We start from the raw sequence: 47019 nt of genomic DNA, 5'->3' as shown, positions 1-47019 counted from the left end.
GATCTCTCGTCAGCGGGAGGCGAATTCTACAGCGTTACACGCTGCTGTCAACACCTCTTTTTCAACTTCTTTCTGGCTTCGATGAACTGAAGCAACTTGCTGCCGAAAACTTCATAACTCATTGAATCTCAAGGAGTTTTCCGTTTCGACTGCGCCGGAAGTGGGGCGAATTATAGGCTTCCAGAATCTGCCGTCAACCGTTAATTTCGCTTTTCTTTCAGAATCTGCTTTCTAGCCAATAAACGCGGGACTCGACGAGCAACAGGAGGAACGCGCAGCAACAGAAGCAGAGCACCTATAAAAGCATAGACAGCCCACTCCTTGAGATCAGCCCGTACGATCCACAGCATATGCAGCAATCCAAGCCCAAGTATCACGTATACCAGTCGATGTAACTTCTTCCATCGAACACCCAAAAGGCGTTGACTGTAGCGATTGGAAGTCACCGCCAAAGCCAACAATCCGAGGAACCCCAGTGTCCCGACAATAATGTACGGACGTTTACGCAGTTCTACCCCTAGCTGGGACCAATCGAAACCCAGAATAAATGCCATGTAACTGCATAGATGTAGAACCACATAGGCAAAACACCAAAGCCCCAACTGCCGACGAACTGCGATCCACCCCGCCCACCCGGTCAGCTTCTGCAAAGGCGTCATGCTCAAGGTGATCAGCAACAACACCAACGTACCAAGCCCTAACCGATCAACCAGCACCTTGCCGGGATCGGGACCAAGCAAATCCGCAAAAGCCTGATAGAACCAAAGCAAGGGCAAAACCGCCGCCGCCATGAAAACGCCTATACGCCAAAACGGGAATCGCATCAGTAGTTCTTCCGCAAATCGAGCCCTGTATATAAAGAAGCGACTTCATCCGCGTAGCCGTTGAACATCTGCGTATCGCGCACGTTCGGCTTGAACAGGCTATTGGGCAAGCGCCGCTCCCGAGCTTGCGTCCAACGCGGGTGATCAACCGTCGGGTTCACGTTCGCATAAAATCCGTACTCATCGGCGGCAATACTTTGCCAGGTCGTCTTCGGCTGCTCACTGACCAGACTAATACGCACGATGGATTTAACACTCTTGAACCCATACTTCCATGGCACTACCAAGCGCAGTGGAGCACCGTTTTGATTGGGCAACTCACGGCCATACATACCAACCGCCAGAATAGCCAAAGGATTCATCGCCTCATCCAGACGCAAGCCTTCTACATAAGGCCAGTCGATCAGGGCAAAACCAGAGCGCTGTCCGGGCATGCTCTTGGGATCCTGTAGAGTCTCAAAGCGGATGTACTTGGCATTGGAGGTCGGCTCGACCTGTTTGAGCAACGCCGAAACAGGGAAACCGATCCATGGAATGACCATCGACCAGGCCTCAACACAGCGCAGACGATAAATGCGCTCCTCCAACTGATACGGCTTCATGAAGTCTTCGAGCGCGTAACGTCCGGGCTTACCTACCTCCCCGTCAACGACCACACTCCACGGCTCGGTTTTCAGCGAGCCGGCATTTGCAGCCGGATCCCCCTTGTCGGTACCAAACTCATAGAAGTTGTTGTAATGGGTCGCGTCTTTATAAGGCGTAATCGCCTCACCCTTGACGTTGACCGCTCCCCATTTAGTAGAAGGAAGCTTTTCGGCAAACCAGGCAGGCGCTTTACCCGCCTCGACATCCGCATAGCGAGCGGCATCGTCGGCACTCGCCCAGCGCGGCAGGCTACTGACGGCGATAACGGCAGCAGTGGCACCAAGCAATTGGCGGCGAGAGAGGTAAATGGATTCAGGCGTGACATCCGACTCATGGCAGTCAGACGTTTGAGGGACTTTGATCAGCATGGCAACTCCGCAGCTTTGGAGGACAGATGCACCCATAGACTGCGGAGTATGCGGAAAATTACATCACTCGGCCTTTTTGTGCCGACGGAGATGCAACAGGTATTGCACAGGGCCGGACGCCGCATAAGCGAGGAAAACCAGCAGCAGAATGCGCGGTGGATCGCTGAAGACCACGGCAAACACCAGCACCACCGCGAGAATCGCCACGAAAGGCACGCGCCCTTTCAAGTCCAGCTCCTTGAAGCTGTTGTACTTGATATTGCTGACCATCAGCATGCCAGCAGCCGCCACCATCAACGCGACCAGAAACGACATTTTCGAGCCCTGAATGCCGTAATCACTGAACGCCCAGACAATGCCCGCCACCACGCCAGCGGCTGCCGGGCTGGCCAGACCGATGAAATAGCGTTTATCCGCAGTACCGACCTGGGTGTTGAAGCGCGCCAAACGCAAGGCCGCACCCGCCACATAGATGAAGGCGACCATCCAGCCGACTTTGCCCATGTCGCCCAGCGCCCAACCGAACGCCAGCAAGGCCGGCGCAACCCCGAACGCGACCATGTCCGACAGCGAGTCGTACTCGGCACCGAACGCACTTTGCGTATTGGTCATGCGCGCGACGCGACCGTCCAGGCCGTCGAGCACCATGGCGACGAAAATGGCGATCGCTGCAAAGGCGAAATACTTGCTCGCGTTCACTGAGTCGCCGGCGCTCAACGCAGCCTGGGCGCTCATCGAATTGATGATGGAATAAAAACCTGCGAACAGGTTTGCAGTGGTGAACAGGTTCGGCAGCAGATAGATACCACGATGCCGGACTTTACGACCTTCTGCGTCGTGCCCTTCTTCGATGTGCTCATCGATGGGCAGCATGCTTTCGGCGTCAGAAGCCTTGTTCGGCTCTTCGGGACGTTCGCTCATGGACATTACCTTGCAACGGTTTGGAAAAAATCGACTGTGTCTGTGACGACGGTTCGGCCACAAACGATGCAGCTTTATACCAGAACCACCGCCTCAAACGAAAAAACGCGGCCGAGGCCGCGTTTTTCGTACAAGAGACGAGGACTTAGTTTTTGGCTTTGTCGACGATCTTGTTGGCACCGATCCACGGCATCATGGAGCGCAGTTGCTCGCCGATGATTTCGATACCGTGAGCGGCGTTGTTACGACGCTTGGCGGTCATCGAAGGGTAGCCGGTTGCACCTTCGCTGATGAACATTTTGGCGTATTCGCCGTCCTGAATACGTTTCAGGGCGTTGCGCATGGCCTGACGGGATTCGGCGTTGATCACTTCAGGACCCGTCACGTACTCGCCGTACTCAGCGTTGTTGGAGATCGAGTAGTTCATGTTGGCGATACCGCCTTCGTACATGAGGTCAACGATCAGTTTCAGTTCGTGCAGGCACTCGAAGTAAGCCATTTCCGGCGCATAGCCAGCTTCAACCAGCGTTTCGAAACCGGCTTTCACCAGCTCAACGGTACCGCCGCACAGAACGGCTTGTTCGCCGAACAGGTCGGTTTCAGTCTCGTCCTTGAAGGTGGTTTCGATGATGCCGGTACGACCGCCACCCACACCAGCCGCGTAGGACAGCGCTACGTTTTTGGCGTTGCCCGAAGCGTCCTGGTAGATCGCGATCAGGTCAGGGATACCACCGCCTTTCACGAATTCGGAACGTACGGTGTGGCCTGGAGCTTTCGGCGCGATCATGATCACGTCGAGGTCGGCACGCGGAACAACCTGGTTGTAGTGGATCGCGAAACCGTGAGAGAAGGCCAGAGTGGCGCCGTTCTTGATGTTCGGTTCGATTTCGTTTTTGTACAGGGAGGACTGGAACTCGTCCGGGGTCAGGATCATGACCAGATCGGCAGAAGCCACAGCGGAAGCAACGTCGGTCACTTTCAGGCCGTGGGCTTCGGCTTTGGCAACGGTAGCCGAACCTTTACGCAGACCAACGGTAACGTCGACACCGGAGTCTTTCAGGTTGCACGCTTGGGCGTGGCCCTGGGAACCGTAACCGATGATGGCAACTTTCTTGCCCTGGATGATCGACAGGTCACAGTCTTTATCGTAGAAAACTTTCATGAATTTCCCCTATATATCCAGGCCGTTCAGGCCATTCGCTAATTTGGTTTAAATGCTGAGTACTTTGTCGCCGCGAGCGATGCCGGTCACGCCGCTACGGACGGTTTCCAGAATCGATGCGGTGCCGATGGACTGAATGAAGCTGTCGAGCTTGTCGCTGGTACCGGTCAATTGAACGGTATACACGCTCGCGCTGACATCGACGATCTGTCCACGGTAGATATCGGTAGTGCGTTTGATCTCGGCGCGCTGAGCGCCAGTGGCCTTGACCTTGACCAGCATCAGTTCGCGCTCGATGTGAGCACTTTCCGACAGGTCCACCAGCTTGACCACTTCGATCAGCTTGTTCAGGTTTTTGGTGATCTGCTCGATGATTTCATCGTGGCCAACCGTGGTCAGCGTCAGACGCGACAGTGTCGGGTCTTCGGTTGGGGCCACGGTCAGGCTTTCGATGTTGTAGTTGCGCTGCGAGAACAGGCCGACTACGCGAGACAAAGCACCGGGTTCGTTTTCCAGAAGCAAGGAAATAATGTGCCGCATGATTAGGTACGCTCCGTCTTGCTCAGCCACATATCGCGCATGGAGCCGTCTTTGATCTGCATCGGGTAGACGTGCTCACTGGTGTCGACCGAAATATCGATGATCACCAGGCGATCTTTCATGGCGAACGCTTCTTCCATCTTCGACTTCAAATCTTTCGAATCGGTAATGCGCACGCCAACGTGACCATAAGCTTCAGCCAATTTGACGAAGTCAGGCAGCGATTCCATGTAGGAGTGCGAGTGACGGCTGCCGTAGCTCATGTCCTGCCACTGACGAACCATCCCCAGAACACCGTTGTTCAGAATGACGATCTTCACCGGCAAGCCATATTGCAGACAGGTCGACAGTTCCTGGATGTTCATCTGGATGCTGCCTTCGCCCGTCACGCAGGCAACGTCCTCATCCGGGAAGCTCAACTTGATACCCATGGCCGCCGGAAAACCGAAGCCCATGGTGCCCAGGCCACCGGAGTTGATCCAGCGGTTCGGCTTGTTGAACGTGTAGTACTGCGCAGCGAACATCTGGTGCTGACCCACGTCGGAGGTGATAAAGGCATCGCCCTTGGTCACTTCGCACAGGGTTTGGATCACGGTCTGTGGCTTGATCTTGCTGCCGTCGCCCTTGTCGTAAGGGAACAGGCCGCGATCACCGCGCCATTCATCAACCTGCTTCCACCAACTGGCCACGGACTCCTTGTTCGGGGTCTCGCCGATGTCCTTGAGAATCGCGACCATTTCGGTCAGGACGCTCTCTACCGGCCCCACAATCGGCACGTCGGCCTTGATGGTCTTGGAAATCGAAGCCGGGTCGATATCGATGTGAATGATCTTGGCATTCGGGCAGAACTTCGCCGCGCCGTTGATCACGCGATCGTCGAACCGCGCGCCGACAGCCAGGATCACGTCAGCATGGTGCATCGCCAGGTTAGCGGTGTAGCTGCCGTGCATGCCGAGCATGCCGATGAACTGACGATCGGTGCCAGGGAACCCGCCCAGGCCCATCAGTGTGTTGGTCACTGGCAGGTTGAGCATTTTTGCCAGTTCGGTCAGCGGTGCGGAACCGTTGCCCAGAATCACGCCGCCGCCGGAGTACAGCACTGGACGCTTGGCCGCCAGGAGCATTTCTGCTGCCTTGCGGATTTGCCCGGAGTGACCGCGAACGGCCGGACTGTAGGAGCGCAGCTTGGCTTTCTTGGGGAAGACGTATTCGAACTTCTCGGCCGGGTTGGTCATGTCTTTCGGGATATCGACCACGACCGGGCCCGGACGACCGGATTGTGCCAGGTAGAAGGCTTTCTTCATGACTTCCGGGATTTCCGAGGCGTGCTTGATCATGAAGCTGTGCTTCACGATCGGCCGGGAGATACCGATCATGTCGGTTTCCTGGAACGCGTCGGTGCCGACCATGGTGCTTGGCACCTGACCGGAAATGATCACCATTGGAATCGAATCCATATAGGCCGTGGCGATACCGGTGATGGCGTTTGTGGCGCCTGGACCGGAAGTCACCAATACCACGCCGGCTTTACCGGTGGCACGGGCATAGCCGTCAGCCATATGGGTAGCCGCTTGTTCGTGACGAACCAGGATGTGGGTCACTTCCGGTTCTTTGAACAGGGCATCGTAAACATGCAGGAGAGCACCACCCGGGTACCCGTAAATATATTTGACGCCTTCGTCACGCAAGAAGCGGACGAGCATCTCACCGCCAGATAAAAGCTCCACGTTGTTCACCTCTAAAACGCCAGAATACCGTCCACAAAATAGGGGCGGGTCTTAATAGGTTTACTTCTCGGCAGAGCATGAGCGACGGTGGTCGCCGACTACGTCAGCACTGACTGAGCAAGTATTGGGATCGTCCCAAGTGTTGCGGGCCTTTCCCACCCAGCGCGAGGTAACGCGTTGCGGGTGTAACAGGTCGGCGCGGATGTGCGCCTCATGATCTACCGAGAGGGTCTGCTTCTGGCAGTCCCTCTACAGCGGACTTTGGATTCTTCTGTTTCGCCCTCTCCAAGTCAAGTCGTCTGTGTGCTTAATTGTGGGTAAGCACATGAGAACGCAAGAAAAAACCTGAAAACCGCTACTCTGTTAGCGTCAATTGCGCAATTTTGCCAAGGAATCAGCATGCGAACGCTCCTCCTCACACTGCTGATCGGCCTCAGCCCCTGGTGCTCGGCCGCTCAGATCTACAAATGGGTCGACGCCCAAGGTGTCACGCATTTCGATGCACAACCTCCCCAAGGCCAGCCGTCCACCTCTGTGCAGACACCCTCCTCGCCCGCGCCGAAACCTGCGGCAATGCCCGGTAGCGGCGTACTCGGCGATCAGAAAGCCATCGACGCCAAGGTCCAGAAACAGGTCGCCGACCAGCAAGCGCAGCTCAAAGCATTTTGTGAACAGGCACGCACCAACCTTGCGCAATTGCAGAACAATCCGCGCTTGCGGGAGGAAGTAGAGGGACAATTGCGGCGGCTTGATGATGCGCAGCGTCAAGAGCGCATCGGCGAAACGCAGAAGCAGATAGCGGAAAACTGCCAGTAATGACTGGCAGCTTCCGGTTCAGCGCGAAGCAGTAATGAGCAGGTCAAACTCTTTGAGCAATACCTGAAGCTGCCGATCCTTGCCCTGCAGATTGCGCTGGGCGAAGACCATTTCAGCCATTTCCTGAATACCCGAGGCATTAGGTAACGGCAGATCCTGTTCGAGGATCATCTTCATGCGTGGCAGGAATATCCATTGCAACCACTGCTCGAAATCGAGCGTGTCGACCGAAAACGGCTCGACACTGCTCAAGGCTTCGGCGGACGGCGAGACTTCATCCCACATGCCCTGCGTACGCAGTTCACGCTCGATCAACAAAAGCTGATCGGCGATTTTCGGAAAACGACTGTCCATCACAGCGAAACCTTGGCCTTTTGACGGGCCAGAGCGGCACCAGCGGAGTCACCCTGCTTCTCACGGGCCTGCGCGATCAGTTCCCACAGACTGGCCTGTAAATCCGGACGACCGTTGGCCAGGGTCAAGGCACGACGGGCGAACTGTTCGGCCTGCGGCGCATCGCCTTGAGCCATGCGCACCTGCGCCAGGCGATAGAGCACTTGCGGCTCACGCGGGGCTACACGTTGCGCGCGCTCCAGGCTGGAAGACGCGCCGTTGAGGTCGCCACCGGCCTGTTGCTGTTGAGCGGTGGTCAGCAAGGCGAGAACCGGACCGTCCAGTTGCTCATCCGCTGACAAGCCACCGCCACTGTTGGCCGAAGGAATGCCACTTGGCGTCGAAGGCATGCTGTAGCTGCCGGAGTTGATCGGCGCCGCTTCCACTGGCGAAGGGTTGTACGGCCCCGGCGTGATGCCACCGGACGCCGGACCCGGCACGATCGGCGAAGTGCTGATCGGCGTCGAGGTGGTCGCGCCGCCACCTGGCACCATCACAACTACACCAGAGTCACCTTGTGGAATGGCCTGAGTCTGGCCCTGAACAGGACGCTTGACCGTGGTTTGACGGAAGCCGCCATTGGCCGAAATTCGTTCGCTGTTGGACACGGCCGTACCGGAATCAACCACCGGGATCGAACCACGCTGTACGGTAGAGCAGCCGCTGAGCAAAGCTACGGCGGTCACCGCTGGAATCAACCACTTGTTCACTTGAAACCCTCTTTGCTTAATTCATCCAGCCCTTGACCCAATCCATCACCGACTCGCCTGTAGCAGGCGTTTCGCCCGCACACGAGGCGCCGGGTGGCGGTTCGCTGCCGCGAATATACGGCATCTGCACCGCACCCGGGCAGTTGGCATCGGAGCCTTGCCCGGTATGAGAGTCAACCCACGCCTGTACGATGTTGTCCGGTTGCGGCATGTCCAGCGGCAGGGGATCGGCCTTGCGCATGAAACTGGTCCAGACCTGCAACGCACCGGTGGCGCCGGTGAACGGCGTCTTGCCGTTGTCATCACGCCCCAGCCACACCACCGCCAGCACGTCCTGACTGAAACCTGCGAACCAACTGTCGCGAGAATCGTTACTGGTGCCGGTCTTGCCGGCCAGGGTCAGGGTTTTCGGCAGCACGTTGTAAACCGATCTGCCGGTACCTTCACGCATCACGCGCTGCATGGCGTTCTGGATCAGATAGATGGACGCCGGATCAAAACGCTGCTGAATCTGGAACGGATAACGCTTGAGCGGCTCGCCTTCGGCGGTCAGTACGCTGCGGATCCCGCGCATTGGCGTGTTGAAACCGCCGTTGGCCAGCGTCTGGTACATGGTCGCCACTTCGATCGGGGTCATGCCGCCGGCGCCCAGCAACATCGACGGGTATGCCGGAAACTCACGCGTAACACCCAGGCGCGCCAAGGTCTTGAGTACATTGGGCACACCCACTTCCAGACCGAGACGCGAGGTCGACAGATTGTAGGAATGCGCCAGGCCCTGATAAAGGAACACGGTGCCATGGGAGCGGCGATCATAGTTCTGCGGTTTCCACACCTGACCGTCGGCACCTTTGACCGCTAGCGGTTCGTCAGACAACCAACTGGTCAGTGTGTACTGACTTGGTTTCTCCAGCGCGGTCAGATAAACCGCTGGCTTGATCAACGAACCCACCGGACGCACGGCATCGAGTGCCCGGTTGAATCCGGCAAAACTTGCCTGCCGGCTACCGATCATCGCCTGTACTTCACCGGTTTCCGGGTTGGTCACGACCATGGCCGCTTCCACATCATCGGAGCCTTTGCGCCCTGACAGACGTTTAAAGGTGTCATTGACCGAGGACTCGGCCTTCATCTGCAGAATCGGGTCGAAACTGGTGAAGATCCGCAGGCCTTCTTCGGTCAAGTCTTCGTCGCGATAGTCTTCGCGCAACTGGCGTTTGACCAGATCCATAAAGCCTGGAAACGAGCTGTCCGCCAATTTGCCGCGAGTGGTCACACCCAATGGCATTTTCTTCGCAGCTTCGACCTGCTCTGCCGTTGCCACGCCTTGTTGCTCAAGCACGTCGAGCACCAGGTTGCGACGCTCAAGCGCACGCTCGGGGTTGCGACGCGGGTTGTAATAGGACGGGCCTTTGACCATGCCGACCAGCAACGCTATTTGATGCAGTTTCAGCTCGGACAAGGGTTGACCGAAGAAAAACTGGCTCGCCAGACCGAAACCATGCACCGCGCGCTGGCCATCCTGACCGACGAAGACTTCGTTGAGGTACGCCTCAAGGATGTCTTTCTTGTCGTAATGCAACTCCAGCAACATCGCCATCATTGCTTCGGTGAGCTTGCGGGTCAGGCTGCGTTCATTGGTCAGGTAGAAGTTCTTGACCAACTGCTGGGTCAGCGTACTGCCGCCCTGAGTCATCTTGCCGCCGGAGGTATTGACCCAGATGGCGCGGGCAATCGACTTCGGCGATACACCCCAGTGACTGTAGAAATCGCGATCTTCTACAGCAACGAGGGTGTCCAGCAGATACGGCGGCACCTGATCGATCTTGATCAGAATGCGGTCTTCAAGGTTTTTCGGGTAAATCCCGCCGATCAGCAGCGGTTCCAGGCGAACCACGGACAATTTCGAACCGTTGATTGCCGAAAGCTCAGCAACGTAGTCACCGGAGAAGCGCACATGCACCGGCTGCGGTTTCTCCATACCTTCATAAAACTGGAAGCCACGGGTATTCAGATCGACGGTATTGCCGTTGACCGCTGCGGAGCCCGGCCCATTGCTCACGGCTTCGCGGCGATAGCCCAGGGCATCGAGTTCGGTGAGGAAATCGTTTTTGCTGAGCTTTTGTCCGACGAACAGCTCAAGCGGACGCGCGTACACCTTGGCCGGGATGGTCCAGCGCTTGCCGGAGAACTTCTCCTGCACCACGGCATCGAGGTAAACGGCGAATCCGGCCAGCACCACAAGGCCGACCAGACTGAGTTTAATGGCCCAGCCCAGCCATGGGCGCAGGCCCTTGGAAGGTGGTTTTTTCTTGGTACGGGGAGATCGAGTTCGAGTCATGGCGGCGGATTATACGCACTTTATTCAGACTCGACAGAAGCGCTCCGAGGTTTGCGTCGGGCTGGCGAGCGGCCATAATGGCGACCTCGAATTTCCCCCAGCCTCTGAAGGATCGCCCGTGAGCCAGTCACTGATCGCTGCCCTGCAAAACCCGGCCCTCTACCCGCACCCCGTCGAAGGGTTCCAGGTCATCGAAACCCATATCTCGTGGGTGATCCTCACCGGCCCCTTTGCTTATAAAGTGAAGAAACCGGTGAATTTCGGCTTCCTCGACTTCACCAACCTCCAGGCGCGTGAGCATTTCTGCGGCGAAGAGCTACGCCTGAACCAGCGTCTGACCGACGATTTGTACCTGGAAGTGCTGCCCGTCACCGGCAGCGTCGAAGCGCCACAACTGGGCGGCGATGGCCCGGCTATCGAATACGTGCTGAAAATGCGCCAGTTTCCGCAAACCGGTTTGCTCAGCACCCTGCAAGCCAACGGCGAGCTGACCACCCGGCACATCGATGAAATGGCCGAGCAGATCGCCAAATTCCACCTCAGCGCCCCGAAAGTCCCGGCCGAGCATGACGCGGGCACCCCGGACAGCGTGATGGCGCCGGTATCGCAAAACTTCGAACAGATTCTGCCGTTCCTCAGCGACAAAAACGATCTGCTGCAACTCGAGGCACTTAAAGCCTGGGCCGAAAGCAGCTTCGCCCGCCTCAAGCCACTGTTCGCCCAGCGCAAGGCCGAAGGCTTCACTCGCGAGTGCCACGGCGATATCCACTTGGGCAATGCCACCGTCATCGACGGCAACGTGGTGATCTTCGACTGCATCGAGTTCAACGAACCGTTCCGTTTCACCGACGTCTGGGCTGACACCGGCTTCCTGGCGATGGACCTCGAAGACCGTGGTCTGAAATCGTTGGCTCGCCGCTTCATCAGCCAGTACCTGGAACTGACCGGCGACTATCAAGGCATGGAAGTGCTGAACTTCTACAAAGCCTACCGCGCGCTGGTTCGCGCAAAAGTGGCACTGTTCAGCATGCCGGCAGACGCAACCCCGGTGCAGCGCGCCACCACCCTGCGTCAGTACCGCAACTACGCCAACCTGGCGGAAAGCTACAGCACCATTCCTTCGCGGTTCATGGCGATCACCCACGGTGTTTCCGCCGTTGGCAAAAGCCACGTGGCCATGCGTCTGGTCGAAGCACTGGGGGCAATTCGTCTGCGCTCCGATGTTGAGCGCAAGCGTCTGTTCGGTGAGCAAACCGTCGCCAATGATGTGCAGGCCGGCATTTATAGTGCCGATGCCAGCACCGCGACCTACGCACGCCTGCATGAAATCGCTGAAGTGATCCTGCACGCCGGTTATCCAGTGGTGATCGATGCCACTTACCTCAAGCGCGAGCAACGTGACAACGCGGCGCAAATCGCCGAAGCCACTGGTACGCCGTTCCTGATCCTCGACTGCAATGCGCCGCAAGCGGTGATCGAGAGCTGGCTGGCCATTCGTCAAGCAGACAAGCAGGATCCATCCGACGCCACGCTGGTCGTGATCGAAGCTCAACAAGCCAGTCGCGAAGCGCTGACGCCGGAAGAAATCCTGCGCAGCAAACGTGTGCAGACCAATGAATCCGGCACGCTGGACACCGTGGTGGCGCAGATCCGCCAACGCCTGCCAGGCCTGTAAGAAACTATTTCGGCCGTGAAGCCCTCGCTCGCTTCACGGCCGTCAAATAGTGGCACTATACTGGCGTCATAAAACCAACAGGTGATGTGACATGAGCCAACCCAAACTTCTCGACACTCCGCTGTATGCCTTGCTGCACAAAGATGACATCACGGGTTTTAACAAAGAGCGCCCGAAAGACGGGCCGATCGACATGGTCGGCGGTGACTTCCGCGGTCTCGACCTGCGCGAACTGAACGCCGATGGCGTGGACTTCCGGGACGCGTATTTCCGCTCCGCCGATCTGCGTGGCATCGATTTCCGTCATGCCTCGCTGGAAGGTGCAAGCCTGGCCCACGCACAGATTTCCGGTGCGTACTTCCCGCCGGAGCTCAGCGCTGACGAGATTCTGATGTCGATGAACTTCGGGACGCGCCTGCGTTATCGCACCCGCTGATAGCTCTGACACGACGCCCACCCTGCGAGGGCGAGCCTGCTCGCGAAGACGGAGTGTCAGTTACCCTGATCGTGAAAGTCAGACCGCTTTCGCGAGCAGGCTCGCCCCCACATTTGATATTTGTTTGCACCCATCTTTCTGCGTTCGCAGGCCTTTCACCCCGCCCGGTTGTCGTTTCTTAGAAGCGTTTGCGTTGATTGCAACCAAACAACCACGCTTTTCCTACTGATGGCTACACTCCTGAGAAGCTCGCCCACGCACCATTCGGCCGTCGCAAGGAGGCTTGATGAATGATGAACTGCAACACCTGAAGAATCTTGGCAAGACGTCAGCGCAATGGCTGCATGCCGTGGGCATCCACAGCGCCTCGGACTTGCGGCGCCTGGGCGCGGTGGACGCCTACCGGGCCGTGCGTACCCGCGGGTTTCGCGCATCGAAGGTGTTGTTGTATGCGATTGAGGGTGCGCTCATGGATGTGCATTGGAATGACATCCCAGCCGAGCGCAAGGACGCCCTGAACAAGCAACTCGAAGCCATTTCCTCGCGTCACAAGAATTGAACAGGCGCTGACCGTTATGTACCTGCTAGGGGAACAATCGGCGCTTGCCGACGCACTGATCAATCGTTTGCAGAACTTGCCGGCGCAATGGCTGGAAGGTCTGGCGCCGTGCGCAGAAACCCTGGAGTTGGGCGCGACGGATGACCTGATGGCGCAATTACCCGGCGATCAGATGTTTCTGCTGACCGATGGCGTGATCAACGGCTGCATAGGCACCCGGGCGTTGTTTTACTGGCAGGAAGGTGACTTGATCGGCCTGCAGCGCGGTGACGATTGGGCCGATTGCCGTTTGCGCAACGATGGACCAGTGCGTTTGCTGCCCTATCGGCGCAGCGATGTGATCCAGCATTTGTATGCCGAACCGGGCCGGGCGGATCAGTTTCTCGAGTATTTGCTGGGGCAAATGGCAATCCTGGCTCACGCGGTGGCTGAATTGAAACCTCGGGAGTTTCGCAGCACCAATGGTTTTAAACGGGTCGACGCTGGAGAAACCCTGATTCAGCAAGGCGATGCCGCCGATCACGTATTTGTGATCATCGACGGGCACGCCGAAGCCTACGTCGATGGGCACAAGGTCGGCGAGGTGCCCAAGGACGAGATTTTCGGTGCCATGGCGGTGTTCACCGGCGAGCCACGCAATGCCACGGTCATCGCCTGCGAACCGAGTACGGTGATGTTGATTCCCGGTGATCAGTTTTTGAGCCTGACCCGCACCAATCCGAAGATCGCCCACAGCCTGATCGAAAGCATGGCGCGGCGCATCGATCAACTGAACAAGCAGATCAGCCAATTGAGCTCGAACCGAAATTAACGCCAAGCCCACTTTTCTCTGGGCCGGGCGCCCATTGACGAGATGAAATCAGGGGAATGGAAAAACAGTGGTTGACTCGGTAATGAGAATCTCTATGATTATCACAACTGATCGCGAGATCGGTCGATATTCTGAAAAGCCCTTGGTTCGGACTCTCAGATTATCTCCTCATCAGGCTAATCACGGTTATTTGACCCGGTTTTTACCGGGTCTTTTTTTGTCTGTGGAAAAATCATTTGCCGAACTCGCGGCGCGGCGACCTGCTGAGACCCCGCGAGCAACAACACTGCCAACGGCCACATCCCACGCATGCAATCACCTCGATGAAAACATCAGCGGGCGATGATCAGCGGATGCCCACGCTCCGGGTGCGGCTCCACCAATACTTCAAGACCGAACACGGCTTTGAGCATATCCGGACGCAACACTTGCTGCGGCGTATCCAGTGCAACCGGACGCCCACCTTCGAGCAGCAACACGCGATCACAATAACGTGCCGCCAGATTCAGATCATGCAGGATCACCAGCACGGCAGCGCCGCGATCGGCAAACTCGCGCACAGCCTGCAAGGTTGTGTGCTGATGCAATGGGTCAAGCATTGACGTCGGCTCGTCCAGCAGCAACGTTTGCCCAGCCTGCCCCGGCCAGAGTTGCGCCAGCACCCGCGCCAGATGCACACGCTGGCGCTCCCCGCCCGACAGCGCCAGATAACTGCGACCGCTCAGATGCGCAGCGTCAGCCGCTGCCAGCGCCGCAGCAACAATCTCGTCATCACGTACCCGACCACTTTGATAAGGCAAACGGCCCATGCCGACCACTTCTTCAACGCGAAAGGCAAAATCCAGCGTCGACACCTGCGGCAACACCGCCAAGCGCTGAGCGCGTTGCGTACCGCTCCAATGGCTCAAGGCTTCGCAGTCGAGGGAAACTTCGCCCTCACTGGCCGTCAATTCGCCGCACAAAGCACCGAGCAAGGTACTTTTACCGGCGCCATTGGGGCCCAGCACGCCGAGCACTTCGCCCGGTTTGAGTTCCACGCTGACCCCGCCAAGGACAGTCTTGCGGCCGCGAAGGATATGCACGTTGTGCGCACGCAACATCAGGCACGCCCTCGCAACAACAGATAAAGAAAGAACGGCGCACCGATAAATGCCGTGACAATACCGATTGGCAACTCCGCCGGCGCCAGCGCCAGACGCGCCAGCAGATCCGCCAGCAACAACAGACTCGCCCCGGCCAGCACAGAGGCTGGCAGCAACACTCGATGATCGGGACCTGCCAACAACCGCACCAGATGCGGCACCACCAACCCGACAAAACCGATCATCCCCGCCGCTGCCACTGCCGCGCCGACACCCAGTGCCGTGCAGAACACCAGTTCGCGCTTGAGTCGCTCGACATCAATGCCCAAATGCCCCGCCTCGGATTCACCGAGCAGCAAGGCATTCAACGCTTTCGCCCGACGCGGCAGCCACAGCGCAACGCCGGCGCTGATGATCAACAACGGCCACAACCGCGCATAACTGGCGCCGTTGAGGCTGCCCAGGTTCCAGAACGTCAGCGTGCGCAGGGTTGCGTCGTCCGCGAGATAGGTGAACAGTCCGACCGCCGAACCGGCCAGCGCCGTCAGCGCGATCCCCGCCAGCAACAGGGTTGCAACGTTGGTTTGCCCATTGCGCCGGCCGAGTCGGCAGACCAGCGCCGTCACCCCGAGCCCGCCGAGAAACGCACACACCGATAACAGATAAGGCCCGAACGATTCAGGCAACCCCCCAAAAAAAGAGCCGCCGACAATCGCTATCGCCGCCCCTAACGCCGCGCCACTGGAAACACCGACCAGCCCTGGGTCCGCCAGCGGATTACGAAACAACCCCTGCATCGCCACGCCAGACAATGCCAGTACACCGCCGACCGCTAGCCCGAGCAACGTTCGCGGCAGGCGAATCTGCCCGAGAATCAGTTCGGCCTGCTCCAGCCCCTCCGGTGCCAGCGGCACACCGATCAGGCGCAAAGCCGCGCGTAACGTATCGAACAGCGGCAGACTGACCGGGCCGAGCGCCAATGACAGCCAGATCGCCAGCACACACAGAAGCGTCAGGCCAATGAACAAGCCTCGGGGTTTGACCCGTGTGGTCATGGGTTGCTCTTGGCCGGGTAGAAAGCGTCAGACAGGGTTTTCACAACGCGCAGACTCAGGCGCATACACAGCTTCCTTTAACAAGGTTTCCCGGGCGTCTGGGTGGCAGGCCAAGTATCCTCGGCATCAGGCAAACGCCGGTGGGCGAAGGCCGCCATTTGATAATTGCTTGCATTTAAACGTCAAGCTCGAACATATCCGAACACGAGCCAACATTAGAGGATAGTCATGAAGTTTCTCTGCGCGGGTGCCGATCTGGCCGAGGCCGGCAGTCGCGGTTTTGATGTCGACGGAAAAAAACTGTTTGCCGTGCGCCGCAACGGCCAGGTCTATGTCTACCTCAATCGTTGCCCGCATCGAGGCGTTGGCCTGGAATGGCAGGCGGATCAGTTTCTCGACCCGAGCAACAGCCTGATCCAGTGCGCCACCCACGGCGCACTGTTTCTGATCGAGGACGGTGAATGCGTCGCAGGGCCCTGCGCCGGGCAATCGTTGACCCGCATCCCTTGCCGGGAAGACGTACAAGGTGTGTGGATCACCCTTTAACCGCTGAGCAGTACCTCCAACCGACGATCAATGACCATTTCCTCATGGTTCAACCGCACACCGTACGCCAGTACTTCAACGCCACTGGCAACCGCTTCACGCAGCGCCTCGGCATAGGCCGGGTCGATTTCCACAGCCGGACGCACCGCCTCAATCCCGGTGAGACTCACGCAGTACAACTGCACCGCACGAATCCCGTCCCGCGCCAGATGCGCCAGTTCACGCAAATGCTTGGCGCCACGCTGGGTCACGGCATCGGGAAACGCCGCCACATTCGTGCCATCAAAGCCCAAGGTGACGCTTTTCACTTCCACATACGCCGGGCCGCTCGGGTATTCGAGGCGAAAGTCGATGCGGCTTTTTTTTTGTCCGTAAGCCACTTCGCGCTTCAACGCGGTAAACCCGTTCAACTCGGTGATGACGCCAGCCTGCAAGGCTTCTTCGACCAGCCCGTTGGCGCGCGCGGTATTGACACAAAACAAACGGCCCTGCGGGGTTTCGCCGATTTCCCAAGTGCCGGGCAATTTGCGTTTCGGGTCGTTGGAGCGACTGAACCAGACTTGCCCGCCCTCGACCTGACAATTGAGCATCGAGCCGGTGTTTGGGCAGTGAATCGTCAGCAACTCGCCGCCAACGGTTTCGATATCGGTGAGAAAACGCTTGTAACGACGGATTAGCCGCGCCTCTTCCAGAGGAGGATGAAAACGCATCAGCCTTGCCAGCTCTTCAAGCCACGCGCGATCCGCTCCACCGCTTCCTGTAAGCGAGGGAGGTTTTGCGTGTAGGCAAAACGCACATGGTGGCTGGCCTGATAGCGTCCGAAATCCAGACCCGGGGTAAACGCAACGTGCTCGGTTTCGAGGAAATGTTGGCAGAACGCGAAGGCATCGCCGCCGAACTGGCTGATATTTGCATAAAGATAGAATGCACCTTCGGGTTCCACGGCAATGTTGAAACCCAGTTCGCGCAACGCCGGCAGGAGGAAATCGCGGCGACGGCCGAATTCGGCGCGGCGCTGCTCCAGAATCGCGATCGTGTCAGGTTCGAAACAGGCCAGCGCCGCGTATTGCGCCATGCTCGGTGCGCTGATGTAGAGGTTCTGTGCGAGCTTCTCCAACTCGCTGACCGCCGCATCCGGCGCCACCAGCCAACCGAGGCGCCAGCCGGTCATGCCGAAATATTTCGAGAAGCTGTTGAGGACAAATGCGCTGTCATCGACTTCCAGCACGCTCGCCGCATCGGTGCCATACGTCAGGCCGTGATAGATCTCGTCTACCACCAGATGGCCGTGCCGGGCCTTGATGGCGGTGGATAAGCCGGCCAATTCATCGCGCGTCAGAATGGTCCCCGTCGGGTTGGCTGGCGAAGCAACCAGCGCGCCAACACTCTCGTGGTCCCAATAGCGCTCGACCAGATCCGGAGTCAGTTGATAACGCACGTCCGGCCCGACGGGCACTAGCTGCGCAGCGCCTTCGACCAACCGCAGGAAGTGGCGATTACACGGGTATCCGGGGTCCGCCAGGAGCCAGTGCTTGCCGGGGTCGACCAGCAAGGCGCTGGCCAGCAACAGTGCGCCGGAGCCGCCCGGGGTGATCAGAATGCGTCGCGGATCGATGCTCAAGCCATAACGCGATTGGTAGAAACCGGAAATTGCTTCGCGCAGCTCAGGAATGCCACGGGCAGCGGTGTAACGGGTTTTGCCCGCCGTCAGCGCGGCTTGGCCGGCACGGATGATTGGCTCTGCGGTCGTGAAGTCCGGTTCGCCAATCTCCAGGTGAATGACATCGTGCCCCTCGGCCTGCAATTCATTGGCCCGCGCCAGCAGCGCCATCACATGGAACGGTTCGATCGCACGACTGCGCGCACTGTAGGGCTGAGCCATTGGCCTTCCTTCGACGAGGGAAAAGAAACGATTCTACCCATCTGCCGGAACGAGCGAGAACCCGCAGAGGTCACAGCCTCAAGAACTCTGGATTGTAATGACACAAGCGTACGCTCCAGGATTGACTAAAATCAGTGATTGAACAGGTCTTCCACACCGCCAGACACGGCTTGCCAAACATTTGCAAGCGCCACCCGCCGGGGCCTCGACATCCGGGAGTAGCGCAGGCCGAATTGATCTGGTAAGTTCGCCCGCTTGCAGCCGCAGGGCCGGCAGGTGTCGGTGATGGAGCAATCCTGCGCAATGGATTACAAGAGTAGAGGCGGTCCATTTCATGCCCACCCAAGCAAAGCAACAGCAACAAGCGACGATCAGCGGCTTCGAACCTTATGTTCCGAAGGCTGGCGAAGAGTACATGGGCGCCCCGATGCGAGCGCACTTCACCAAGATCCTGAACAAGTGGAAACAGGACTTGATGCAGGAAGTCGACCGTACTGTTGATCACATGAAAGACGAAGCGGCCAACTTCCCTGACCCGGCCGATCGTGCCAGCCAGGAAGAAGAATTCGCCCTCGAACTGCGCGCCCGTGATCGCGAACGCAAGTTGATCAAAAAGATCGACAAGACGCTTGAGCTGATTCAGGACGAAGAATACGGCTGGTGCGAGTCCTGCGGCATCGAGATCGGCGTCAAGCGCCTCGAAGCCCGTCCTACCGCGGATCTGTGCATCGACTGCAAGACCCTGGCGGAAATCAAGGAAAAGCAGGTCGGCAAGTAATTTCGACCTGAACAAAAAACGGAGCGTGCGAACGCTCCGTTTTTGTTTCTGCCTTTTGCCTGCCTTCTCTGTTTTCTCTGCCATTGCGGGAGGGGACTTGCTCCCGAATACGGTGTGTCATAAACAGAGATGTTGACTCATAAACCGCATTCGGGAGCAAGCCCCCTCCCACAACGGTAATGCGCGCGAAACCTGAAAAGTTATATGGCTCCCATGACTGCCAAAACCTCCCCTGCCTACATCGGCCGCTTCGCCCCAACCCCCAGTGGCCACCTGCATTTCGGTTCGCTGGTCGCAGCGCTCGCCTCCTATCTCGACGCCCGCTCTGTGGGTGGTCGCTGGCTGGTGCGCATGGAAGATCTCGATCCACCCCGTGAAGAGCCCGGCGCGCAGAGCGCGATTCTCAAGGCGCTGCAAAGCTATGGGTTTGAATGGGAAGGCGAGATGGTGCGCCAGAGTGATCGGCACGATGCCTATGCCGAAGTCCTCAACAGCCTGTTCAACCATGGTCTGGCCTACGCCTGCACTTGCTCGCGCAAACAACTGGAGCCGTATCACGGGATTTATCCCGGGTTTTGCCGCAATGCCGGGCACGACCAGCAGGATGCCGCTATCCGCCTGCGTGTGCCGGAGCTCGAATACCATTTCATCGACCGCGTGCAAGGCGAATACCGCCAGCATCTGGGCCGCGATGTCGGCGATTTCGTCATCCGCCGTCGCGACGGCCTCTATGCCTATCAACTGGCCGTGGTGCTTGACGATGCCTGGCAGGGCATTACTGACATCGTGCGCGGCGCCGATCTGCTCGACTCCACCCCGCGCCAGCTCTACCTGCAGGAGTTGCTGGGCCTGCGTCAGCCGCGTTATCTGCACCTGCCGCTGATCACCCAGCCGGACGGCAACAAACTGGGCAAGTCCTACCGCTCGCCGCCACTGCAAGCTGATCAAGCCACGCCATTGCTGCTAAGGGCCCTGCGCGCACTGGGGCAAAACCCCGGCGCCGAACTCGAATATGCGACGCCGCAGGAACTGCTCAACTGGGGCAGCACCCACTGGGACGCCACGAAGATCCCGCGCACACTGACCCTGCCCGAAGCACAACTGCGATGACGACACTTGCAGTCGCGCCGCCATCCGTTACCATCGCCGCACGTTTTCGGGCACGCGCATAAAAAAGAGAGGCCGGGATGTACATCTATCGCTTGGTCCTGCTTTTGGTCGTGGGGATCTATCTGTTTTCTCCCGCCATCATGGATTGGTGGATCGACGCTACGGGCGCCTGGTATCGCCCCTATCTGCTCTGGCTGATCCTGATTGTCGTGACCTTCATCCTGCAGAGCCAAAAAGATGCCGATGAGCTTTAGCCTGACCCAGATGATCCTGATCAGCGCCGCGTACCTGGCGGTGCTGTTCGGTGTTGCCTGGATCAGCGAACGGGGCATGATCCCGCGGGCGATCATTCGCCATCCGTTGACCTACACCCTTTCGCTGGGGGTTTACGCCAGTGCGTGGGCGTTCTACGGCACGGTGGGCCTGGCCTATCAGTACGGCTACGGCTTTCTTTCCAGTTATCTCGGGGTCTCTGGCGCGTTTTTGCTGGCGCCGGTGTTGCTGTATCCGATCCTGAAAATCACCCGCACCTATCAACTGTCGTCGCTGGCCGACCTGTTCGCCTTCCGCTTTCGCAGCACCTGGGCCGGTGCGCTGACCACGATTTTCATGCTGATCGGCGTGCTGCCGTTGCTGGCGTTGCAGATTCAAGCGGTGGCCGACTCCATCGGCATTCTGACCGGCGAGCCGATTCAGAGCCGCGTGGCCCTGGCGTTTTGCGCGCTGATCATTTTGTTCACGATTTTCTTTGGTTCACGCCACATCGCCACCCGCGAGAAGCACGAAGGGCTGGTGTTCGCGATTGCCTTCGAGTCGGTGATCAAACTGATCGCTCTCGGCGGCGTTGGCCTGTATGCGCTGTACGGCGTGTTCGACGGCCCGCAACAGCTTGAACTGTGGCTGTTGCAAAACCAGACCGCCCTCGCCGCTCTGCACACGCCGCTGCAGGAAGGCCCGTGGCGTACGCTGCTGCTGGTGTTCTTCGCCTCGGCCATCGTGATGCCGCACATGTATCACATGACCTTTACCGAGAACCTCAACCCGCGCTCCCTCGTCAGTGCCAGTTGGGGCCTGCCGCTGTTCCTGCTGCTGATGAGTCTGGCGGTGCCGCTGATCCTGTGGGCCGGTCTCAAGCTCGGCGCCACCACCGATCCGGAATACTTCACTCTCGGCATCGGCATTGCCGCCAACAGCAAACCCTTGGCCTTGCTTGCTTATGTCGGCGGGCTGTCGGCCGCCAGCGGACTGATCATCGTCACCACCCTGGCGTTGTCAGGCATGGCGTTGAACCATTTGGTGCTGCCGCTCTATCAGCCGCCCGCCGAAGGCAATATCTACCGCTGGCTGAAATGGACCCGTCGAGCACTGATCGTCGCGATCATCATGGCCGGTTTCGGTTTTTACCTGATGCTTGGTGCCGAACAGGATCTGGCCAACCTCGGCATCGTCGCGTTTGTCGCGACCCTGCAATTCCTGCCCGGCGTGTTGTCCGTGCTGTACTGGCCGACCGCTAACCGGCGCGGCTTTATCGCCGGGCTGCTGGCCGGGATTCTGGTCTGGGTCGTCACCATGCTGCTGCCGCTGGTCGGCAATCTGCAGGGTTTCTACATTCCGCTGCTGAACATGATTTACGTGCTGGACGACACCAGTTGGCACATGGCGGCCATCGCGTCGCTGGCCGCCAACGTGCTGATGTTCACCCTGATTTCGCTGTTCACCAATGCCAGCCCCGAAGAGGCCAGCGCCGCCGAAGCCTGCGCGGTGGATAACGTACGCCGTCCGCAACGCCGCGAGCTGCACGCCGCCTCGCCGCAGGAATTCGCCACACAACTGGCCAAACCGCTCGGCGCCAAAGCGGCGCAGAAAGAAGTCGAACAGGCCTTGCGCGACCTTTACCTGCCCTTCGATGAGCGTCGGCCTTACGCCTTGCGCCGATTACGCGACCGTATTGAAGCCAACCTCTCCGGGCTGATGGGGCCGAGTGTGGCGCAGGACATGGTCGAAACCTTCCTGCCGTACAAGGCCGGCGGCGAAAATTACGTCACCGAAGACATCCACTTCATCGAAAGCCGCCTTGAGGATTACCACTCGCGCCTCACGGGCCTGGCCGCCGAACTCGACGCACTGCGCCGCTACCACCGCCAGACCCTGCAGGAACTGCCAATGGGCGTCTGCTCGCTGGCCAAGGACCAAGAGATCCTGATGTGGAACAAGGCTATGGAAGAGCTGACCGGGATCGCCGCGCAGCGCGTGGTCGGCTCGCGCTTGAGCACCATTGGCAATCCATGGAAAGAATTGCTCCAGGGCTTTATCAACCTGCCGGACGAACACTTGCACAAACAGCATCTGGCACTCGACGGACAGACCCGCTGGCTGAACCTGCACAAAGCGGCAATCGATGAGCCGTTGGCACCGGGTAACAGCGGTTTGGTGTTGCTGGTAGAAGATTTGACCGAAACCCAGATGCTTGAAGACAAACTGGTCCACTCCGAGCGTCTGGCCAGCATCGGTCGTCTCGCCGCGGGTGTCGCCCACGAAATCGGCAACCCGATCACCGGCATCGCTTGTCTGGCGCAGAACCTGCGCGAAGAACGCGAAGAAGACGACGAGCTGACCGAGATCAGCGGACAGATTCTCGAACAGACCAAACGCGTGTCACGCATCGTTCAGTCGCTGATGAGTTTTGCCCATGCCGGTGGTCATCAGCATAACGACGAGCCCGTTTGTCTGGCCGAAGTGGCCCAGGATGCCATCGGGCTATTGGCGCTGAACCGGCGCAATTTCGAAGTGCAGTTCTACAACCTGTGCGACCCGGATCACTGGGTCGAAGGTGACCCACAACGCCTTGCCCAAGTGCTGATCAATCTGCTCTCCAACGCTCGTGACGCCTCGCCTGCCGGCAGCGCCGTGAGGGTCAAGAGCGAGGCCGGAGAACACACGGTCGACCTGATCGTTGAGGACGAAGGCAGCGGTATTCCGAAGAACATCATGGACCGATTGTTCGAACCTTTCTTCACCACCAAGGATCCTGGTGAAGGTACCGGTCTGGGCCTTGCACTGGTCTATTCCATCGTTGAAGAGCATTATGGACAAATCACCATCGACAGCCCGGCTGATGTACAAAGCCAGCGCGGCACCCGTATCCGGGTGACCTTACCGCGTCATGTCGAAGCGACGTCCGCTGTGAACTGAGACCGTCGAGAGTATCGAATCAATGCCGCACATTTTGATCGTCGAAGACGAAACCATTATCCGCTCCGCCTTGCGCCGCCTGCTGGAACGCAACCAGTACCAGGTCAGCGAAGCCGGTTCAGTGCAGGAAGCACAAGAACGCTTCACCATTCCTACGTTCGATCTGATCGTGAGCGATCTGCGTCTGCCGGGCGCTCCGGGTACCGAGCTGATCAAGCTCGGCCAGGGCACGCCGGTGCTGATCATGACCAGTTATGCCAGCCTGCGCTCGGCGGTCGACTCGATGAAGATGGGCGCGGTGGATTACATCGCCAAGCCTTTCGACCACGATGAAATGCTTCAGGCCGTTGCGCGGATCCTGCGTGATCGCCAATCGGCGCCGGCAGCGGGCGAAGCCGTTGCCAGCAAATCTGCCAATGGCAGCGGCAAAACAGCCACCGACAACAGCAACGGCGAAATCGGCATCATCGGCTCCTGCCCACCGATGCAGGATCTGTACAGCAAGATCCGCAAAGTCGCGCCGACCGATTCCAATGTGCTGATTCAGGGCGAGTCCGGCACCGGTAAAGAGTTGGTGGCCCGCGCCCTGCACAACCTGTCGAAACGCGCCAAGGCACCGATGATCTCGGTGAACTGCGCCGCCATTCCGGAAAGCCTGATCGAGTCCGAACTGTTCGGCCACGAAAAAGGCGCATTCACCGGCGCCAGCGCCGGTCGTGCCGGCCTGGTGGAAGCGGCGGACGGCGGTACGCTGTTCCTCGATGAAATCGGCGAGTTGCCGCTGGAAGCCCAGGCCCGCCTGCTGCGCGTGTTGCAGGAAGGTGAAATTCGCCGTGTGGGCTCGGTGCAATCGCAGAAGGTCGATGTTCGTCTGATCGCGGCGACTCACCGAGACCTCAAGAGCCTGGCGAAAGTCGGCCAGTTCCGGGAAGACCTTTATTACCGCCTGCATGTGATCGCGTTGAAACTGCCAGCCCTGCGCGAGCGCGGTGCCGACGTCAACGAGATCGCCAATGCCTTCCTCGCTCGCCAGAGCGCGCGGATCAACCGTACCGACCTGAAATTTGCAGCGGATGCCGAACAGGCCATCCGTCACTATTCCTGGCCGGGTAACGTTCGTGAACTTGAAAACGCGGTCGAGCGCGCGGTGATCCTCAGCGAGAGCCCGGAAATCTCCGCTGAACTGCTGGGTATCGACATTGAGCTGAGCGATCTGGACGACGATGAATTCATTGGTCTGCCGCCGCAAACCTCAGGTAACGCCAGCAACAGCAGCCACGAACCGACCGAAGACTTGTCGCTGGAAGACTACTTCCAGCATTTCGTCCTCGAGCATCAGGACCACATGACCGAGACCGAACTGGCGCGCAAACTGGGCGTCAGCCGTAAATGCCTGTGGGAACGGCGTCAGCGCCTGGGCATTCCACGACGCAAGACCGGGGTCGCCAGCGAGAGCTGAACGTTACCTGTCGAGTGTGCGGGTAACGCTTGAAGATGTGAAAAAACTGTTACCTCAGTCTTTCCACGTAACAGAAGCCGGGGTTATCGGTAACGAAACCCCGGCTTTTTTTGGCCCTGACAAAAGGGCCCGATCGACCTAACCCCTTGTTTTATTGGGGTTCGCAAAAGTTGGCACGGCACCTGCTATATGTTTGGTACAAGAACAATAACAAGCAATGCACAAGACAATAAAAATAAGACGAATCGACTCACGCACAATAAAAACAAGACGGCGAGAGGCGCAGCTAACTGATTCTTTTGGAGAGGCGTTGTATTTGGGGCTTGCCCCACGACCAGGCCGAGAACAACAAAAACTGTCCTAAGACAGAGCCTGTACTGGTTGGATCGAGAGATCACTGCAATTCAGCGACCAAAGCAATCCGTTTGCTCTTGGCTCCCGATTGGGAGGGTCACGAAGCAAAAGCTTCGTGACGAGGGCACTCAACAAAAACAAGAAGCCCGAATCAATAATAAAAAGAGCACGCAACTACTTCTTGGGGAGCTCCGGCTCCCCTTGTAGTTTCTCCCATCCGGGAAATCCTGCTGTTTTGCCCTCCTCGACCCTTGCAGCTTGCGGCTTACAGCTCAAATCTGCCGTGTCCTACACCATCCCCCGACTAAATGCTAGAATCTGCGCCCATCATGCGGTCATTCTTTGGTATGGCCGAACATTCCTTCAAACAGTGCATCCCATGCTGAAGAAGCTGTTCCAGTCATTCCGAACTCCCGTGCGTCGTACGCAACACATCCGCAGCACCCCTGAAGTGCTTAACAGCGGCCAACATTCGCTGCAGAAAACGCAATTCAGCCGCTATGCGGTCAATATCGTCGAACGCTTGCAGGGCGCCGGTTACCAGGCCTATCTGGTCGGTGGCTGCGTGCGTGACATGCTGTTGGGCATTACGCCCAAGGATTTCGACGTCGCCACCAGCGCCACGCCCGAACAAGTGCGCGCCGAATTCCGCAATGCGCGGATCATCGGCCGTCGCTTCAAACTGGTGCATATTCATTTCGGTCGCGAAATCATCGAAGTCGCGACCTTCCGCGCCAATCACCCGATAAACGAGGACGACGAAGACAGCAATCAGTCTTCGCGTAACGAAAGCGGGCGAATTTTGCGCGACAACGTCTACGGCACCCTGGAAGAAGACGCGCAACGCCGCGACTTCACCATCAACGCCCTGTATTACGACCCGGTCAGCGAGCGCATCCTCGACTACGCCAACGGCGTGCACGACATCCGCAATCACCTGATCCGCCTGATCGGCGATCCAAAGCAGCGTTACCAGGAAGACCCGGTGCGCATGCTGCGGGCCGTGCGTTTCGCCGCCAAGCTCAATTTCGGCATCGAGAAACACACGGTTCAGCCAATCCGCGAACTGGCGCCGATGTTGCGCGAGATCCCGTCGGCACGCCTGTTTGAAGAGGTGCTCAAGCTGTTCCTCTCCGGACACGGCGCGATCACCTTCGAGATGCTGGTCGACCTGCAACTGTTTGCCCCGCTGTTCCCGGGCAGTGCCGACGCGCTGGAGCACAACCCGGAATATACCCACACGCTGATCAGCGAAGCGCTGACCAACACCGACTTGCGCATCAAGCAGAACAAACCGGTCACGCCGGCGTTCCTGTTTGCCGCCCTGTTGTGGCCAGCCCTGCCGGCCCGCGTGCTGCGTTTGCAGGAACGTGGCATGCCGCCGATCCCGGCGATGCAGGAAGCCGCACACGAGTTGATTGCCGAGCAGTGCCAGCGCATCGCGATTCCGAAACGCTTCACCATGCCGATCCGCGAGATCTGGGACATGCAGGAGCGCCTGCCACGGCGCAGCGGCAAACGTGCCGATCTGTTGCTGGACAATCCACGTTTCCGCGCTGGTTACGACTTCCTGCTGCTGCGTGAAAGCGCGGGCGAGCAAACGGATGGCCTGGGTGAATGGTGGACGGACTATCAGGACGCCAACGACAGCGAGCGTCGTGACATGATCCGCGATCTCAGCGGCAAAGGTGACGACGCCAGCGGTGCGCCGCGCAAACGTCGTCGCAGCGGCGGTTCCAAGCGCAAACGTGCCGGTGCACCGAGCGCAACGGGCGAATAGGCATGGAACGGATCTATATCGGCATGGGCAGCAACCTCGCTGACCCGGCCGAACAATTGCGCAGCGCCGTCGAGGCGCTGGGGCAATTGCCGCAAACCATGGTCGCCGGTGTTTCCGCCTTCTATCAAAGCGACTCATTGCTGCCGGGCCAACCGCGCTACACCAACGCCGTGGCGGCGCTCGACAGCGATCTTGCGCCGCTGGATCTGCTCGATGCGCTGCAAGCGATCGAAAACGATCAGGGCCGCGAACGCCTGGAACGCTGGGGCCCGCGCACGCTGGATCTGGATATTCTGCTGTTCGGTGATCGGTTGATCGACGAACCACGGCTGAAAGTCCCGCATTACCAGATTCAGGAAAGGGCGTTCGTCCTGTATCCACTGGCCGAGCTGGCTCCCGAGGATCTGCGCCTGGCCGATGGCCGCAGCCTCCCCGACCTACTGGCCGCGTGCCCGTTCGTCGGACTGGAACGCCTCTCCAAAACTTAAAATCAGTTCCCCCTTGTGGGCACGGGCTTGCTCGCCAAAGCGCAGTATCCGTTGATTCAGATACCGATGGACACGACACCTTGGCGAGCAACCCCGCACACATTGACGATTCCCCATTAGATGTTGTCGGACAAGAAAGCCTCGAATCAGCCCCGCCGCGCCGCTGAATCGGATCAGTAACGCCGGTAACACTCCCCTCGTAACAACGCGGTAACACACGCAATTGACTTCCTGTTGGCTCATCACGACTATAGGCGTCCCGCTGCCGCCAACCCGGCACATACGGGCGCCATCCAGGCCTTATAAGCACGACAAAAGACCGTGCGCCTGAGTAAATGAAGAATCACGCGCGTTACTCGCAGTAGTTTCCATAGCGCCTGAACGAGGATTTTTTACATGCCAGCCATCACCCTGACCACGCTCCAGAGCCTCAAGCAAAAAGGTGAAAAGATCACCATGCTGACCTGCTATGACGCGACCTTCGCCCACGCCTGCAACGAGGCCGGTGTCGAAGTGCTGCTGGTGGGCGACTCCCTCGGCATGGTCCTGCAAGGTCACGACAGCACATTGCCAGTGACCACTGCGGAAATGGCCTACCACACCGCCTGCGTCAAACGCGGCAACACCGATGCCCTGATCCTGGCCGACTTGCCCTTCATGGCCAACGCGACTCTCGAACAAACCATGACCAACAGCGCCCTGCTGATGCAGGCCGGTGCGCACATGGTCAAGGTTGAAGGGGCGCTGTGGCTGGCGGAGTCGATCCGCCTGCTGGCCGAACGCGGTGTGCCGGTCTGCGCGCACATGGGCCTGACCCCGCAAGCCGTGAACATTCTCGGTGGCTATAAAGTGCAGGGCCGCAACGAGAACCAGGCACGGCAGATGCGTGCCGACGCGATCTCGCTGGAACAGGCGGGTGCGGCGATGTTGCTGCTTGAATGCGTGCCGAGTGAACTGGCCGCTGAAATCAGCCAGGCCGTGAAGATTCCGGTCATTGGTATCGGCGCCGGTAACGCCACCGACGGTCAGGTCCTGGTGCTGCACGACATGCTCGGCCTGTCGATCACCGGCCGCGTGCCGAAATTCGTCAAGAACTTCATGGACGGTCAGGACAGCATTCAGTCGGCCTTGAAGGCTTACGTCAGCGAAGTCAAAGCCACCACGTTCCCTGGTATCGAACACGGATTCTCTGCATGAACACCGTAAAAACCGTACGCGAACTGCGCGCCGCCGTAGCCCGCGCCCGCAGTGAAGGCAAGCGCATCGGCTTCGTGCCGACCATGGGCAACCTGCACAGCGGCCACATCGCACTGATCACCAAAGCCACGCAACGGGTGGATTTCGTGGTCGCGAGCATTTTCGTCAACCCGCTGCAGTTCGGCGCTGGCGAAGACCTCGACAAGTACCCGCGCACCCTCGCTGCGGATCAGGAACAACTGCTGGAAGCCGGTTGCGATCTGCTTTTCGCTCCGACCGTCGAAGAAATGTACCCCGACGGCATGACCGGGCAGACCCGGGTCAGCGTGCCGCAACTCTCTGAAGGCTTGTGCGGCGCCAGCCGTCCGGGGCACTTCGAAGGCGTGGCCACGGTGGTCAGCAAGTTGTTCAACATGGTCCAGCCGGATCTGGCGATTTTTGGCCAGAAGGACTACCAGCAACTGGCGGTGATACGTGCCCTGGTGCATGACTTGAACATGCCGATCCAGATCATCGGCGAGCCGACTGTGCGTGCCACTGACGGCTTGGCGCTGTCCTCGCGCAACGGTTTCCTCAGCGAAGAACAACGTGCCATCGCCCCCGTGGTCTATCGCACCCTGAGCACGATTGCCGAGTCGATCAAACAAGGTAATCGCGACTTCCCGGCGCTGATCACTGCCCAATTGCAACAATTGGAAGCCGCTGGCCTGCGTCCTGATTACCTGGACATTCGCCATGCGCTGACACTGCGTCCGGCGACGGCTGAAGACCGCGATCTGGTCATTCTGGTGGCGGCGTTCCTTGGCACCACACGGTTGATCGACAACCTGCACCTGAACCTCGATACGCCGACCTGAAACACCGCGATACCCCTGTGGGAGCAAGCCTGCTCCCACAGTTGTTTCAGGCCCCCTCGCGGCCTGCATTGCCGGCCTCAAAGCCTTGGGGCACACTGCCCGCCGTTCGCTTCCAACCCGAAAAAACACTCATGTGCGCCATTAAGTCGCCTGTGCTCTTCCGTTTGTCGGCCCATTGCCGGCATCAATGTTAAAAAAGTACAGGGAATGGGTCAGACAAAGTCAAGACAGAACGCAGCGCGAGGTTTACTGTATTCGCCCTGTGTCCAAAAACCGTGTCGACGCAGTTGGCCTGCGCCCAACCAAGGCGTGCTGGCCTGTTCAGTGTTCAAAAGGCCGTTCAAGTAAAAAGGAAAACCGCAGCGATGGCGTACTACCGCACTCCTCACGACGTTACCGCTCTGCCTGCCTGGCAAGCGTTGAAAGATCACCGCCAAGCCATGCAGGATTTCAGCATGCGCGAAGCCTTCAACGCCGATCCGCAGCGCTTCAATCAGTTCACCCTCAGCAGCTGCGGACTGTTTCTCGACTATTCAAAGAATTTGATCAACGCCCAGACCCGCGATCTGTTGGTGGGTCTGGCCAATGAAGTCGATCTGAAGGGCGCGATCAAAGCGCTGTTCGACGGCGAAATGGTCAACTCGTCCGAAGGCCGCCCGGCGCTGCACACAGCCCTGCGCCGCCCGGTGGGCGACAAGTTGTCGGTCAATGGCGTCAACGTGATGCCCGAAGTTCACAAGGTACTCAACCAGATCACCGATCTGGTCGGCCGCATCCACGACGGTCTGTGGCGCGGTTACACCGAGAAGCCGATCACCGACGTGGTGAACATCGGCATCGGCGGCTCGTTCCTCGGCCCCGAGCTGGTCTCCGAAGCCTTGCTGTCATACGCGCAGAAAGGCGTGCGTTGCCACTATCTGGCGAACATCGACGGCAGTGAGTTCCACGAACTGACGCAAAAGCTGCGCGCCGAAACCACGCTGTTCATCGTTTCGTCGAAATCGTTCAACACCCTCGAAACCCTCAAGAACGCTCAGGCTGCACGCGCCTGGTATCTGGCTCAGGGGGGTTCGGAAGCCGAGCTGTATCGTCACTTCATTGCCGTATCGAGCAACAATGCGGCAGCCGTGGCGTTCGGTATCCGTGAAGAAAACATCTTCCCGATGTGGGACTGGGTCGGCGGCCGTTACTCGCTGTGGTCGGCCATCGGTTTGCCGATCGCCCTGGCCATCGGCATGTCCAACTTCAAGGAGCTGCTGTCCGGGGCCTACACCATGGACCAGCACTTCCAGACCGCACCGTTCGAACAGAACATGCCGGTACTGCTGGCGTTGCTCGGCGTGTGGTACGGCAACTTCTGGGGCGCGCAAAGCCACGCGATCCTGCCGTACGATCACTACCTGCGTAACATCACCAAGCACCTGCAGCAGTTGGACATGGAATCCAACGGCAAGAGCGTTCGTCAGGACGGCACCCCGGTGTCGACTGACACGGGCCCGGTGATCTGGGGCGGCGTCGGCTGCAACGGTCAGCACGCTTACCACCAGTTGCTGCACCAAGGCACCCAACTGATCCCGGCCGATTTCATCGTGCCGATCGTCAGCTTCAACCCGGTCGCCGACCACCATCAGTGGCTGTACGCCAACTGCCTGTCGCAGAGTCAGGCGCTGATGCTCGGCAAAACCTTGCCGGAAGCCGAAGCTGAACTGCGCGACAAAGGCATGAGCGAGCAAGAGGTGCACAAACTCGCACCGCACAAGGTGATCCCGGGTAACCGTCCAAGCAACACGCTTGTGGTGGAACGCATCAGCCCTCGTCGCCTCGGCGCGCTGGTGGCGATGTATGAACACAAAGTGTTCGTGCAAAGCGTGGTCTGGGGCATCAACGCCTTCGACCAGTGGGGTGTGGAATTGGGCAAGGAGCTGGGCAAAGGCGTTTACAACCGTCTGGTCGGCAGCGATGAAACCACCGCTGACGATCCATCGACCCAAGGCCTGATCAACTACTTCCGCGGTCGTCACCGCGGTTGATTTGAACGCACCGCTGTAACCCTGTGGGAGGGAGCAAGCCCCCTCCCACAGTTGTTTCCGGTGCATTCAAAATCAGATTCCGAATCTGGCTTGAACCTGTTGACCGCTCGGCGCATCTTTATCCTTGTCGCACCACAAGAATAAGGAACCGTCATGTTCGATATCAGCACGTTCCCCAAAGCCGATGCCGTCCGCCGGGCTGCGCAGTTGAGTCAAGACGACTACCGACGCCTGTATCGCGAATCCATTGAACACCCCAGCGCCTTCTGGGCCGAACAGGCCACGCGGTTCCTCGACTGGAGCACGCCGTGGCAGACCGTTCAGCGTTATGACCTGAAAACAGGCGAAGCCTCCTGGTTTACCGGCGGCCAACTGAACGTCAGTTACAACTGCATCGACCGCCATCTCGAACAACGCGGCGATCAGACCGCCCTGCTCTGGGAAGGCGATGACCCCGCCGAATCAGTGCAAATCACCTACAAAAAGCTCCATCACCATGTCTGCCGACTGGCCAACGTGTTGAAAAGCCGTGGCGTCAAGAAAGGCGACCGCGTGTGCATTTACATGCCGATGATCCCCGAAGCCGCGTACGCCATGCTCGCCTGCGCGCGGATCGGCGCCATTCATTCGGTAGTGTTTGGCGGCTTCTCCCCGGACTCCCTGCGTGACCGCATCCTCGATGCTGATTGCCGCACGGTGATCACCGCCGATGAAGGCGTGCGCGGCGGTAAATTCGTGCCACTGAAAAACAACGTCGACAAAGCCCTGCAAAGTTGCCCCGACGTCAGCACCGTCCTCGTGGTCGAGCGCACTCAGGGCAAAGTCGATTGGGTCGAAGGCCGCGATCTCTGGTATCACCAGGCCGTGCGCGAGGTCAGCGACGATTGTCCGCCGAAGGCGATGGACGCCGAAGATCCGCTGTTCATCCTCTACACCTCCGGCAGCACCGGCAAACCCAAAGGCGTGCTGCACACCACTGGCGGCTACCTGCTGCAAGCGGCGATGACCTTCAAGTACGTGCTCGATTACCGCGACGGCGAAGTGTTCTGGTGCACCGCCGATGTCGGCTGGGTGACCGGTCACAGCTACATCGTCTACGGTCCGCTGGCCAATGGCGCGACGACGTTGATGTTCGAGGGCGTGCCGAGCTATCCGAACAGTTCGCGCTTCTGGCAGGTGATCGATAAGCACAAGGTCAACATCTTCTACACCGCCCCCACCGCCCTGCGTGCATTGATGCGCGAAGGTGCCGAGCCGTTGAAGGACACTTCTCGCCAGAGCCTCAGATTACTCGGCAGCGTCGGTGAGCCAATCAACCCGCAAGCGTGGGAATGGTATTTCAACGTGGTCGGCGAACAGCGCTGCCCCATCGTCGACACCTGGTGGCAGACCGAAACCGGCGGCATCATGCTCAGCCCGTTGGTCAGCGCACAACGGATCAAACCCGGCTGCGCCTCGCAACCCATGTTCGGCGTACAACCGGTGCTGCTCGATGAGCACGGCAAGGAAATCAAAGGCGCCGGCAGCGGCGTGCTTGCCATCAAATCGAGCTGGCCGGCGCAGATCCGCAGCGTCTACGGCGACCCGCAACGGATGGTCGACACTTATTTCAAACCCTACCCCGGCTACTACTTCACCGGCGACGGCGCCCGTCGCGACGAGGACGGCGATTACTGGATCACCGGGCGTATCGACGATGTGATCAACGTTTCCGGCCACCGCATCGGCACCGCCGAAGTGGAAAGTGCGCTGGTGTTGCACGACAGCATCGCCGAAGCCGCGGTGGTCGGTTATCCCCACGACGTCAAAGGTCAGGGCATCTACGCCTTCGTCACGCCCATTAACGGCACCGAGCCGACCGATGACCTGAAGAAAGAACTGCTGGCCCACGTCAGCAAGGAAATCGGCAGTTTCGCCAAACCGGACCTGATCCAGTGGGCGCCGGCCTTGCCGAAAACCCGCTCAGGCAAGATCATGCGGCGCATCCTGCGCAAGATCGCTTGCAACGAACTCGACAGCCTCGGTGACACCTCGACCCTGGCCGACCCGAGCGTGGTGCAAGGCCTGATCGACAAGCGCCTCAACCAGTAACATCCCGGGCGCGGTCACCCGAGCGCGCCCGCCCTTTATCAATGAGTGGTCATGGAATTCATCCGCCGCCGTATCGAAAACCAACTCATGAGCCTGACCGGTCTGTCTCTCGGTCAGCTCGATCTGGAAAACCCCAAGGGCGATCCCGGCCTGTTCGGTCCCGACTCAATCAGTTGGCAGGTGCACGGCGACTTCAGCAGCATGCTGATCGGCGGCATCAGCGCGTTGTTGCTGCAAGCACTGCATCCGCTGGCCCTGGCCGGGGTGTGGGATCACTCGAACTTTCGAGAAGACATGCTCGGGCGCTTGCGCCGCACCAGTCAATTCGTTTCCGGCACGACCTTCGGTTCGCGCCGGGACGCCGACTGGCTGATCGAGAAAGTGCGCACCATTCACCTGCAAGTGGTCGGCACCGCGCCCGATGGCCGGCCTTACGCGGCCAGCGATCCCGATCTGCTGACGTGGGTGCATGTGGCAGAAGTCAGCAACTTCCTTGCCGCGCATGTGCGTTACCGCAATCCGCAATTGTCGCTGGCGGATCAGGATCGTTATTACGCCGAAATCGCGGTGATTGCTGAGCGCCTTGGCGCCCGGGATGTGCCGAAATCGCGAGAAGCTGTGGCGCACTACCTGCAACGCATGCGCCCGCAGTTGTTGTGTGATGAACGCAGCCGTGAAGTCCTGCGCCTGCTGCTCGACGCGCCAGCGCCGAGCGCTCTGGCCCGCCCGTTTGGCGATCTGATGATGAAGGCCGGTATCGACCTGCTGCCGGACTGGGCCAGCGACATGCTCAATGTCCGGCAGAATCCGCTGCAACGGCAACTGATCCGCGCCAGCGTCAAGCGCAGCGCGCCGATGCTGCGCTGGGCGATGCGCAATGGTTCGGTGCAGCGGGCCAAACGACGGATGGGGCTCAGCTGACGCTCAGAGCGATAAGCTGCAAGCTCATAGCTCGTAGCTCGTAGCTTCCCCCCCAGTAACTGCTAAACTCCCGCGCCCCAATTCCCTCCAGCAAGGCGCCCGCATGTCTTCCTTGAATCAGGCGCTGCGCGCCGCCCTCGATCAACGCCAGGACCTGCTCGCTGAGTTGCACAGCCAGGGCACCGATTGCTATCGGCTGTTCCACGGCAGCCAGGAAGGCGCCGGCGGCCTGACCATCGACCGCTACGGCCCGCAATTGCTGGTGCAAAGCTTCCACCAGACGCTGGAGCGTGACGATCTGCTGCAACTGCACGCCATGGTCAATCAAACCCTGGGCCTTGAGACGCTGCTGGTCTACAACGACCGCTCCCGTGGCAACTCGCGTATCGACCGCCAAGACCCTGTCTACCGCGCTGACGACGCCGCGCTGATCGATCTGGTCGGTCATGAATGGGGCCTGAACTATCGCGTCCGCGGACGTCACGCCGGGCAGGATCCGCTGCTGTTCCTCGACCTGCGCAACACCCGTGGCTGGGTCAAGGATCACGCCAAAAGCAAATCCGTCCTCAACCTGTTTGCCTACACCTGTGGCGTTGGCCTCAGTGCCGCTGCCGGTGGCGCGAGTGAGGTGTGCAATCTGGACTTCGCCGAAGGCAATCTGGCGGTCGGTCGCGAAAACGGCCTGCTCAACCCGACATTGCCGACGATGCAATTCATCCAGTCCGATTACTTCCCGGCGATCCGTCAACTCGCCGGCCTGCCGATCAGTCAGCGCCGAGGGCAGAAACTGCCCAGCTATCAGCGCCTCGAACAGCGCCAATACGATCTGGTGCTGCTCGATCCACCGGCCTGGGCCAAGAGCGCGTTCGGCACCGTCGACCTGCTGCGCGACTACCAAAGCCTGCTCAAACCGGCCCTGCTGACCACCGCCGACAACGGCGTGCTGATCTGCTGCAACAACCTGGCAAAAGTCAGCATGGACGACTGGCGCGAACAGGTTTTGCGCTGCGCCGAAAAGGCCGGGCGCCCGGTGCGTGAATGGAGCGCAATGACCCCGGGCCGGGACTTTCCGTCGCAGGATCAACAGCCGCCATTGAAAACGCTGATCCTGCAATTCTGAGCCTCACTCACAACTTTCAGACACTTGCTGCAAGGCGTGAGCACTTCGGAACCAGAATCGCGTGCCATACTCCAAGGCACTCCGATTCAGACAGATGAAGCCGCACATGCACAAAGGATTGATTCGCGCGATTGGCGCCTTGTTGACCGCCCTGGCCCTCTACAGCCTGCTGGGGTTTCTGATTTTGCCGGGCATCGCCCTGCGCGTGGCCAATCAGCAACTGGCCAACTACGCGACGGTGCCTGCGCATATTCAGCGCATCGAACTCAATCCGTTCAGCCTTGAGGTCACCCTGTGGGGGTTGGGCATCGGCGAACCGGGCAAGGAACAGGTCGGCTTCGAGCGCCTGTATGCCAACCTGCAACTCGACAGCCTGTGGACAAAAGCGCTGCACCTGTCCGACATCGAACTCGACAAGCCCAAGACCGAAATCCTCTTCGCCAAGGACGGCAAGCTCAATCTGCTTGGGTTATTCAACATTCCCGCCAGCGAACCGACCCCGGCAGACCCAGATGCCAAGCCGTTTCCACTGCGCATAGAACGAATCAAGCTGGCCGACGGCTATGTCCACTTTGAAGACGCGCGGCCCAGCGAGCCCATCGAATTTCTCTACGACAAACTCGACTTCGAACTGAAAAACCTCAGCACCCTGCCCGAAGACAACGCCGACATGACGCTGGTGGCCGCTGGCCCGGCCGGTGGGCAAATCGACTGGAAAGGCAACCTCAGCCTGATTCCATTCACCTCCCAAGGCACATTGAAAGTCACCGATGGCCAGATGAAATCCTTCTGGCCCTATGTGCGGGACGCGGTGCCGTTGGTATTGGAAAACGGCGTGGTCAGCCTCAGTACCGACTACAAACTCAATCTGTCGAAAGAAACCGAATTGCTGCTCAACAATGTCGCGGTGAGCATTGCGCCATTCGCGATCAAAGCGCCGGACGGACGCCCGCTGGCGAAACTCGAACGCCTCGATGTCAGCGAAACCACGGTCGATCTGGCCAAACAGCAGGTGGTGGTCGGCAAGATCCGCAGCCAGAAACTCGAAACCTGGGCCGCCCTTGAAGCCGACGGCCAACTGGACTGGCAGAAACTGTTCGCCAGCCAACCCTCGAAACCCGCCGCCCAAGCCGCCGCCGAACCCAAGGCTACCCCGGCCGCCGCCGACTCGCCGAAACCCGAGCCCAGCGCACCGAGCAAGCCGTGGCAAGTGCTGCTCAAAGACGTGCAATTGCGCAACTACCAAGTGCATCTGGCCGACCGCTCGGCCAATCCACCGGTGGCGCTGGACGTCGGCCCGCTGAACGCGGACCTGCAGGATTTCGACAGCCTCAACGGCTCGCCCTTCAAGGTCAAACTCGACACCGGACTGGGCAAGCAAGGCAAGATCATGGCCGACGGCGTGGTCAACCTCGCCCCGGTCACTGCCCAGCTCAACGTGAAAACCCGGGACATCGACCTGCGTGTCGCGCAGTCCTACATCAACCCGTTCATTCGCCTGGAACTGCGTAGCGGCATGCTCGGCAGTGACTTGAAGGTCAACCTCAAGAGCACCGAGCCTTTGGCACTCAGCGTCACGGGGCGCGCCCAGATCGATCAACTGCACACCCTGGACACCCTGAAAACCCGCGATTTCCTCAAGTGGCAGCAAGTGGTCGTCGAGGGCCTGAACTATCAGCACGGCGACAGCCTGTCGATCGACAAGGTCAATCTGTTCCAACCGTATGTGCGGTTCATGATCAACGATGACCGCACCACCAACATCGATGACTTGCTGATCCCGCAGCCTGCCGACAGTGGCGCCAAAACCGCAGCAGCCAAACCGGCCAGCAAAGACAAACCGCTGGGCATTCACATCGGCGCCATCGCCATCAATGACGGCTCGGCCAACTTCGCCGACTTCAGCCTGACCCCGAACTTCGCCACCGCCGTCCAGCAACTCAACGGCCAGATCGGCACCATCGACAGTCGCGAGGCGAAACCAGCCAGCGTCGACATCAAGGGCAAGGTCGACCGCTATGCGCCAGTGACCATCAAGGGCGCGGTCAACCCATTCGACCCGATGGCCAGCCTCGACATCGCCACCCGTTTCCAACGGGTTGAACTGACCACGCTGACGCCCTACTCCGGCAAGTTCGCCGGTTACCGCATCCGCAAGGGCCGCCTCAATCTCGACCTGCATTACCTGATCACCAAAGGCCAGTTGAAAGCCGAGAACAAAGTGGTGGTCGAACAGTTGCAGCTAGGCGAGAAAGTCGACAGTCCCGACGCCGTGAGCCTGCCGCTGAAACTGGCGATTGCCTTGCTCAAGGACGTCGACGGCAAGATCTCCATCGAATTGCCGGTAACGGGCGACTTGAACAACCCGCAGTTCAGCGTGATGCCAATTGTCTGGCAGACCCTGCGCAACCTGATCGTCAAAGCCGCCGCTGCGCCGTTCAAACTGATTGGCGGGCTGGTCAGCGGCGGTGGTTCGCAAGACCTCGGCACCGTGTCCTTTGCCCCCGGCTCCAGCGAACTGAACAAGGACGCTGAAGCGGCGCTGATCAAGCTGTCACAAGCGCTGAAGGAGCGTCCGGCCCTGCGCCTGGAAATCGAAGGCACCGCCGCGAAAAGCAGCGACGGCCCATTGCTTGCCGAACAGCGTCTGGAGCGTGAATACCAGTACAACTACTACAAGATGCTCCAGCGTCGTGGCGACAAAGTCCCGGCCCAAGCGTCCTTGATCAACGTCCCCGATGGCGAGAAAGGCCCGCTGCTTGAAGGCATCTACCGCACCCGTCTGAAAACCCAGCCACCGGCTCAATGGAAGGATCTGGGCAAGGAAGAGCGCACCGCGAAAATGCGCGAAGGCGTGATCAAGTTCTGGAGCGGCAGCGATGTGTTGCTGCGCCAGTTGGGCCAGGATCGCGCCAGCAGCATCAAGGATTATCTGGTGGACAAGGGCCAGTTGGCGGACGACCGCGTGTACTTCATCGACGCCAACCTTGGCGAGGCACAAAGCGACGGTCGAGTGGTCACGCAAATGCACCTGGATGCCGAATGATGAAGCGACAATGGCTGGCCGCGATGGCCCTGACACTCATTGCCGGAAACACTTGGGCGTCCGATACGCTGCGCTGCGGCAGCCAACTGGTCAGCATCGGTGACCGCGCAAGCGAAGTACTTCACAAGTGCGGTGAGCCGGTCAGTCGTGATCTGTTGGGCTACAAGCGCAGCGCCAATCGCCGCGAAGAGTTTCAGGTCGAGGAATGGACTTACGGCCCGAACAACGGCATGTACCAATACCTGCACTTTGAGGGCAACCGCCTGCGCCAGATCAACAGCGAACGCGGGCATTAACCCCAGCCCCCCGCAGTTGTTTTTTGTGGCACCGCGAAATAGAACAGGCCCCGACACAAGTGTCGGGGCCTGTAATGGTCACATCCATGTGACCAGTCGCATGAACTCTAAAGTGGCGACAGACGTATGGCTCGGCCCGTCTGTCGCGCCTTCTCCCGGTCCAGGCGAGAAGCCTTTGCCTTACTCGGCTTTCAGGCCGTCAGCGGAAACCGCTTTGACGCCTTTGATTTTCTCGGTGATGCTCACAGCCATTTCTTTTTGAGCATCGGTCACTGCAACAGTGGAGGACAGGGAAACGACGCCTTTGTTGGTTTCAACTTTGATGTCGGTGCCTGGGATGCCTTTTTCGGTCACCAGATCGCTTTTCACTTTGGTAGTGATCCAGGTATCGGAAGTAACTTCTTTAGCCTTGGTCATTTCACCGGCAGCCAGCGTCATGGGTGCCTGAGTAGCCTGGGTGGATTGTGCGAATGCACCGCAGGACATGGTCAGGGTCAGCGCGGTAGCAGCAGCGGCAGTGATAGCGAACTTCTTCATACGAGTAACTCCTGTTTTTCTGGAAAGTCTGCTGGATGTCTTGTCAGCAGGGTTACTGGAGATATTGCGAACGCTGTGCCAACTTTCATGACGCAATAAAAACGATATAAATCAACAACTTACAAACAAGGCAAATTTTCGGATTCATGCAAATTGCATGACTTGCGCAATATGCACATGCAAGTTGCGGCTTTTGGAAAAGTTCCTAAGATGCTGAAATTATTGAGGCTTTTATAAAGCGCCGCGCCATGAAAAATGCCCCGCTGTGCGGGGCATTCCGTGACGCCGTTGAACGCCTCAGGCACCGCTGCCCGGGCAACCTTTAGGCGCGTAGTCGGGATTGACCGTGGACGCACAACTCCAAGTGCCAGAGGTACTGCCCGTTGCAGCGCCAGTGCGGGTCAATGTGATGGTTTTACCCAACACGGGCCCTGGCGCGTTCACCAAAGTACAGGTGATGGTGCCAGCGCCTGTGGACGCTGTACCCGAAGCGGCCAGCGTGCAGTTGGAGGTGGTGGCCGTGGCACTGCCGGCGACGTTCGTCAGTGACGGATCAGTACCTTGATTGATGGTGTCTTCGAAAGGGACTTTCAGAGCACTGATTTCCGCCAACCCCGCCGTCACTTTCGACCGTGCCTGATATTTCGAATACTGCGGCAACGCGATGGTCGCCAGAATCCCGATGATCGCCACCACGATCAGCAGTTCGATCAGCGTAAAACCTTGTTGTTTTTTCATAGACACGCTCCATGCATGAGTCGAAATCTCATGATCTGAGAAGGACCGAGCATAGCCCATGCCAATCGCCATAAAGCCCTGCTGACTGGGCGCGAGCAGCGGGCGGCGCGGTTTCCTACAACCTGTAACCGCACTATCTGACACTTTTTGTCACCTGCATGGGCCGTGTTTGGCGCTGTCACTTGACTAGGCTATAAGTCATGAACGGCAAGTGCGCGGAATCCCCATGAATGACATCGCTCTGAGCGGTCTGGCCAAGCAATTGGTGCAGGCCGAACTGCTGACGGAAAAAAGCGCCCAGCAAGCCTGGCAACAGGCCCAGCGCGACAGGCTGTCGCTGGTCACTTATCTGGTACAGAACAAACTGCTGAAAAGCGCTCAGGTGGCCGAGATCGCCTCGGAGCACTTCGGCATGGCGTTCCTTGATCTCAATTGCCTGGACTTGGAAACCCAGCCCAAAGATCTGGTCAGTGAAAAACTGGTGCGCCAGCACCACGCCCTGCCCTTGTGGCGTCGCGGCAACAAACTGTTCGTGGGCATTTGCGACCCGAGCAATCATCAAGCGATCAATGACATCCAGTTCAGCACCGGCCTGAGCACCGAAGCCATTCTGGTGGAGGACGACAAGCTCACCGACGCCATCGAAAAATTCTTCGACACCCACACCTCAGGCCTTGAAGACATGGCCGATGTCGATCTCGACGGTCTCGATGTCGAAGCCATCGACGACAGCAATCAGGACGCCATCGGCGGACTCGATGTCGACGATGCGCCAGTGGTGCGTTTCGTCCACAAGATGCTGCTCGATGCGATCAAGAGCGGCTCTTCCGACTTGCACTTCGAGCCCTACGAGAAAACCTATCGGGTACGGGTACGCACCGACGGCATTCTGCGCGAAGTGGCCAAACCACCCATTCAACTGGCCGGGCGCATCGCCGCACGCCTGAAAGTCATGGCCAGCCTCGATATCTCGGAGCGTCGCAAACCCCAGGACGGGCGAATCAAAATGCGCCTGTCGAAAAGCAAATCGATCGATTTCCGGGTCAACACCCTGCCCACTCTGTGGGGCGAAAAAGTGGTGATCCGGATTCTCGACCCGTCCAGCGCGCAGATCGGGATCGATGCCCTGGGCTATGAGCCAGCGCAAAAAGACCTGTACATGGCCGCGCTCAAACAGCCGCAAGGGATGATTCTGGTCACCGGCCCTACCGGCTCGGGTAAAACCGTATCGCTGTATACCGGCCTGAACATCCTCAACACCGTCGACATCAATATTTCCACCGCCGAAGACCCGGTGGAGATCAACATGGAAGGCATCAATCAGGTCAACGTCAACCCCAAACAAGGGCTCGACTTTGCTCAGGCATTGCGTTCGTTTCTGCGCCAGGACCCGGACGTGATCATGGTCGGCGAGATCCGCGATCTGGAAACCGCCGAAATCGCGATCAAGGCAGCGCAAACCGGCCACCTCGTGTTGTCCACGCTGCACACCAACAGCGCAGCCGAAACCCTGACCCGCCTGCACAACATGGGCATCCCCGGTTTCAACATCGCCACCTCGGTCAGCCTGATCATCGCGCAACGGCTGGCGCGCAAGTTGTGCAGCCACTGCAAGAAACCCATCGAGATCCCGCGCGAAACGCTGATCAAGGAAGGCTTCCCCGAGGAACGCATTGGCAGTTTCACGATCTACGAGCCGGTCGGTTGCGATCATTGCAACGGCGGTTACAAGGGGCGTGTGGGGATTTATGAAGTGGTGAAAAACACACCGGAACTGCAACGGCTGATCATGGCCGAAGGCAACTCGCTGGAAATCGACAGCCAGATGCGCCGTGACGGCTTCGACGACTTGCGCACCTCAGGCTTGCACAAAGCCATGCAAGGCATCACCAGCCTTGAAGAAATCAACCGGGTCACCAAGGACTGAACATGGCGGGCAAGGCAGCGAAAATCAGCGTCTACGCCTGGGAAGGCACGGACAGGAAAGGCAGCAAGATCACTGGCGAATTGAGTGGACAGAATCCCGCGCTGATCAAGGCGCAATTGCGCAAGCAAGGTATCAACCCCGGTAAGGTGCGCAAGAAATCAGCTGTCCTGCTGAGTTTCGGCAACCGCATCAAGGCCCGGGACATCGCCCTGTTCACCCGGCAAATGGCAACCATGATGAAGGCCGGCGTCCCTCTGCTGCAGTCGTTCGACATCATCGGCGAGGGCTTTGAAAACCCGGCCATGCGCAAACTGGTCGACGACGTGAAACAGGAAGTCGCTGCGGGCAACAGTTTCGCCAACGCCCTGCGCAAAAAGCCGCAATATTTTGACGAGTTGTATTGCAACCTGGTGGACGCCGGCGAGCAGTCCGGCGCCCTCGACACCTTGCTCGAACGCGTCGCGACCTATAAAGAAAAAAGCGAAAGCCTGAAAGCCAAGATCAAGAAGGCCATGACCTATCCGACCGCCGTGGTGTTGGTGGCTGGGGTCGTGACCGGGATCCTGCTGGTGAAGGTGGTGCCGCAATTTCAGTCGGTGTTCGCAGGCTTCGGCGCCGAACTGCCGGCCTTCACCCTGATGGTGATCAGCCTCTCGGAATTCATGCAGCAATGGTGGTGGGCGGTACTCGGCGCACTGGTGGCGGCGGTGTTCGGCACCCGCCATGCGCTGAAAAAATCCCAGGGTTTGCGTGACCGTCGAGACACCTGGCTGCTGAAGCTGCCCTTGGTCGGCACGATGATGTACAAATCCGCCGTTGCGCGTTTCGCCCGAACCCTGTCAACCACATTCGCTGCCGGTGTACCGCTGGTGGAAGCCCTCGAATCGGTGGCAGGTGCCACCGGCAACGTGGTGTTCAAGCGTGCGGTGCTGCGGATTCGCCAGGACGTTTCTACCGGCATGCAGCTGAATTTTTCGATGCGCGCCACGGGCGTCTTTCCAAGCATGGCGGTGCAGATGACGGCGATCGGCGAAGAGTCCGGCGCACTGGACGACATGCTCGCCAAGGTCGCGGGGTTTTACGAGGACGAAGTGGACAACATGGTCGACAACCTCACCAGCCTCATGGAGCCGTTCATCATGGTGGTGCTCGGGGTAATCGTCGGCGGTCTGGTGGTGGCCATGTACTTGCCAATTTTCCAACTCGGCTCAGCGATCTGACATGCCTATCGACGAACTGTTTGCCCTGTATCCGCCGGCCTTTGTTTTCACTGCGCTGCTGCTCGGGCTGGTGGTCGGCAGCTTCCTCAATGTGCTGATCTGGCGCCTGCCGAAAATGCTCGAGCGTGATTGGCGCCAGCAGGCTCAGGATGTACTTGGCCTGCCCGGCGAAACGTCACGGCCGGCCTACAACCTCATGCTGCCTCACTCCGAGTGCCCGCATTGCGCTCATCGAATTCGCCCGTGGGAGAACATTCCGCTGCTCAGCTATCTGTGGCTGCGCGGACGCTGTTCTGCGTGCGCCGCGCCGATCAGCAAACGCTATCCGCTGACCGAACTGGCCTGCGGCCTGCTCTCGGCGTTCATCGCCTGGCATCTGGGTTTTGGCTGGCCGGCGTGCCTGTTGATCTTTCTGACCTGGGGCTTGCTGGCGATGAGTCTGATCGACACCGAGCACCAATTGCTGCCCGATGTGCTGGTACTTCCGCTGCTGTGGCTTGGGTTGATCGTCAACAGCTTCGGGCTGTTCGTGCCGTTGCACGACGCACTGTGGGGCGCGGTGGCCGGGTATATGGCGCTGTGGTCGGTGTTCTGGCTGTTCAAGCTGATCACCGGCAAGGACGGTATCGGTCACGGTGATTTCAAGCTGTTGGCGTTGCTCGGAGCGTGGGGGGGCTGGCAGATTCTGCCGCTGACAATTCTGCTGTCATCGCTGGTGGGCGCAATCATCGGCGTGATTATGCTGCGTCTGCGTCAGCAGAAAACCTCGACGCCGATCCCCTTCGGCCCCTATCTGGCAATTGCCGGCTGGATTGCCTTGCTCTGGGGTGGTCAAATAACCGACTTCTATTGGCAGTTTGTCGGTTTGAAATGAATACCCCTGTGGAAAAACCCTGGATTCTCGGCCTGACCGGTGGCATCGGCAGCGGTAAAAGCGCCGCGGCGCAGCACTTCATCGACCTCGGCATCCATGTGGTCGACGCCGATCACGCGGCGCGCTGGGTGGTTGAACCGGGGCGCCCGGCGCTGGCCAAGATCGCCGAGCACTTCGGTGCTGGCGTGCTACAGGCTGATGGAACGCTGGATCGCGCCGCCCTGCGCAAGCTGATCTTCGAAGTCCCCGAAGAACGCCGCTGGCTCGAATCCCTGCTCCATCCGTTGATCGCCGAGGAAATCGCCCATCATCTAGCGCTGGCAAAATCGCCCTACGCGATTCTGGTTTCGCCGTTGTTGATCGAATCCGGGCAATACGCGATGACTCAGCGCATTCTGGTGATCGACGCCCCGCAACAACTGCAAATCGAACGCACCTTGCAGCGTGACCAGACCAGCGAACAGCAGGTCCAGGCGATCCTCAAGGCCCAGTCGAGCCGCGAAGACCGCGTGAGCCGTGCCGACGACGTGGTGGTCAACGACCGCGACCTCGCCTGGCTGCACAGCGAGGTCGAGCGTCTGCATGACTTTTACCTGACTTTAAGTGGAGGCCAATCATGAGCCAGATCCCAACCGTAGAATGCCCAACTTGCGGCGCGCCCGTTGAATTCACGCCTGAGAACACGTTTCGGCCGTTCTGTTCCGATCGCTGTAAACTGATCGACCTCGGCGCCTGGGCATCCGAAGAACACAAGATTCCGGTCGCCCCGGATGCCGAAGATGAACTGTTTTCCGGCGACTTCGACCCGCGTCACTGATCCCGCTCAGGGCCGCATGAAACCGTAGTCCTGATCGTCGTCGAGGTTCTGCGCCAAAAAGCGCAACTCGTCGGCCAGGTCTTCGGCGTTGCGCACGGTCTTGCTCTGTTGCACCACTGCGCTGAGCAAGGCGCGCAGGCTCAAACCCGGATCGAACCCCACCTCCTGCGCCATCTCCAGACTCTGCCGGGTCTCCTGTCTTGCCCACTCGTAAACACTCATGCTGCTGCTCCTGAAGGGATTTGCACGAGCATGAAATTTCCCGCGTGTGGCGGGTTTGATATGGATCAAGATTTGGGATCGTCGTCCTTCCACGGCGCCGAAAGGTAGCGGGTGCGGTTGAATGTCTCCAGCCATTCCGGGCAGAACACCACCAGCGCACTGATGACCATGCCGTTGATGAATGCTTCGGGGAAGATGATCAGCCACACGTAGCCAATGAAGTCCTCCAGCCACTCTGGCATGGCAAAGAGGCCGTCGTACCAGAGCAACGTCAGACTGAACAGCAGGCACATCAACGCCGACAATGCCGCCGCCAGAAACCCGGAACAGAAGATGTAAACAAATGGATTACGCGGCTGCGCACGCTCGACGAGGATCGCCACGCACTCAGTGACCAGCACGGGCAGCACTATGAACAATGCGCCGTTGACCCCAAGCGCTGCGAGGTCCTGACGTCCGAGCAGCACCAGGCCGACTTGCGCCACTAGCCCGCCGACAACCGCCAGCGGCCAGTCCAACAGCAACGTCACCGCTGTCATGCCGATGAAGTGATAAGACACTCCCGTGTCAAAATCCCTGCGCACCAGCCACAACAGAAACAGCGCGAACACGGTGCCGAACAGCAAATGCTGACGGCGGCGATCGCTGAACAATTCGACCCAAGGTGCGCGAAAGATCGCCCAGAGCAGCACCGGCAAATAAATCAGCCAGCCCAGTACCAGGCTTCCAGTGGACAGCACCTCGGCGCCGATCATGGCCGCGCGTTCTCCAGTGCCTCGCGCAGTCCGGCGGCGTTGGCATATTCATGCTGTTCAAGCAATCGGCGATCCTTGAGTTGCAGCCACAACACCTGACCCTCTGCGCCGGGATAGCGTGACGCAACCCGACCCTCGCGATCGAGCATGACCCGATAGCTGTAGTCACGCATGGCGGGCACAGCGAACATCCTGGCAATCAGCGTCGGCATACGCTGGATGTCGGCAACGAATACCGCGTGACGCGCCTCCAGATAGCCCTTGGGCTGATCCTTCAGCGCTTCCTTGATCAGTTTGGCGCCCTCCATGTCCCGGGCCACCAGCAGCGTCGTGGTTGTGTTGTCGAGCGTGTATGCCTGATCGTTCTGATCCAGCAACGTCCAGGGGGCGAGTTGCTCGCCGGTCTCAAGCGCATGAGCCAACAGCGGAACAAGAGCGAACAACAGTAACCAGCGTGATTTCACGTTCAATCCCCTCGGTTTACGTTCAATGGACGATTTCCGTCAGTCTACACCGCCCATCCAGACTGCCCACTGACGCACTTTGCCACGCAAGGCTTTCTGCTTGTCGCATTTGAACGCTAAGCTTGGGCCTATGGATGACTCAGATTATTTACGCCTGCTGACCATCGCGGCCGAGCAAGCCAACGCGTTCCTGTCCAATGCCCGCAAATGGGAGCGTGAGCGTTGGGTTTGCCAGCGCCTGCTGCAAGGCCTC

The 47019-nt window shown here is 59.1% G+C and carries 45 protein-coding genes (1 of these 45 running past the window's edge); 27 read left to right on the top strand and 18 right to left on the bottom strand.

Going from position 1 to position 47019, the window contains the following annotated elements; all coding sequences use genetic code 11:
* Nucleotides 1-200: 200 nt before the first annotated feature.
* The 6 genes from msrQ to AACY02_RS16200 all read right to left on the bottom strand — a co-directional run bounded on the left by msrQ (nucleotide 201) and on the right by AACY02_RS16200 (nucleotide 6187).
* Nucleotides 201-824: a protein-methionine-sulfoxide reductase heme-binding subunit MsrQ gene (msrQ, locus tag AACY02_RS16225; protein ID WP_339432815.1), complete on the bottom strand. Its 624-nt coding sequence runs from the start codon at nucleotides 822-824 to the stop codon at nucleotides 201-203.
* Nucleotides 824-1837: a protein-methionine-sulfoxide reductase catalytic subunit MsrP gene (msrP, locus tag AACY02_RS16220; protein WP_339432814.1), complete on the bottom strand. Its 1014-nt coding sequence runs from the start codon at nucleotides 1835-1837 to the stop codon at nucleotides 824-826. The genes msrQ and msrP overlap by 1 nt, the downstream gene beginning before the upstream one ends.
* Nucleotides 1838-1900: 63 nt before the next feature.
* Nucleotides 1901-2758, bottom strand: coding sequence for a CDP-diacylglycerol--serine O-phosphatidyltransferase (gene pssA, locus AACY02_RS16215; protein WP_339432813.1), 858 nt, complete (start codon nucleotides 2756-2758; stop codon nucleotides 1901-1903).
* A 145-nt stretch (nucleotides 2759-2903) separates the two neighbouring features.
* Nucleotides 2904-3920 (bottom strand): ketol-acid reductoisomerase, encoded by a 1017-nt coding sequence (gene ilvC, locus AACY02_RS16210; RefSeq protein WP_339432812.1) that lies wholly within the window; start codon nucleotides 3918-3920, stop codon nucleotides 2904-2906.
* 48 nt (nucleotides 3921-3968) lie between these two features.
* The gene (gene ilvN / locus AACY02_RS16205; protein WP_003205610.1) at nucleotides 3969-4460 is read right to left on the bottom strand and encodes an acetolactate synthase small subunit; all 492 of its coding nucleotides are present in this window, start codon (nucleotides 4458-4460) and stop codon (nucleotides 3969-3971) included.
* A 2-nt stretch (nucleotides 4461-4462) separates the two neighbouring features.
* The gene (locus tag AACY02_RS16200) at nucleotides 4463-6187 is read right to left on the bottom strand and encodes an acetolactate synthase 3 large subunit (protein WP_339432811.1); all 1725 of its coding nucleotides are present in this window, start codon (nucleotides 6185-6187) and stop codon (nucleotides 4463-4465) included.
* Nucleotides 6188-6586: 399 nt separating this feature from the next.
* Between AACY02_RS16200 and AACY02_RS16195 the strand changes: the two genes are divergently transcribed.
* Nucleotides 6587-7003, top strand: coding sequence for a DUF4124 domain-containing protein (locus AACY02_RS16195; protein ID WP_339432810.1), 417 nt, complete (start codon nucleotides 6587-6589; stop codon nucleotides 7001-7003).
* Nucleotides 7004-7021: 18 nt separating this feature from the next.
* Here the strand turns inward: AACY02_RS16195 and AACY02_RS16190 are convergent, their stop codons facing one another.
* The 3 genes from AACY02_RS16190 to mrcB are packed head-to-tail and all read right to left on the bottom strand — an operon-like array spanning nucleotide 7022 to nucleotide 10447.
* Entirely contained in the window at nucleotides 7022-7357 is a 336-nt protein-coding gene (locus tag AACY02_RS16190; protein WP_221733590.1) for a YqcC family protein, read from the bottom strand.
* Entirely contained in the window at nucleotides 7357-8106 is a 750-nt protein-coding gene (locus tag AACY02_RS16185; RefSeq protein WP_339432809.1) for a hypothetical protein, read from the bottom strand. The genes AACY02_RS16190 and AACY02_RS16185 overlap by 1 nt, the downstream gene beginning before the upstream one ends.
* A 16-nt stretch (nucleotides 8107-8122) precedes the next feature.
* The gene (mrcB, locus tag AACY02_RS16180) at nucleotides 8123-10447 is read right to left on the bottom strand and encodes a penicillin-binding protein 1B (protein WP_339432808.1); all 2325 of its coding nucleotides are present in this window, start codon (nucleotides 10445-10447) and stop codon (nucleotides 8123-8125) included.
* Nucleotides 10448-10565: 118 nt separating this feature from the next.
* Here mrcB and AACY02_RS16175 point away from each other — a divergent pair, with 118 nt between their 5' ends.
* The 4 genes from AACY02_RS16175 to AACY02_RS16160 all read left to right on the top strand — a co-directional run bounded on the left by AACY02_RS16175 (nucleotide 10566) and on the right by AACY02_RS16160 (nucleotide 13928).
* Complete coding sequence (locus AACY02_RS16175; RefSeq protein ID WP_339432807.1) at nucleotides 10566-12122, top strand: bifunctional aminoglycoside phosphotransferase/ATP-binding protein; 1557 nt, start codon at nucleotides 10566-10568, stop codon at nucleotides 12120-12122.
* Between the two features lie 91 nt (nucleotides 12123-12213).
* The gene (locus AACY02_RS16170; protein WP_221733586.1) at nucleotides 12214-12558 is read left to right on the top strand and encodes a pentapeptide repeat-containing protein; all 345 of its coding nucleotides are present in this window, start codon (nucleotides 12214-12216) and stop codon (nucleotides 12556-12558) included.
* A 286-nt stretch (nucleotides 12559-12844) separates the two neighbouring features.
* Nucleotides 12845-13117: a TfoX/Sxy family protein gene (locus AACY02_RS16165; protein ID WP_003228231.1), complete on the top strand. Its 273-nt coding sequence runs from the start codon at nucleotides 12845-12847 to the stop codon at nucleotides 13115-13117.
* A gap of 16 nt (nucleotides 13118-13133) precedes the next feature.
* Complete coding sequence (locus AACY02_RS16160; RefSeq protein WP_339432806.1) at nucleotides 13134-13928, top strand: Crp/Fnr family transcriptional regulator; 795 nt, start codon at nucleotides 13134-13136, stop codon at nucleotides 13926-13928.
* Nucleotides 13929-14260: 332 nt separating this feature from the next.
* Here the strand turns inward: AACY02_RS16160 and AACY02_RS16155 are convergent, their stop codons facing one another.
* Nucleotides 14261-15028 carry a heme ABC transporter ATP-binding protein gene (locus AACY02_RS16155; RefSeq protein ID WP_339432805.1) on the bottom strand — a complete coding sequence of 256 codons (768 nt, stop codon included), beginning with the start codon at nucleotides 15026-15028 and terminating at the stop codon, nucleotides 14261-14263.
* Nucleotides 15028-16011, bottom strand: a complete 984-nt coding sequence (locus tag AACY02_RS16150) for a FecCD family ABC transporter permease (protein WP_339432822.1) — start codon at nucleotides 16009-16011, stop codon at nucleotides 15028-15030. The genes AACY02_RS16155 and AACY02_RS16150 overlap by 1 nt, the downstream gene beginning before the upstream one ends.
* Nucleotides 16012-16293: 282 nt before the next feature.
* On the opposite strand from AACY02_RS16150, the gene AACY02_RS16145 reads away from it, so the two are divergent.
* Nucleotides 16294-16611 carry a Rieske (2Fe-2S) protein gene (locus tag AACY02_RS16145; protein WP_339432804.1) on the top strand — a complete coding sequence of 106 codons (318 nt, stop codon included), beginning with the start codon at nucleotides 16294-16296 and terminating at the stop codon, nucleotides 16609-16611.
* On the opposite strand, the gene sfsA is transcribed toward AACY02_RS16145, so the two are convergent.
* Complete coding sequence (gene sfsA / locus AACY02_RS16140; protein ID WP_339432803.1) at nucleotides 16608-17321, bottom strand: DNA/RNA nuclease SfsA; 714 nt, start codon at nucleotides 17319-17321, stop codon at nucleotides 16608-16610. The genes AACY02_RS16145 and sfsA overlap by 4 nt on opposite strands.
* Nucleotides 17321-18493: a pyridoxal phosphate-dependent aminotransferase gene (locus AACY02_RS16135; protein ID WP_339432802.1), complete on the bottom strand. Its 1173-nt coding sequence runs from the start codon at nucleotides 18491-18493 to the stop codon at nucleotides 17321-17323. The genes sfsA and AACY02_RS16135 overlap by 1 nt, the downstream gene beginning before the upstream one ends.
* A 334-nt stretch (nucleotides 18494-18827) precedes the next feature.
* On the opposite strand from AACY02_RS16135, the gene dksA reads away from it, so the two are divergent.
* The 15 genes from dksA (at nucleotide 18828) to AACY02_RS16060 (ending at nucleotide 39212) form a co-directional block, all read left to right on the top strand.
* Nucleotides 18828-19271, top strand: coding sequence for an RNA polymerase-binding protein DksA (gene dksA, locus AACY02_RS16130; RefSeq protein WP_003228250.1), 444 nt, complete (start codon nucleotides 18828-18830; stop codon nucleotides 19269-19271).
* Nucleotides 19272-19484: 213 nt separating this feature from the next.
* Nucleotides 19485-20381: a tRNA glutamyl-Q(34) synthetase GluQRS gene (gluQRS, locus tag AACY02_RS16125; protein WP_339432801.1), complete on the top strand. Its 897-nt coding sequence runs from the start codon at nucleotides 19485-19487 to the stop codon at nucleotides 20379-20381.
* A 77-nt stretch (nucleotides 20382-20458) separates the two neighbouring features.
* Nucleotides 20459-20635 (top strand): hypothetical protein, encoded by a 177-nt coding sequence (locus AACY02_RS16120; protein WP_003176118.1) that lies wholly within the window; start codon nucleotides 20459-20461, stop codon nucleotides 20633-20635.
* A complete protein-coding gene (locus tag AACY02_RS16115; RefSeq protein WP_339432800.1) occupies nucleotides 20619-23573 on the top strand; it encodes a sensor histidine kinase in 2955 nt (984 codons plus the stop codon). Before AACY02_RS16120 ends, AACY02_RS16115 begins: the two co-directional genes overlap by 17 nt.
* Before the next feature lie 22 nt (nucleotides 23574-23595).
* The gene (locus AACY02_RS16110) at nucleotides 23596-25032 is read left to right on the top strand and encodes a sigma-54-dependent transcriptional regulator (protein ID WP_339432799.1); all 1437 of its coding nucleotides are present in this window, start codon (nucleotides 23596-23598) and stop codon (nucleotides 25030-25032) included.
* 733 nt (nucleotides 25033-25765) lie between these two features.
* A complete protein-coding gene (locus tag AACY02_RS16105) occupies nucleotides 25766-27166 on the top strand; it encodes a polynucleotide adenylyltransferase PcnB (RefSeq protein ID WP_339432798.1) in 1401 nt (466 codons plus the stop codon).
* A 2-nt stretch (nucleotides 27167-27168) separates the two neighbouring features.
* Nucleotides 27169-27654 (top strand): 2-amino-4-hydroxy-6-hydroxymethyldihydropteridine diphosphokinase, encoded by a 486-nt coding sequence (gene folK, locus AACY02_RS16100; protein WP_339432797.1) that lies wholly within the window; start codon nucleotides 27169-27171, stop codon nucleotides 27652-27654.
* A gap of 396 nt (nucleotides 27655-28050) precedes the next feature.
* Nucleotides 28051-28851 (top strand): 3-methyl-2-oxobutanoate hydroxymethyltransferase, encoded by an 801-nt coding sequence (gene panB, locus AACY02_RS16095; protein ID WP_339432796.1) that lies wholly within the window; start codon nucleotides 28051-28053, stop codon nucleotides 28849-28851.
* Nucleotides 28848-29708 (top strand): pantoate--beta-alanine ligase, encoded by an 861-nt coding sequence (gene panC, locus AACY02_RS16090; RefSeq protein WP_339432795.1) that lies wholly within the window; start codon nucleotides 28848-28850, stop codon nucleotides 29706-29708. Before panB ends, panC begins: the two co-directional genes overlap by 4 nt.
* 365 nt (nucleotides 29709-30073) lie before the next feature.
* On the top strand, nucleotides 30074-31738 hold the full coding sequence (pgi, locus tag AACY02_RS16085) for a glucose-6-phosphate isomerase (protein ID WP_339432794.1): 1665 nt from the start codon (nucleotides 30074-30076) through the stop codon (nucleotides 31736-31738).
* A gap of 153 nt (nucleotides 31739-31891) precedes the next feature.
* On the top strand, nucleotides 31892-33829 hold the full coding sequence (acs, locus tag AACY02_RS16080; RefSeq protein WP_339432793.1) for an acetate--CoA ligase: 1938 nt from the start codon (nucleotides 31892-31894) through the stop codon (nucleotides 33827-33829).
* Between the two features lie 51 nt (nucleotides 33830-33880).
* Nucleotides 33881-34750 (top strand): oxygenase MpaB family protein, encoded by an 870-nt coding sequence (locus tag AACY02_RS16075; RefSeq protein WP_339432792.1) that lies wholly within the window; start codon nucleotides 33881-33883, stop codon nucleotides 34748-34750.
* Nucleotides 34751-34853: 103 nt separating this feature from the next.
* Complete coding sequence (locus AACY02_RS16070) at nucleotides 34854-35870, top strand: class I SAM-dependent rRNA methyltransferase (protein ID WP_339432791.1); 1017 nt, start codon at nucleotides 34854-34856, stop codon at nucleotides 35868-35870.
* A 94-nt stretch (nucleotides 35871-35964) separates the two neighbouring features.
* On the top strand, nucleotides 35965-38916 hold the full coding sequence (locus tag AACY02_RS16065; RefSeq protein WP_339432790.1) for a DUF748 domain-containing protein: 2952 nt from the start codon (nucleotides 35965-35967) through the stop codon (nucleotides 38914-38916).
* The gene (locus AACY02_RS16060; protein ID WP_339432821.1) at nucleotides 38916-39212 is read left to right on the top strand and encodes a DUF2845 domain-containing protein; all 297 of its coding nucleotides are present in this window, start codon (nucleotides 38916-38918) and stop codon (nucleotides 39210-39212) included. Before AACY02_RS16065 ends, AACY02_RS16060 begins: the two co-directional genes overlap by 1 nt.
* Nucleotides 39213-39392: 180 nt before the next feature.
* On the opposite strand, the gene AACY02_RS16055 is transcribed toward AACY02_RS16060, so the two are convergent.
* Nucleotides 39393-39749, bottom strand: coding sequence for a BON domain-containing protein (locus AACY02_RS16055; RefSeq protein ID WP_339432789.1), 357 nt, complete (start codon nucleotides 39747-39749; stop codon nucleotides 39393-39395).
* Between the two features lie 297 nt (nucleotides 39750-40046).
* Complete coding sequence (locus AACY02_RS16050) at nucleotides 40047-40487, bottom strand: pilin (protein ID WP_339432788.1); 441 nt, start codon at nucleotides 40485-40487, stop codon at nucleotides 40047-40049.
* A 226-nt stretch (nucleotides 40488-40713) separates the two neighbouring features.
* On the opposite strand from AACY02_RS16050, the gene pilB reads away from it, so the two are divergent.
* From pilB to yacG, 5 genes are read left to right on the top strand one after another with little or no spacing between them, the layout of a single operon-like run.
* Nucleotides 40714-42414: a type IV-A pilus assembly ATPase PilB gene (gene pilB, locus AACY02_RS16045; protein WP_339432787.1), complete on the top strand. Its 1701-nt coding sequence runs from the start codon at nucleotides 40714-40716 to the stop codon at nucleotides 42412-42414.
* A gap of 2 nt (nucleotides 42415-42416) precedes the next feature.
* Nucleotides 42417-43634 carry a type II secretion system F family protein gene (locus AACY02_RS16040; protein WP_339432786.1) on the top strand — a complete coding sequence of 406 codons (1218 nt, stop codon included), beginning with the start codon at nucleotides 42417-42419 and terminating at the stop codon, nucleotides 43632-43634.
* 1 nt (nucleotide 43635) lies between these two features.
* Nucleotides 43636-44508, top strand: coding sequence for a prepilin peptidase (locus AACY02_RS16035; RefSeq protein WP_339432785.1), 873 nt, complete (start codon nucleotides 43636-43638; stop codon nucleotides 44506-44508).
* Nucleotides 44505-45128 (top strand): dephospho-CoA kinase, encoded by a 624-nt coding sequence (coaE, locus tag AACY02_RS16030; protein WP_339432784.1) that lies wholly within the window; start codon nucleotides 44505-44507, stop codon nucleotides 45126-45128. Before AACY02_RS16035 ends, coaE begins: the two co-directional genes overlap by 4 nt.
* Nucleotides 45125-45325 carry a DNA gyrase inhibitor YacG gene (gene yacG, locus AACY02_RS16025; protein ID WP_221733559.1) on the top strand — a complete coding sequence of 67 codons (201 nt, stop codon included), beginning with the start codon at nucleotides 45125-45127 and terminating at the stop codon, nucleotides 45323-45325. Before coaE ends, yacG begins: the two co-directional genes overlap by 4 nt.
* Nucleotides 45326-45331: 6 nt before the next feature.
* Here the strand turns inward: yacG and AACY02_RS16020 are convergent, their stop codons facing one another.
* The 3 genes from AACY02_RS16020 to AACY02_RS16010 form a co-directional block, all read right to left on the bottom strand.
* Nucleotides 45332-45547 carry a hypothetical protein gene (locus AACY02_RS16020; protein WP_339432783.1) on the bottom strand — a complete coding sequence of 72 codons (216 nt, stop codon included), beginning with the start codon at nucleotides 45545-45547 and terminating at the stop codon, nucleotides 45332-45334.
* A gap of 65 nt (nucleotides 45548-45612) precedes the next feature.
* Nucleotides 45613-46302 carry an energy-coupling factor ABC transporter permease gene (locus AACY02_RS16015; protein ID WP_339432782.1) on the bottom strand — a complete coding sequence of 230 codons (690 nt, stop codon included), beginning with the start codon at nucleotides 46300-46302 and terminating at the stop codon, nucleotides 45613-45615.
* Nucleotides 46299-46766: an FAD/FMN-containing dehydrogenase gene (locus tag AACY02_RS16010; RefSeq protein WP_339432781.1), complete on the bottom strand. Its 468-nt coding sequence runs from the start codon at nucleotides 46764-46766 to the stop codon at nucleotides 46299-46301. The genes AACY02_RS16015 and AACY02_RS16010 overlap by 4 nt, the downstream gene beginning before the upstream one ends.
* 130 nt (nucleotides 46767-46896) lie before the next feature.
* On the opposite strand from AACY02_RS16010, the gene AACY02_RS16005 reads away from it, so the two are divergent.
* Nucleotides 46897-47019, top strand: partial view of a DUF1780 domain-containing protein gene (locus tag AACY02_RS16005; RefSeq protein ID WP_003228301.1) — the start only. The gene runs 504 nt beyond the window's last position; 123 of the gene's 627 nt are visible here — the first part of the coding sequence; its start codon is at nucleotides 46897-46899; its stop codon lies beyond the right edge, outside the window.

The organism is Pseudomonas sp. EA_65y_Pfl2_P78 (assembly GCF_963970495.1).
Taxonomy (GTDB): domain Bacteria; phylum Pseudomonadota; class Gammaproteobacteria; order Pseudomonadales; family Pseudomonadaceae; genus Aquipseudomonas; species Aquipseudomonas baetica_A.
Note: the sequence above shows the minus strand (reverse complement) of the source record. Positions and strands in the feature narration are given on the sequence as shown.

Bases quoted from the DNA above. Each gene is read 5' to 3' on its own strand.
- AACY02_RS16035 (WP_339432785.1), top strand. From the start codon at position 43,636: ATGCCTATCGACGAACTGTTTGCCCTGTATCCGCCGGCCTTTGTTTTC.
- AACY02_RS16020 (WP_339432783.1), bottom strand. From the start codon at position 45,547: ATGAGTGTTTACGAGTGGGCAAGACAGGAGACCCGGCAGAGTCTGGAG.
- AACY02_RS16065 (WP_339432790.1), top strand. From the start codon at position 35,965: ATGAAGCCGCACATGCACAAAGGATTGATTCGCGCGATTGGCGCCTTG.
- AACY02_RS16055 (WP_339432789.1), bottom strand. From the start codon at position 39,749: ATGAAGAAGTTCGCTATCACTGCCGCTGCTGCTACCGCGCTGACCCTG.
- msrQ (WP_339432815.1), bottom strand. From the start codon at position 824: ATGCGATTCCCGTTTTGGCGTATAGGCGTTTTCATGGCGGCGGCGGTT.
- AACY02_RS16105 (WP_339432798.1), top strand. From the start codon at position 25,766: ATGCTGAAGAAGCTGTTCCAGTCATTCCGAACTCCCGTGCGTCGTACG.
- AACY02_RS16120 (WP_003176118.1), top strand. From the start codon at position 20,459: ATGTACATCTATCGCTTGGTCCTGCTTTTGGTCGTGGGGATCTATCTG.
- msrP (WP_339432814.1), bottom strand. From the start codon at position 1,837: ATGCTGATCAAAGTCCCTCAAACGTCTGACTGCCATGAGTCGGATGTC.
- AACY02_RS16075 (WP_339432792.1), top strand. From the start codon at position 33,881: ATGGAATTCATCCGCCGCCGTATCGAAAACCAACTCATGAGCCTGACC.
- AACY02_RS16040 (WP_339432786.1), top strand. From the start codon at position 42,417: ATGGCGGGCAAGGCAGCGAAAATCAGCGTCTACGCCTGGGAAGGCACG.
- ilvC (WP_339432812.1), bottom strand. From the start codon at position 3,920: ATGAAAGTTTTCTACGATAAAGACTGTGACCTGTCGATCATCCAGGGC.
- AACY02_RS16155 (WP_339432805.1), bottom strand. From the start codon at position 15,028: ATGTTGCGTGCGCACAACGTGCATATCCTTCGCGGCCGCAAGACTGTC.
- panB (WP_339432796.1), top strand. From the start codon at position 28,051: ATGCCAGCCATCACCCTGACCACGCTCCAGAGCCTCAAGCAAAAAGGT.
- sfsA (WP_339432803.1), bottom strand. From the start codon at position 17,321: ATGCGTTTTCATCCTCCTCTGGAAGAGGCGCGGCTAATCCGTCGTTAC.
- AACY02_RS16050 (WP_339432788.1), bottom strand. From the start codon at position 40,487: ATGAAAAAACAACAAGGTTTTACGCTGATCGAACTGCTGATCGTGGTG.
- AACY02_RS16195 (WP_339432810.1), top strand. From the start codon at position 6,587: ATGCGAACGCTCCTCCTCACACTGCTGATCGGCCTCAGCCCCTGGTGC.
- pssA (WP_339432813.1), bottom strand. From the start codon at position 2,758: ATGAGCGAACGTCCCGAAGAGCCGAACAAGGCTTCTGACGCCGAAAGC.
- AACY02_RS16165 (WP_003228231.1), top strand. From the start codon at position 12,845: ATGAATGATGAACTGCAACACCTGAAGAATCTTGGCAAGACGTCAGCG.
- gluQRS (WP_339432801.1), top strand. From the start codon at position 19,485: ATGACTGCCAAAACCTCCCCTGCCTACATCGGCCGCTTCGCCCCAACC.
- AACY02_RS16070 (WP_339432791.1), top strand. From the start codon at position 34,854: ATGTCTTCCTTGAATCAGGCGCTGCGCGCCGCCCTCGATCAACGCCAG.
- AACY02_RS16110 (WP_339432799.1), top strand. From the start codon at position 23,596: ATGCCGCACATTTTGATCGTCGAAGACGAAACCATTATCCGCTCCGCC.
- panC (WP_339432795.1), top strand. From the start codon at position 28,848: ATGAACACCGTAAAAACCGTACGCGAACTGCGCGCCGCCGTAGCCCGC.
- pilB (WP_339432787.1), top strand. From the start codon at position 40,714: ATGAATGACATCGCTCTGAGCGGTCTGGCCAAGCAATTGGTGCAGGCC.
- AACY02_RS16135 (WP_339432802.1), bottom strand. From the start codon at position 18,493: ATGGCTCAGCCCTACAGTGCGCGCAGTCGTGCGATCGAACCGTTCCAT.
- AACY02_RS16190 (WP_221733590.1), bottom strand. From the start codon at position 7,357: ATGGACAGTCGTTTTCCGAAAATCGCCGATCAGCTTTTGTTGATCGAG.
- AACY02_RS16060 (WP_339432821.1), top strand. From the start codon at position 38,916: ATGAAGCGACAATGGCTGGCCGCGATGGCCCTGACACTCATTGCCGGA.
- mrcB (WP_339432808.1), bottom strand. From the start codon at position 10,447: ATGACTCGAACTCGATCTCCCCGTACCAAGAAAAAACCACCTTCCAAG.
- coaE (WP_339432784.1), top strand. From the start codon at position 44,505: ATGAATACCCCTGTGGAAAAACCCTGGATTCTCGGCCTGACCGGTGGC.
- acs (WP_339432793.1), top strand. From the start codon at position 31,892: ATGTTCGATATCAGCACGTTCCCCAAAGCCGATGCCGTCCGCCGGGCT.
- AACY02_RS16145 (WP_339432804.1), top strand. From the start codon at position 16,294: ATGAAGTTTCTCTGCGCGGGTGCCGATCTGGCCGAGGCCGGCAGTCGC.
- AACY02_RS16015 (WP_339432782.1), bottom strand. From the start codon at position 46,302: ATGATCGGCGCCGAGGTGCTGTCCACTGGAAGCCTGGTACTGGGCTGG.
- dksA (WP_003228250.1), top strand. From the start codon at position 18,828: ATGCCCACCCAAGCAAAGCAACAGCAACAAGCGACGATCAGCGGCTTC.
- ilvN (WP_003205610.1), bottom strand. From the start codon at position 4,460: ATGCGGCACATTATTTCCTTGCTTCTGGAAAACGAACCCGGTGCTTTG.
- AACY02_RS16160 (WP_339432806.1), top strand. From the start codon at position 13,134: ATGTACCTGCTAGGGGAACAATCGGCGCTTGCCGACGCACTGATCAAT.
- yacG (WP_221733559.1), top strand. From the start codon at position 45,125: ATGAGCCAGATCCCAACCGTAGAATGCCCAACTTGCGGCGCGCCCGTT.
- AACY02_RS16115 (WP_339432800.1), top strand. From the start codon at position 20,619: ATGCCGATGAGCTTTAGCCTGACCCAGATGATCCTGATCAGCGCCGCG.
- folK (WP_339432797.1), top strand. From the start codon at position 27,169: ATGGAACGGATCTATATCGGCATGGGCAGCAACCTCGCTGACCCGGCC.
- pgi (WP_339432794.1), top strand. From the start codon at position 30,074: ATGGCGTACTACCGCACTCCTCACGACGTTACCGCTCTGCCTGCCTGG.
- AACY02_RS16170 (WP_221733586.1), top strand. From the start codon at position 12,214: ATGAGCCAACCCAAACTTCTCGACACTCCGCTGTATGCCTTGCTGCAC.